The organism is Ferrovibrio sp., assembly GCF_025869515.1.
In the GTDB taxonomy this organism is placed as follows: domain Bacteria; phylum Pseudomonadota; class Alphaproteobacteria; order Ferrovibrionales; family Ferrovibrionaceae; genus Ferrovibrio.
Window position 1 is genome coordinate 1 of the sequence record NZ_JAOZVR010000075.1, and the last position, 49,716, is coordinate 49,716.

The window sequence follows — 49,716 nt, forward strand, 5'->3', positions numbered from 1 at the left end:
GGCCGATCCGTCCGGTGCCCAAGACCGACTAACGTACGCTGAAAAGAAGGCCCCGTCCGGCGAAGCGGACGGGGCGAGGGGGGTACTGGCGGGGGGAAGTCGGGTCGGTCAGCAGGTTTCGTTGTTGAACAGCGAGACGGCCTGGCGTGAGCCGTAATTGGTGGTCAGCGCCGTCATCACGCCGGAGCGGCCATAGCCAGTGCCGAGCTGGCTTTGCTTGGTGGCACCGCGGATCACCGCGTTGAGCAGTTTCTGGTTGGCATCGCGCGCCGTCCGCACGACGATTTCATTGCGCCGGCCGACCGATTGCATATCCGCCAGCAGTTTTTCCAGGCGCTGGCGTTCGGATTCCGGTGCATCGCGCAGCGCGTCGGGATGCTGGCGCAGGACTTTCTGCTTGTCGCGCAGCAGACCGGAGATAATGCGCTTCTGCTCGGTCGAACGATCGAGGTCATCATAGGCGAAGCGTTCCAGGGCCGCGGTTTCTTCCTGCAGCACGTCTTTCAACTGGATAACAAGGTCGCTGAGTTCGGCAATGGTCGGCGGCACCGAGCCGGCACCGATATTGTCAACCATGCGCGGGCGGGTATCGAGGCCCATGCGCTGGACGGCGCGCGGCGAAAGAGGCTGGCGGGTAGCGGGCTGCTGCGGCTGCTTCTGGTTCACGGCTGGGCCTCCTGCATCTTGATCATCTGGTCGTACACCATGTCGGCAATGCCAAGGCCTCGGCCCTTGGACATTGCGCGGCCATACTCGTCGTTGAGGAACGAACGCCACTTGGATTCAGCCTGGCCGCCGCCCATCGGGCCATCGGTCTTCACGCCGGCGGACATGACTTCAAACATCTGCGTCAGGAAGAAGGCTTCGAAATCCTCGGCCGTCTTGCGCGGGTTGCTGTGCTTCGACTGACCGAACTTGTCGAGCTGAATGCGGCTGGCCTGCGCCTGCTCGATGGCGTAGGAGTTGATGGCGGGGGATGCGACGAGCGTAGACATGGCGGCCTCACATCACCTGGATTTCGGCCTGCAAGGCACCGGCGGCCTTGATCGCCTGCAGGATGGTGATCATATCGCGCGGGCTGACGCCGAGGGCATTCAGGCCATCGACCAGTTCCTGCAGCGAGACACCGCGTTTCAGCAGGCCGAGCCGGCGATCCGCCTGTTCGTCGACCTGGATGTCGGTGCGCGGCACCACCACGGTCTGGGCGCCACCGGCGGCCCCGCCGGGAATGGTCGGCGTGCCGGTGCCGGGCACGGCCTGGGTGATGGTGTCGAACACGAAGTTGCCCGAGGCATCCTTGACCGGCTGGCCGTCCGGGCCGATGCGCGGCACCTGCACGGTGCCGGTGCTGGCGCTGGTGCCCGAGATGCCGGGGATCGCGGTGGAAGACGGCGAGAAGGGCAGCGGCTGCGAAACCTGCGGGGTTTCCGTAATGCGCACGGTGAGCGAACCCTGCGCGATGGCGACGGTATCGATGCGCACGTTCGGACCCATCACGATGGTGCCGGAGCGTTCATCGATCACCACGCGGGCCATCTGGTCGGGTTCGACCTGCAGCTGCTCCACTTCGGTCATGAAGCCGACGATGTCGCGACGGAAACGTTCCGGGATATCGATGTGCACGGTGGAAGGATCCAGCGCGCGCGCGGTCGGTACGCCGGCCAGGGTGGAGACGGCCTGGCTGATGCGGCGCGCGGTGGTCAGATCGGGGTTCTTCAGAGCCAGGCGCAGCACCGGCAGCGAAGTCAGCTCGAAGCCGACTTCACGTTCGACGATCGCACCATTGGCGATACGGCCCGAGGTGGGCGTGCCGCGGGTGACCTGGGCGGCGGCGCCCTGGGCCTTGAAACCGCTGATGGCGATGGCGCCCTGGGCCACGCCGTAGACTTCGCCATCGGCGCCGAGCAGCGGGGTGACCAGCAGGGTACCGCCCTGCAGGCTTTTGGCGTCGCCCATGGTGGAGATGCTGACATCGATGCGGCTGCCATGGCGGGAGAACGGCGGCAGGGTGGCGGTGACCATCACGGCGGCAAGATTGGCGGTACGGTAGGTGCCGGCATCGCGGATGTTGACGCCGAAGCGTTCCAGCATGGCCTGCAGGCTCTGGCGGGTGAACGGTGCGTTGGTCAGACTGTCGCCAGTGCCATCGAGACCGACCACCAGGCCATAGCCGACCAGCATGTTGTCGCGGATGCCTTCGAAATCGGCGATATCCTTGATACGCGACCCGGCCTGGGCCTGCAGCGGCAGGGCGAGCAGGGCGACAGCCAGAGCAGCCTGCACCAGATGGGGCAGCAGGCGGCGGATCAGGTGGTCGGCAAAGCGGATCATCGTCATCTTCCCTCACGCGAACCAGGCACGCATGCCGGTTCTCTCGCGCCATTCGATGCGATTGTCGTGCCAGAGAATAACTGATTGATTTATCTTGGGATTGAGGCTGATTTCAGGCGCCGCCCGGCAAAAAATGCCGGCTTTACCCGGCCAGTCTTATCGGGCACGATGCGGCGCGTTAAGAGATATTATTTCCAATGAGCATCGACAAGATCAAAGGTCCGGGCGGTGTGGCCCCCGGCAGCCCCAAGCGTACGACCGGCAGCAGCAGCGCTGCCGGAGGGCCGAGCTTTGCCAGTATGCTGAAGGGCGCCGAGAAGCCCGCCGGCCAGGTCAGTCAGGCGCCGCCGGTGGCGGCCCTCGATGCCATGCTGACCATCCAGGCGGTCGATGAGCAGGGTGGCGGCCGGCAGAACCGGCAGCGCGCCTTCCAGCGTGGCTCAACCTTGCTTGAGCGGCTGGACGACATTCGCCACGGCCTGCTGATGGGCAGCATCCCGGCCGAGCGCCTTCAGACCCTGGCGCGCACGCTGCGCAGCGAAAAACTGATGGTGCAGGACCCCAAGCTGGCCGAGGTGATGGCCGAGATCGAACTGCGCTGCGAGGTCGAGTTGGCCAAGCTGGGCTTGTAATATAATTGCTCCCGACGCGGAGCTTTCATAATTCTATCATCAAATCAATGGGTTCGGCATTTATCGACAGCCTTGCTCCGGGCCGGGCCGATTCATATACTCCCGCGCGCCGCGGCCGGGGTCCCGGAGTCGCCGCGGCGCCTGGAGGGTCTCTTACATGGGTATCCAATTGAAGGCGAATTATCGGCCGACCGAGAGTGAGCCCTTCATGAACCCGCGCATGAAGGAATACTTCCGCCGCAAGCTGCTGGCCTGGAAGGAAGACATTTTGCGGGAATCGAACCAGACGCTGCAGCACCTGCAGGAAGACACCTCGCAGGAGCCGGATATTGCCGATCGCGCCTCGACTGAGACCGATCGGGCGCTGGAGCTGCGCACGCGCGATCGCCAGCGCAAGCTGATTTCCAAAATCGACGCCGCGTTGAAGCGGATCGAGGACGGCTCTTATGGCTATTGCGAGGAGACCGGCGAGCCGATCTCGCTCAAGCGGCTGGAAGCCCGCCCGATCGCCACGCTGTCGATCGAGGCGCAGGAGCGGCATGAACGCCGCGAGCGCACGCACCGGGACGATACCTAGCCCCTGACGCGACACAGCCGGCGCGCTTTCCAGATAGAGCTGGCGCACACGGATGAAAAAACGAAAAGGCCGGTCTTCTGACCGGCCTTTTGCGTTTGCTCTCGCCCCTGGCGTTTTGCCGCGGTCCGCATCCTGCGGTCCTGACGCGCTTTCTGGCGTGCCCGAACTTCGGGCGGGGCGGAAAATCCCTTTCGTGCCTTAGAAGGGGAAGATGATGTCGTAGATCTGCTGACCCCAGCGACCCTGCTGCACGTCGGTCAGCTGACCGCGCCCGCCGTAGGAGATGCGCGCTTCCGCCATCTGCGTATGATTGACGGTGTTGGTGGCCGTGATGTCTTCCGGTCGCACGATGCCCTGGATCAGCAATTCGCGCACTTCGTTGTTGACGCGGACTTCCTGGCGGCCCTGCACGACCAGGTTGCCGTTCGGCAGAACCTGGGTTACCAGGCCGGCGACCGTCAGGGTGATCTGCTCGTTGCGGGTGACCTGGCCCTTGCCCTGCACTTCAGAGGCGGAATTCATGGTCACCATGTTTTCCGGATCGATGTTGCGGAAAATCTTGTTCATCGTCGAAGGGGCCCCTGCGCCGGTCAGTACGCCGCCAGCCCCGTCGCGTGCGGCTTCCCAGCCGAGGAAGTTGGGCAGGCCCTGGGTTTCACTATTGTCGCGCGATGTGGTGGTGTTGTTCTGCAGCTGGGCGCGTTCCTGGATGTTGATGTTCACCGTCAGGATGTCGCCCACCCTGGTGGCGCGCGGATCCTTGAAGAACTGGCGCGCGCCGGGGCGCCACAACGAGTTGGCATGGCGCGGCGTCACTTCCGGCGAGGGCATCGGCAGGCTGACCGGGCGGTAGTCGCGGGATTCGGTCGGATTGTCGATCTTGCTCATCGAGGGCGCGCTGCCGATATCGCCAAGGCGGCTGAGATTGCCGCAGGCACCCAGGGTGATGGCAAGGCCGGCCGTGGCAGCGATACGCAGTGCCGAGGCCAGGGAAGGCATGTGTGTGCGGGTCATGGCGGAAATCCTTCTCAACTCGTCAGTCAGTTCGAAGCGATGATGTTCGGCGCGGTGATGACCTGGACGAGGTTCATTCCGGTCACCGTCGCCTGCACGGTGCGCTTGCTCTGCAGGTTCATCACCTGCACCACATCGCCGACGCTGCCGGCTTCCATGGCGCGGCCGGTGGTGGTGATGGTCAGGCCGGGTGCCTGCGCCACCATGGTGACCAGGCCGTTCTTGGTGATCGCTTCCGGCTTGCCGATATCGGCATTGCGGATCGGCAGGCCGGCGGCCAGCGCGCGGCGCGGCGTCTGGCCGACCAGTTCCTCGATGCGGTCGATATAACCGGCGCCATAACGGTTGGCCGGCACCTGCAGCCATTCGATATCGCCGCGGGTAATGACCTGGCCGGTCGTGATGCGGCTCTTCAGCACCGGAATGGCTTCCACCGGTTGGGCGCGGCCGCTCACCTTGATGCTGCTGGCGGCGCTGCTTGCGACAGTGCCGTAGAAGCGGCCGTTGCGCGAGTCGAAGGAAAACTCCTCAACCTGGAAACCGGCGGAAGCGGCGGGAACCTCGATCTCGTTGCCCAGGCCGTGGAAATGGATTTCCACCGGCCGGCCGCCATTGCGCTGCTTGACCATGTCGGCAATGCGGCGGCCGATTTCGCGCTCGCCGATCACGCGGGTCGCGCTGATGCCGGCCGAGGCCACCATGGTCTGCGCCGCAACGGGCTTCGCGGCGGCAAGCGGCAGGGCCAGTGCGAAGGCAGCCATGCCGCTGAGCAGCAGCGGGCCGGTGAGAAGAAGCGGGCGAAGCGAGGCCATGGTCGGTCTCCGTGTTACGCGTTAAAGCCGTTACCGCAGGCGAGTTGCGGTTTGCAGCATTTCGTCCGAAGCGGTGATGATCTTAGAGTTCATTTCGTAGGCGCGCTGCGCGGTGATCAGGTTGGTGATTTCCTGCACAGGATTGACGTTCGAGGTTTCGACGTAACCCTGGCGCAGCACACCGAAGCCGATCGCATTGGGATTGCCCACGGTGGGCTGGCCCGAAGCGGCGGTTTCGAGGAACAGATTGTCGCCGGTGGCTTCCAGGCCGGCCTCGTTCACGAAGGTGGCGAGCTGGATCTGGCCCAGCTGCTGGGCATTGGTCTGGCCCGCGATGCGCGCCTCGACGATGCCGGTGGCATCGATATTCACCGACAGCGCACCCTGCGGCACCGTGATGGCCGGATTGATCTGATAGCCGTCGACAGTGACGATCTGGCCCTGCGCATTGACCTGGAAAGAGCCCGCACGGGTATAGGAGGTTTCGCCAGATGGCAGCGTGACCTGGAAGTAACCCTTGCCGCTGATCGCCAGATCGTAGGTATTGCCCGTCGTTGTCAGATTGCCCTGCTCATGGATGCGGTAAACACCCGCGGTGCGCACACCCACGCCGATCTGGATGCCCGAGGGCACGATGGTGTTGGCATCCGACGAGGTCGAGCCCGGTCGCCGCATGTTCTGGTACAGCAAATCCTGGAACTCGGCACGCTGGCGCTTGAAGCCGGTCGTGCTCATGTTGGCGATATTGTTCGAGATGACTTCAACATTGAGCTGTTGAGCCATCATGCCGGTGGCACCGGTGCTGAGCGAACGCATGATCTAGGTCTCCTGGTCCGTCAATTCATCAATTCTGGGCGCGGCCGAGCCGCTGGATCGCCATTTTCAGGCGATCGTTCTCGCCGTCGAGCAGGCTCTGCGTGCTCTGATACTGGCGCAGCAGCTCGATCATGTTGGTCATCTCGACGATCGGTTCGATGTTGGAGGCTTCCAGCATGCCCTGCACCAGCGTGGTGGTGGCGGGGGCTGCCGTCGGCTCCTGGGTGGTGGCAAACAGGCCCTGGGCGGTCTTGCGTAGTTCCTGCTCATTCTCGAAATTCACCAGATCGATCTTGGCGACCTGCTGCTGGCCCACATTGATGGTGCCGTCGACCGCCATGGCGGGGACGCCCTGACCGTCGGGGATGATGATGTCGCGGCCGCGGTTATCCAGCACCGGATGGCCGCCCGAGGTCACCAGGCGCCGGTCGGCGTCGAGGCGCAGATGGCCGTCACGGGTATAGCGGCGGCCCTGCGGGGTATCGATGCTGAGATAACCGGTGCCGCTGATGGCGAAATCGAAGGTATTGCCGGTCTGCTCCAGCTTGCCGGCGCGGAAATCGCGCAGCACGGCCCAGTCGTTGACGAAACTGGTCTTCTGATTGGCGTTCGGACCCTTGAGGAATTCCTCAAACATCACCCGCTCGCCCTTGTAGGCGTTGGAATTCATGTTCGCCATGTTGTTGGCGACCACATCCATTTCACGCCGCATGGCCGAAAGGCGGGACAGGCCGATGTAAGTCGTGTTTTCCATGACACCTAACTCGTGGTTAGTCGTTGCTGGCCATCATGTTGCAGACGCCGTGCCAATTCATTTATTGGCGGAAAACAGGCATAATATTTGAGATTTCCGGCGCAGAGGCGATTTTTGACCGGCGGCAGGGGGGCAAACCCGGCAAAAACTGCCGGGCGGTGACAAAGTGTTAACTGTGGCCCCTTACCAATGGCATCCGGAGTGAACCGGCCAGATCGGGATTCGGGTCGGGATTGACGGGCCAGCGATGGCGCCAGGGATGTGGCAGGCATGAGTGACGACAGCGAAGGCCAGGCCGAAGACGGCGAAGGCGCACCCAAGAAGCGCGGCAAGCGGGCAATAGTCATTATTGCTGCCGTTGTGCTGGTGCTGCTGCTCGTTGGCGGCGGCGGTGCCGCCTATTTCCTGCTGTTTGCCGGGAAAAGCGAGGAAGCCGAGGTCAAGCCCGAAGCGCCGAAGGTGACGGTCTTCTATGATCTGCCGGACATTCTGGTAAATTTGAATTCGACCGGCCGGCAGGCGTCCTATCTGAAACTGAAGGTGGCGCTGGAGCATAACGATCCGCTGTCGACGCCGAAGCTGAACGAACTGTTGCCGCGCGTCATCGATAACTTCCAGATTTACCTGCGCGAACTGCGTCCGGATGATCTGGTGGGATCCGCCGGCCTGTACCGGCTGAAGGAAGAACTGCTGATCCGCGTCAACCAGGCAGTGGCGCCGCTCAAGATCAATGACGTGCTGTTCAAGGAAATGTTGATCCAGTGATCACGCGAGGCGTCCATGGCTGACAATCCCGAAGACGGCGGCGCCGAATGGGCCGGCGGCGACGGCGGCGATGAAGCCGGCGGCTCCACCAGGATTCTGAATCAGGACGAGATCGACAGCCTATTAGGCTTCGATGCCAGTGTTGAGGAAGATGCCGACAAGGCCGGTATCCGCGCGATCATCAACAGCGCGCTGGTTTCCTATGAACGTCTGCCGATGCTCGAGGTGGTGTTCGACCGCCTCGTGCGTCTGATGACGACCAGTTTGCGCAATTTTACCTCCGACAACGTCGAAGTCTCGCTCGACAACATTACCTCGATCCGTTTTGGCGATTACCTCAATTCCATCCCGCTGCCCGCCATCCTCAGCGTGTTCCGCGCGGTCGAGTGGGATAACTACGGCCTGCTCACGGTCGACAGCTCGCTGATCTATTCTATCGTCGACGTGCTGCTCGGTGGCCGTCGTGGCACCGCGGCGATGCGCATCGAAGGCCGTCCGTATACGACCATCGAACGCAACCTCGTCGAGCGCATGGTCAATGTGGTGCTCGACGACATGCGCGCGGCATTCGAGCCGCTGGCGCCGGTCAACTTCTCTTACGACCGTATCGAGACCAATCCGCGCTTCGCCACCATCGCCCGCCCGGCCAATGCGGCAATTCTTGCCCGCCTGCGCGTCGACATGGAGGACCGCGGTGGTCGTCTCGAGCTGCTGCTGCCCTATGCCACGCTGGAGCCGGTCCGCGAACTTCTGCTCCAGATGTTCATGGGCGAGAAGTTCGGCCGCGACTCGATCTGGGAAAACCATCTGGCGACCGAATTATGGTCCACCGATGTGGAAATCGAAGCTGTGCTGGACGAACAGGTGATGACATTGGGCCAGGTGATGAACCTGGAGGTGGGCAAGACCATTATGTTCAACGCCACGCCGGAATCGGTGATTATGATGCGCTGTGGCGGCATTCCGATGGTTGAAGGCCGCATGGGCCGGATGGGCAACAACATTGCGGTCAAGATTGATCGAACCCTGAAGAACCTGGGAGGTGTGTGATGACGCTGACCATGATGGTTGAAATCCTCGTTGCCGTTCTGCTGCTCATCACCCTGGGCATCTCGCTGGTGCTCAATCGCCGTCTCGGCAACCTGCGCGCCAACCAGGAAGAGATGCGCCGCCTGATCGGCGATTTCGACAAAGCGCTGACCAAGGCACGTCAGGGCATGGCCGAACTGAAGGGGGCTTCCGCCAGTGCCGATACCGCGCATGAAGAGCGCATGCAGCAGGCCAGGACCCTGCGCGACGAGCTTGGCTTCATGATCGAGACCGCAGATCGCCTGGCCGACCGCCTGGCCGGCGATGCGAACGGCAATCGCACCGCGCGGCAGCCGACGGAACGTCCCGCGACGGAGCGGGCCGGTATCGATCGTGTGATGGAGCGCGCCGCGATGGAGCGGCAGGCTGCGCCGGCGGCGGCCCGCCCGCAGGTCACGCCATTCCCGCCGAAAAAACCGAATATCCCGCCCGCACCGAATGCCCGCGACTTCAAGATCGAACCGCGCTCGGAAGCCGAGCGTGAATTGCTGATGGCCCTGAGGCAGGCACGATGAGCGCTGTGGCGCATCCTTCCCGGCAGCGTTTGGCCAGTCGCGTACGCATTCTGCCGCTGACCATTCTGGCGGTGGCGCTGCTGCTCGGCCTCAAGATCGGTGCATTGTGGCAGGGCAGGGCAGAACTGTTCGTCACGCCCGCCGGTGCCCAGCAACAGGGCCAGCAGCAGGCCGGACAGCCCACGCAATTGACTCCGCCGCCGCAGCAGGCGGCGCAGCCACCGGCGTCGCGGCAACCGGCCCCGGCCCAGATGGCCCAGGCTCCGGCTGCAGCGCCAGCGGCTGCGTCCGGCCAGACCGGGCAGCAGACCGGGCAGCAGGCGCCGGCACGCGCATCGGCCACCGTGCAGTCGCTGGCCGAGAAGGACCCGACCACATTTACCCGTGCCGAGATCGAGCTGCTGGCCAATCTGGCGCAGCGTCGCGACCAGATCGAACAGCGCGGCCGCGAGATCGATCTGCGCGAAAGCCTGCTGGGCGCTGCCGAGAAGCGGCTCGATGACCGCATTGCCGAACTGAAGAAGCTGGAAGCCAGCATCAAGCAGATCGTGCAGCAGTACGACAAGCAGGAAGAACAGAACCTGCAGGGCCTGGTGAAGGTCTATGAGAATATGAAACCGAAAGATGCCGCGCGCATCTTCGAAAAGCTGGAACCGAATATCCTGCTCGGCGTGGTCGAGCGGATGAAGGAAGCCAAGCTGGCGCTGGTGCTGGCCGATATGGCCCCGGCCACGGCCCAGGATCTCACGGTTCGCCTTGCCACGCGCAAGCAGATTCCGCCGAGCGTGCGCGCTGGTGTGGAAAGCCAGTTGCAGTCGGTCGCGCCTGCGGCGGGGGCGCCAGCATCGGCACCGGCCGCGGCGCCGCGCGCTGCTCCGGGGCAGGGTCAGCCGGCTGCCGGTGCGGCACCTGCGCCGCGCGCGGGTGGCTGAAACACGGTTAATCCAAGGTTAATGCGTTGTTCCGGCTTAGAAAAGCCGGTATTGCCCGGCTGCGTATCCGTGGTAAAATTACTACGGATTATTTCCAGTATGCCAGTCCAGAATCGGATCGGTATCCCATCGTCACTGCCGCAGGAGGCGAGCAAGGATGGCCATCGACCTAAGCGCCCTTCTGTCAAGTGCAACGCCCAGTTCGGCGACCGTGTCGCCAATCGGGATGTACAAGAAACTGCAGAAGCTCGCGGAAGAAAACGCGCAGACGGATGACTCGGGGACTGCCAAGGAAAAGGCGGCCGAGATCACGCGCGAATTCAACAATGCCGCCGTGCGCCTGCGCAACAAGCAATACAAAGAGCAGAACGCCCAGGTTCAGAACGACACGCTCTATTACAAAAACCGCGCCGCCACTGCGAATACCGCTGCCGAGTTGGTCAACGACGACCGCTTCCTCAAGGTACTCGCCTTCGGCAATGATTTCGGCGATCTGTATCTGAACGACCGTCAGCGCCTGCGCGACATCCTGCTCAGCGACCTCAACGATCCGAATTCAGCGGCCCGGCAGAGCGGCTTGCTAAAGGAAGTCGAACTCGCCAAGAAATACAATTTTGGTGCCACCGGCGATCAGTACGACACTGACGGCAATGTCGTCGGCGTGACGGCCGAGGGCAAGCTGGTCAACGACGGGTCCGGTACGCCGCTGCCGGCGAGCCTGGGCAAGCTGCGCGGCCTCGTGATCGACATCAGTGGCAAGGCGAGTATTACCGACACGCCGAGCAAGCCGGAGACCGACAACCAGCTGATCCAGACCGTGGGATTGGCGGCAGGCGACGCATCGCGCTATGCCAGCGCGCAGACCAAGGCATTGCTGCAGGAGCAGAAGGCACCGGAAAAATCCAGCGTCAGCGCGGTCTATGAATTCGAAAGCACCGAGTTCCAGAAATTCCGCGAGCGCCGCGACGTGCAGATGGAGGCTCAGTATTACAAGGACAACATCGACAACGTCAAAACGGTCGATGACCTGTTCGACAGCAAGAATCACCGCCTGCTGAAATTCATGCTGTACTCCTATGGCCTCGCTGGTGAGGAGCAGTATCCCGGCAAGATCCGCAAGATTCTCGAAAGCGATCTGAATGACGTCAACTCGCTGGCCAATCGGTTCCAGGACCCGCGCTACCAGCAGATGGCCAAGGATCTCAACCTTCCGGCTGCCGGTGTGGTCAAGCTGAAGCTCGGCACCACCACGGAGGGTCTGGTCACCCGCTATGAACGCCTCGCCTACGAGAGGCATCTCGATGAACAGGCGCCGGGTGTGCGCGCCGCCATCGAATTCGGCCGCCGCATCAAGGATGTGACGATGACCGTGCAGCTGCTCGGCGATGCCGTGCTGCGCGAGGTGGTCACGGTCGCCAATAACATTCCGCAGGAACTGGCCTACCAGGAAGTCGACAGCCAGGTCACGGCACTTGAGCGTCGCGTCGACGTCAAGGCGCTGAAGAGCGACCAGAACGAGGTGGACAAGCTGGTGATGCGTTATCTCACCTTCAAGGATGGCGGCTACAACAGCGCTACCTCGCAAAGCTACCTGACGGGTCTGTTCGGCTAGGTTTTCTTTCCATCCTGGGCTAAGTATCGGCATGGTTGCCGACTGGTCCATGCCGATTCTGGTTGTCGACGATCACCGCACCATGCAGGCGATCGTGGCCAGGCAGCTGCGCGACCTCGGTTTCCGCGAGATCGACACGGCCGGCGACCCGGTCACGGCCCTGACCATGATGCACCAGCGGCACTACCGCCTGATTCTGTCGGACTGGAATATGGAGCCGATGAGCGGCATCGCCTTCCTTGAAACGCTGCGGCGCGATCCGCTCTACGCCGCCACACCCTTCATTCTGGTCACGGCCGAGAGCCGGCCGGAGAATGTGCTGGCGGCACGCCGGCTGGGGGTCGACGGCTATCTCGTGAAACCCTTCGATGCCGCGGGTCTGCGGGCCAAGCTGGCGGCCGTACTGGGCCCATTCTGAAAGCCGCACCGCGCGCCTGCGTCGGCCCGATCTGGCCGGAAGAACAATCTGTTAACAGTATCGCCTTATCCTGCGAGGCTCTTATAATCCGTCTGTCGGGAACGCGAGTCCCCGGCGAAGCAGTGCAAGCGGTGCAGACAGGGAGTATGGCGAAAAGACGCGGCACAGGCAGCGCGTCAGGCCGGCCACAGACTGGCGGTCCACGGCGTGCCCTCGATGGCAGGGTCGCCGGTCTTCTTGTGACCGGCGCCATCGGCCTCGCCTTGTCCTTGACCCAGTCGCCCCTCGCCACTGCCCAGCAGGTCAACACCCCGCCGACCGGCACCCAGCAGCCTGCCGCTCAGCCGCCCGCGGCCCGCCCGCCGGCTGCAGCAGCACCGGCCGCAGCGCCGGCTTCTGCCGCTGTCCGTCTGCGCGCCGGCGAACACCCCACCTACACGCGTCTGGTTTTTGACTGGCCCGAACGCGTCGATTTCACCGTGAATACCGAAGGGCAGCAGGCGAGCGTGCGGTTCGAGCGCGCCGCCGCCATCGATATCGGCCGGCTGGCGCAGTTTCCGCCGCGCGGCATCACCGGTCTTGCGGCCCGTACCGATGGCAATGCCAGCATCGTCAGTTTCGGGATCGGCACCGGCGCCAGTGTGAAGGCCTGGCGCGATGGCGCCAAGGTCGTGCTCGATGTGGGCCAGCCGGCCGAACCGAAAACGGCAGAGCAGAAACCCGCCGATACGAAGCCTGCCGATACGAAGCCCGCGGAAACAAAGCCTGCCACGGCGGCCAAGCCGGCGGAAGCGGCGCGGCCGGCCGCACCGCCTCCGGCAGCGCCAGCACAGGCAACATCACCCCAGGCAACGCCGCCCCGCACGGCCGCCGCACCGGCTGCTGTCCCGGGCGCCCCGCCGGCGCGCGGCACTGCAGCGCCCCCGCAAGCCAATGCGCCCGCCGCTCCGGTAACGGCGGCGCCGCCGGCAACATTGGCGCCTACGGTTGCCAATGGCGGTGTGCCGCTGGCCGCGCCCGTCGCTGGCGTCGGCGCCGCGCCGCTCGGCACCTTCATGCCGGCGCCGCCCACCGATCGTCTGACCGGCGAGCCGTTGGTGCCCTCGGTCGATTCCACCCGCACCGGGCCGCTGCTGAATTTTCCCTGGACCCGCCCGGTAGCGGTCAGCGCCTTCCTGCGCAACGGCATGCTGTGGCTGGTTTTCGACCGCAATGCGGTGGTCGATCTGCGGCCGATCACCACGCGCGACTGGAGCGGTGCCATCAATGGCATCGAGCAGTTGCCGGTTCCCGGCCTGACCGTGCTGCGGCTGACCGTGCCGAGTGGCACGACGGCCAGTTTCACTCGCCGCAACGCCGGCTGGCAGGTCAGCATCAATACGATCCAGCCCGAGCAGCTGGTGCCGAAGGAAACCGCCCCCGGTGCGATCCCCGAGGATCCCGCGGCCACGCGTAACCGGCTGCCTGAAATCGATGTGCGTCGTCAGCTCGATGCCGATGGCGGCGCCAAGCTGTTCTTCGCCGCCAACGATCCCGGCGCCCAGGTCGCGGTGCCGGATCCCGATACCGGCGACAGGCTGATTGTGATCCCCTTTGCCGGTGCCAATGGCGGCGTGCCGAGCCGGCGCGACTTCATCGAGTTGAGCGTGCTGCCCAGTTTTCAGGGTTTCGCCATCCAGCCGCATGCCGACAATCTGGTGATCAGCCGCTTTCCCCGCGGCGTCGAGATCGGTTCAGCCAGCGGCTTGTCGCTGTCCGCACCGCGTGGCGCCGATCCGAAAAGCGGCGCCGTCGATATCCTGCAGTTCGGCGAATGGCGCCGAGTCGAGGGCAACAGCTATGCCGAACAGGAAGAGAATCTGCTGCGCCGCATCGGTCTGAGCGCGCCGAACCAGCGCCAGGCCGGGCGCCTGGCCCTGGCGGAATTCTATTCCGCCAACGACATGCAGCCAGAAGCGCTGGGTGTTCTGGCCAAGGCGCGGGCCGAGCAGCCCGACCTGGAGCGCGACAAGCTCTATCGCGCCCTGCGCGGCATTGCTTACCTGCGGCTCGGCCGGCTGACCGATGCATCCAACGATCTCGATTCCAAGATTTTCGACGACGATCCGGATGTGCTGGCCTATCGCGGCATGCTGGCGGCGGAGCGTGACGACTGGCCGGCTGCGCGGCGGTCGTTCTCGCTGGCTGGCGCGGCGGTCGCGAAATTTCCCCCCGAACTGCGTGCCTCGCTGCGCCTGACCATGGCCCGCTCCTGGCTCGCCGGCGGGGACGTGACCGCGGCGACAGCGGAGCTGCGCGCGCTGGACAGCGACACCTTGAGCCGCGGCCAGGCAGCCGAAGGCAACTACATTCGCGGTCTGCTCGCCGATGCCACCAACAAGCCGGAAGAAGCGATCCGCTTTTTCGATCTCGCCTCCGGCAGTGGCGATCGCCGTGCTCGCGCTCTGGCAGAATTCGCCAAGACCGAAATGATGCTGGGGCGCAAGCTGATCAATACGTCGCAGGCGATCGAGCGTCTCGACAGCCTGCGCTTCGCCTGGCGCGGCGGGCCCTTCGAATTCAATCTGCTGCGCCGCCTGGGTGAACTGCAATTTGCCACCGGCGATCTGCGCAGCGGCATCACCACCTTCCGCCAGGTGGTGAAATACTTCCCGAAATCGCCGGAAATGCCGTTGCTGACCAAGCAGATGAGCGATGAATTCGCCAAGCTGTTCCTCGATGGCGGCGCGCAGTCGCTGCCGCCGCTCAATGCGCTGGCGCTTTATTATGATTATCGCGAGCTGACGCCGGTCGGCCCGGAAGGCGACGAGATCATCGGCAAGCTGGCCGACCGGCTGGTCTCGGTCGATCTGCTCAATCGTGCGGCCGAACTGCTCGAGCACCAGATTCAGTATCGCCTGCGCGGCGAGGACCGCGCCCGCGCCGGAGCGCGGCTGGCGGTGGTCTATCTGCTCGACCGCAATCCCGATGCCACGCTGAAGGCGTTGCAGACCACCAATGCCGCCAATCTGCCGTACGGGATACAGCAGGAGCGCCGCCTGCTCGAAGCACGTGCCCTCGGCGACCTCGACCGCTTCCCCGAGGCGCTCAACCTGCTGGGCCAGGACCAGAGCGTGGAAGCGCGCGCACTGCGCTCCGAACTGCATTGGCGCGCCAAGGATTGGGTCGCTTTCGCCCGCGTCGCCAGCCAGATGCTCGGCGGCCGCGATGCAGATCCGGCGCCGCTGTCGGCTGACGAGCGCAAGCAGGTGATGCAGCTCGCTGTCGCCTATGCGCTGAGCAACGACACCGCCGCGCTGGATGATTTGCGCCGCCGGTACGAAACCAAGTTCCGCGATACGCCGGATGCCGCCACCTTTGCCGCCGTGGCCAGCTCGGTCTCGCGCAATGCCAGCGATCCGCGCCAGCTGGCCGCGACCATCGCGCAGGTCGGTCAGTATGAGGCCTTCATGAGCCGCTATCGCGACCGTGTCTCCAAGGGTGGGTTGAGCGCCATCAATTGACGGGCACCATCAATCCGGCGGCATGGATCGGCCGGTGAGCCGCCCAGCGTCAGCGTGGTATGAAGCTTTCCACCAGTGCCGCGCAGACCAGGTTCCAGCCATCCACCAGCACGAAGAAGATCAGCTTGAACGGCAGTGAGATCATCACCGGCGGCAGCATCATCATGCCCATCGACATCAGCACGCTCGCGACCACCATGTCGACCACGATGAAGGGGATGAACAGCAGGAAGCCGATCTCGAAGGCGCGTTTCAGTTCGCTGATCATGAACGCGGGCACCAGTACGCGCAGCGGGATTTCGGCCGCCGTCGCCGCCGGCGGCACGCGGGCAAAGCCGCTGAACAGCGCCAGATCCTTCTCGCGCACATGGTTGCGCATGAATTCGTGGAACGGTGCAATCGAACGGTCGAAGGCGACGCGTTCGTCGATCTGTTCCTCGATCAGCGGCTGCACGCCCTCGTTATAGGCGCGTTCCATATAGGGCTGCATGATGAAGAAGGTCAGGAACAGCGCCAGGCTCATCAGCACCGCATTCGGCGGCGTTGATTGCGTGCCCATGGCGCTGCGCAGGATCGACAGCACCACGACGATGCGCACGAAGCTGGTGATCACCACCAGGATCGACGGCGCCAGTGCCAGGACGGTGGTCAGCACCACCAGCTGGATGACGCGGCCGGTCAGCGAGCCGCCCTGGCCGAGGTCGATGTTGACCGACTGCGCAAACAGCGACGTCGGCGCCATCATCAGCAGGGCAACCAGGCCAAAGCCGAGCGACCAGGGCAGGGCGCGCCGGCAGTCGGACAGCAGAGCGGACAGCTTCCGGCGCATGATCTGGCGCATCAGCGGTCGCGTCCCGGCACGCGCAGGGTCGGCCAGCCGCCTGAATCGTCGACCGAGGCGGGCTTGCGCGGCCCGCCAGCGGCCGGATCGGCCTCGTCGCGCGGCGGTATCGGAATATTGCTTTCGATCACCAGATCGCCATGAGTGCCGAGCAGCAGCAGATGTTCGGTATCGTCGCGGCGCACCAGCACCAGCCGGCGGGTGCCATCGACCGGCATGCTGTCGATCACACCGATCCGCTGGCCGCTGCGCCATTTGCCGGCGCGCGTGGTCGACCCCGACAGCGCGCGCGCGCCATAGTAAAACAGCGCGAGCAGCAGCAGCAGGCCGCCGAAGGCGAGTGCCACCTGGGTGAAATCGATGCTTTCCATATCGGCCTGATCCGTGATTGCGGGCTACTCTGGTGGCCGGGTCCGAGTCGGGTCAAGCCGATAGGCCGATCCGCCGGGCGCGGCCCGATGAAAGCTGCGTCAGGTACCGGGTGTCTTGCCCTGGCTGCGGTAGATATAGCTGAGAATCTCCGCCACGGCGGCGAAGGCCTCGATCGGGATCAGCGCATCGATATCGAGTTTGGACAGGATTTCGACCAGGTCGGAATCCTTGTGGATGATGATCCCGTTATCGAGGGCAATCCTTACGATCTGCGCCGCGATATGACCCTCGCCGGTGGCCACCACCCGGGGCGCCTCTTCGCGGTCGGCGTTGTAACGCAGGGCAACCGCCTTCTGTTTTGGCGGTTTTGCTGGGTTTTTGTTCGGCGGATCGGCCACGGGCGTCCTGGTGCTGGGCTTGGAAGGGCGGCGAATGCGGCATCCTACCACGCTCCGGGGTTAACCGAATCTTTAGGACCCCGGAGTCAGCCTGCGAGCCAGTTCAAAAGGCCTGATCCCGGCCCGGACCGTCCGGGCCAGGCAGCGGCGTAAGGCAGCGGTATGGACCTCGACAAGATCAGCGTGCTCAAAGCGATCACCCGCCGGATGGACTGGCTGGGCGAGCGTCAGCGCGTGCTGGCCGAGAATGTCGCCAATGCCGATACCCCGAATTACAAGCCGAAGGACCTCAAGCAGGTCAGCTTCGGCGAGTTGGTGCGCAACAGCCAGCTTTCCGGCGCCGCCGCCGCCACGCAGCCCGGCCATTTCCGCGGTCTGGGCGGGCGCAGCAGCGACCAGTGGAAGACGGCGCGGCCCAGCGGCAATTACGAAACCGCACCGAACGGCAATGCGGTCAATCTCGAGCAGCAGATGATGAACGTGGCCGAGACCCAGGCCGAACACAATCTGATGACAAGCCTCTATCGCAAGCAGGTCGGCTTGCTGAAGAAGGCCCTTGGCAACCGCCAGGGCTAACCGAATAGCGACGGAGACGGCGCATGGACCTTAAGAACGCAATGAAGATTTCGGCCTCCGGCATGCGGGCCCAGGGCGAACGCCTGAAGACCATTGCCGAGAACCTGGCCAATACCGATTCGATGGGCAAGACGCCGGGCAGCGACCCGTATCGCCGCAAGGTGGTGAATTTCAAGTCCGAACTCGATCGCGCGATGGGTGCCAATCTGGTCAAGGCGCAGAAACCGCAGCAGGATCGCTCGGATTTCGAACTGAAATACGATCCGGGCCACCCGTCGGCCAATGCAGATGGCTATGTGAAGATGCCGAACGTGAAATCGGTGATCGAAATGGCCGATATGCGCGAAGCGCAGCGCACCTACGAAGCCAATCTGAACGTGATCGACTCGGCGAAGGCGATGCTGAGCCGCACCGTCGATCTGCTGCGCAGCTGATCCCGGCCGGATCGAGGGGTTAAGCCATGGCTGATTTACGGATTGCCGACACGCTGGGCCTGGGCAAGGTGCTCGGCGGCGCCGATGCCAGCAAGGTCAAGGGCGACAGCGGCTTTGGCCAGATGCTGGGCGAGGCGCTGCAGAACACGGTGGATGCCCAGAAAACCGCCGAGGCGACCTCGGCGCAGGCGGTGAGCGGCAAGGCCGACGTGACCGATGTGGTGACCGCGGTGACCAATGCCGAAATGGCACTCGACACCGTGGTGGCGGTTCGCGACCGCGTGATCAGCGCCTACCAGGAAATCCTGCGCATGCCGATCTGACCCCGGCGGGTCTCGGCAATAAATAGTGCTTCTGCCGCCTGCTTTACGGGCGGCACAGCGCCCGGAAGGGCCCCCAAACGAGCTCTTGGGCTGGGGTAACAGCGCGCAATCGGATAAGATCGGCGGCGGAGACCGAATCGATGACTGCCGTCGAAGTCACAGACGTTATGCGCGAAGCCATCTGGGTGCTGCTGAAAGTGGCCGGCCCGGCCATGATTGTCAGCCTGGTCATCGGTCTGGTGATCGCGCTGTTCCAGGCCGTGACCCAGCTGCAGGAACCCACGCTCACCTTCGTGCCGAAAATCATCGCTATCTTCGGCACCCTGATCATCACCATGCCCTTCATGATCGGCACCATGGTGACATTCATGGAGCAGCTGGCGCAGAAGATCGCCGGCCTGGAATAACCTGCGATGCTGCAGCAGTTCGTCGCCGGCAATGTCTACATGTTCCTGCTGATCTTCAGCCGCCTCGGCTCCGCGATGATGGCGCTGCCGGCCGTGGGTGAAAACTCGGTGCCGGCACGCTTCCGTCTCAGCATCGCCCTGCTGACATCGGCGCTCGTGGTGCCGATCCTGGGGCCGGCCCTGCCGCCGATCCCGGCCCAGCCGTTTCATCTGGCCTTTCTGGTCGTCAGCGAGATCGGCTTCGGCCTCGCCCTTGGCATGATGGTGCGTCTGATCATGTCGGCCATGCATGTCGCCGGTACGGTGATCGCCCTGCAGGCCGGCCTGTCGGCGGCGATGTTCTTCGATCCGAACCAGGGTTCACAGAGCGTGCTGGTGTCCAGCGCGCTGACCTTTCTGGGTATCTGCCTCGTCCTGGCCACCGATCTGCATCTGCTCGGGCTGCAGGCCGCCTACGACAGTTACACGCTGTTCCCGCCGATGCAGGCTCCGTCCTTCGGCGATTTCGCCAATGCCGCCGTCCGGCTGGTCAGCGACGGCTTCACCCTGGGCATGAAGCTCGCCGCACCCTTTCTTGTTTACGGCATCGTCTTCAACGTCGCGCTCGGCCTGCTCAATCGCCTGATGCCGTCGCTGCAGATTTTCTTCATCATGCAGGCGCCGCAGATCGCCATGTCGCTGGTCGTGCTCGGCCTGTCGCTGGGCGCCATCGGCCTGTCGTTCACCACCTACGTCGAGGGACATATGGCGCAGTTCCTCGCACCGCGCTAGGAGGACGGGCATGTCGGAAGATGCTGACCCAGAATCCAAAACCGAAGACCCTTCCGGGAAACGGCTGTCCGATGCGGCCGAGAAGGGCAACGTCGCCAAGTCGATGGAAATCAGCTACTGGTTCACCTTCCTGGCGGCCAGTATTGCGTTGTGGATGCTTGCCGACTCGTTGTCGAGCCGGGTGGTCAGCGCCACCACTGTATTTTTCGCGCAGCCGCATCTCATTCCGGTCGACCCCAGCCATCTGGCACGACTGGCCGTCGACATGATGATGGATCTCGGTATCGTGCTGTCGCCGGTGCTCGGCCTGTTCGTGCTGGCCAGCCTCGGGGCCAGCCTGATACAGAATCCGCTGCAGGTGAGCTTCGAACGCATCAAGCCGAATTTCGAGAAGCTGTCGCCGCTGGCGGGCCTCAAACGCATGGTCGGCCTGCAGAATTTCGTCGAGTTCCTCAAGAACCTGATCAAGATCGCGGTGATCGGCGGCATCCTGCTCGCCATCCTGATTCCGGAAATGGATGAACTGGAAGTCCTGATCGACCTCGATCTCCATGTCATCCTGCCGCTGTGTCTGAAGATCGTCGCCAAGGTGGTGGGTGCGCTGCTCGGCATCATGTTCATCGTCGCCGTGGCCGACTATCTGTACCAGCGCCACAGTTACATGAAGCAGCTGCGCATGACCAAGCAGGAGCTGAAGGACGAATACAAGGAGCAGGAAGGCGATCCCATGATCAAGGCGCGCCTGCGCCAGTTGCGCATGCAGCGCGTGCGCCAGCGCATGATGCAGGCCGTGCCGCAGGCCAGTGTGGTGGTCACCAACCCGACCCACTTTGCCGTGGCGCTGAAATACAATCAGGGCCAGTCCGAGGCGCCGATCGTGGTGGCCAAGGGCGCCGACAACGTCGCCCGTCGCATCCGCGAGATCGCCACCGAACACAATGTGCCGATCGTCGAGAATCCGCCGCTGGCCCGTGCCCTGTTCAAGGTCGAGATCGACAATGAGATTCCGGTCGAACATTTCCGTGCTGTCGCCGAGGTGATCTCCTACATCATGAAGCTGAAGGACGGGATTTCCTCCAAATACGAACCCAAGGTCGAGACGATCGAGGCGCCCGAGTGATGTCGCGGGGGAAGCCATGGCGCTCAGCTTCGCTTCGCTGATCGGTTCGCCGCGCCGTCGCGCCGCCTGGCTGCTGGCGGAGGCAAGTCCGTTTGCGCGTGCCATCACCCGGGGCCATGAATTGCTGGCCGACAACACCGCGTATCGCGCGCTGGCCGCGCGGCTCGGCGACGAGGGCGGGCATGCACCCGATGCGCTGCTGGGCGGCGAGATCGGCAATGCCGAGGTCATCGCCCGGCTGCAGAGCCTGCTGCCGCTTGGCCGGGCCGTGCAGGAGGATATCGCGGTCCATGCCGGTGACGGCGTGGTGTCGCTGCGGGTCACCGCCATGCTGGCGCCGGTTTCGATCTCGGGCCGGCGCAACTGGGTGATCTGGGACATCCAGGAAGTGGCCGACAATGCCGCCGCCCTAGTGGCGGTGCGCCAGCAGCGCGACGAACTGGCGGCCTTCATCGACAATGCACCGGTCGGTCTCTATTCGGTGGCGCCGGACGGCCGTTTCCTGTTCGCCAACCGCACTTTCGCCGCCTGGCTCGGCACCGTGCCGGAGCAGCTGGTCGGCAGCGACCTGCTGCTGGCCGATGTGCTGTCGCATGGCGAGGGGCGCGAGAACGAGGCGATGACGCCGGACTGGCCCGGCGGCGAAGCCAAGCTGCGGCCGTTGCCGGCCCCGGAAGACAGCGGCGTTGAAGCCGACGATGCCAGCCGTTTCCGCCTGGTCAGCGTCAGCCAGACCGAGGTAACCGATGCCGACGGCGATCCCCTGCGTTACAGCGCCGTGATACATGATCTCGGCCTCGAACTGCGTCAGCGCGGCACCTTGCGCCCGGTGGAAGCCGAGTTCCGGCGCTTCTTCGACCAGGCGCCGATCGGCATCTTGGTACTCGATTCCGCCGGTACCATCCGCGAAGCCAATGCCGCTTTCGCCCAGCTCTGCGGCCGTGACGACTGGCTCGGCCAGCGGCTGGCGGCTCTGGTGCGCGAAGAAGATGCCCTGATGCTGACCCGCCATCTGGTGGCATTGCGTCGCGGGGAGACTTTCAGCCGTGCGCTGGAGGTGCGGCTCGCCGGGCCGCGCGAGCGTGTGGTGGAAGTGTTCGCCGCGTCCTCCGCGGAACGCGAGGACGGCCAGTCGGCGCAGCTGGTCTATCTGGTCGACACCACCGAGCAGCGCAGCCTGCAGACCCAGTTCCACCAGAGTCAGAAGATGCAGGCGGTCGGTCAGCTCGCTGGCGGCATCGCGCATGACTTCAACAATCTGCTCACCGCGATGATCGGCTTCTGCGACCTGCTGCTGCAGCGCCATCAGCCCGGCGACCAGTCGTTTGCCGATATCATGCAGATCAAGCAGAATGCCAGCCGTGCCGCCAATCTGGTGCGCCAGCTGCTGGCTTTCTCGCGTCAGCAGACTTTGGTCCCCAAGGTACTGGATATCACCGATGTGCTGGCCGATCTGCGCAACCTGATCGGGCGACTGATCGGCGAGACCATCACGCTGAAGATGGTGCATGGCCGCGATCTCGGCCTGATCAAGGTCGACCAGGGCCAGCTCGAGCAGGTGATCATCAATCTCGCGGTCAATGCCCGCGATGCCATGATCGAAGGCGGCGACCTGCTGATCCGTACCCTCAACCATACCGTCGCGCAGGCCACGCCGCTCGGCACCGAAACGATTCCGCCGGGCGACTACGTGCTGATCGAGGTGAAGGACAGCGGCCACGGCATTGCGCCGGAAAACATGGCCAAGATTTTCGATCCCTTCTTCACCACCAAGGCGGTCGGCGCCGGCACCGGGCTGGGGCTTTCCACCGTCTATGGCATCATCAAACAGACCGGCGGCTTCATCCATGTCGAAAGCGCGCCGGGCGAGGGTGCCTGTTTCCGGCTCTACCTGCCGTGCCACAAACCGAATGCCGACGACCTGCCCGCCAGCCGCGACGAAGCCCGGCCCGACAGCCGCGATCTCACCGGTCAGGGCCTCGTGCTGCTGGTGGAGGACGAGGATGCGGTGCGTGCCTTCGCCGCCCGCGCGCTGCGCAACAAGGGCTACACCGTCATTGAGGCCGCTTCCGGCGAACAGGCGCTGGCCTTGCCGGCCGACCAGCTCGAACGCGTCGAGTTGCTGATCTCCGATGTCGTGATGCCGAATCTGGACGGGCCGAGCCTGGCCGCGCAGCTCCGGACGCGCCGCCCGGAACTCAAAATCCTGTTTATCTCCGGTTACGCCGAAGACAGTTTGCGCTCGAATATGGCGAAATCCGCCGATGTGAACTTCCTGGCCAAGCCGTTTTCCCTCAGCCAGCTGGCCGGCAAGGTCAAGGAAGTGATGGATGCGGCGGCTCCCGGTGGAAATCGTCCGGCAACCTGAGCCGCTGCGACCATAGACCGCACCCGGACTGATTGCGGAAATTTCTCGAATTTTCCCAGAATCTGGTGGATTTTTCCTCCGCATGGAGCGAGGCTGCTGACCGTGGGAATCGTCGTATGGTTGCGACGCAAAGAGGTGCTGTCCACTGCCGGAACGGCATAGGGGCGGGCACCGGGCGTTTTGGGGGAAATTTTAGCTGTGACGAGTGTTGGCCTCTTTCCGACAACGCAAATCGCCGGACTGGCGACGAGCGCGATTCAGGGGCTGACCACAGCGGACATCCGGTCGCTCAAATCGACGCAGATCGCCGCGCTGTCCCAGACCGGCATCGAGACACTCGATTCAACGCAGGTCAAAGCACTGCTGGCGACGCAGGTCAAAGCCCTGACGGCAACGCAGTTCAGCTATTTGACCACCTCCCAGCTGGTCTTCGACGCCGCGCAACTTGCCGTTCTCTCGGCCGGACAGTTGCAGTCCTTCAGTACGACCAATCTGAATTACCTCGACACCACGCAGTTCCAGGCGCTGAAAGTCACCCAGGTTCGCGCGCTGACCGCCACGCAGATCGCCGGTCTGCGGTCCAGCGATATCGGCGAACTGAGTACCACGCAGGTCAGGAGCCTGACCGGCACCCAGGTGGCGGCGCTTGAAACCACCGACCTGAATGCCTTCAGCACCACGCAGTTCCAGGCCCTGAGCGCCACGCAGATTCGTGCACTGACCACCTCGCAGATCGCGTCGCTGACATCGGCGGCGATCGGCAGCCTGAATGCGACGCAGGTGAAAGGCCTGAGCGCCACGCAGATCGGCGCGCTGGATGAGGTCCAGGTCGGTGGACTGACCCGCACGGCGATCGCCGCGCTGACGACCAATCAGTTGCGATCGCTGAGCACGACCAACCTGAACGCGCTCGATGCGACGCAGACCCAGTCACTGACGGCAGGGCAGGTTGCCAGTCTCACCTCCACGCAGATCGCATCGCTCGGTGCGACCGATGTCGGCGACCTGACCACGACGCAGCTGCGGGCGCTGACGGGGACGCAATTGCGCTCCTTGAGCACGACCAATCTGAACGCGCTCGACACGACACAGACGCAGGTGCTGACGGCCACGCAGGTGAAGGCCCTGAGCACAACGCAGATTGAAGGTCTGCGGACGACCGATATCGGCGAACTGAGCACGACGCAGGTGAAGGCGCTGACCGGGCCGCAGCTGCGCGCTCTGACCACGACCAATCTGAACGCGTTCGACACGACGCAGACCCGGGCGCTGACGGTGGGGCAGATCTCCGCGCTGACCGCGACCCAGATTTCCGCGCTCTATACCACCGATGTTGCGGATTTGACGCAGACGCAGATCCGGGGCTTGACCGGTACCCAGGTGGCGGCGCTCGAGACCACCGATCTGAATATCCTGGACACCACGCAGGTGCAGGCGCTGACGGCGTTGCAGGTGAGGGCCCTGACCACCACGCAGATCGCGGCGTTGACGACCGCGGCGCTCGGCACCCTGAATGCGACGCAGGTGAAAGGTCTGACCGCGGCCCAGATCGGGCAGTTGTCCGAAACGCAGGTCGGCGCGCTGACCAGCACGGCAATTGCCGGCCTGACCGGAACCCAGTTGCGGTCCTTGAGCACGACCAACCTGAACGCGTTCGATACAACGCAGGCGCGGGCTTTGGCTGTGGCGCAGGTGAGGGCGCTGAATGCAACCCAGATCGCCAGTCTGCGGAGCGCGGATCTCGACGAACTGAATACGACGCAGCTGCGGGCGCTGACCGGAACGCAGCTGCGCGCTCTGACCACGACCAACCTGAACGCGCTCGACACGACGCAGACGCAGGCGCTGACCACGACGCAGATCGGCAGTCTCACCGCCACGCAGATCGCATCGCTCAGCACGACCGATATCGGCGAGCTGGCCACGACGCAGGTGCGGGTGCTGACGGGAACCCAGCTGCGGTCTTTGACCACCACGAACCTGAATGCGCTCGATACTTCGCAGACGCAGGCATTGGCGGCGGCGCAGGTGAGGGCCCTGAATACAACGCAGATCGCCAGCCTGCGGACCGGGGATATCGGCGAACTGAATACGACGCAGTTGCGCGTTCTCACCACGGCGCAGTTGCGGTCTTTGACCACGACCAATCTGAACGCGCTCGATACGACGCAGACGCGGGCGCTGACGGCGGCGCAGATCGCCAGCCTCACCTCCACGCAGATCGGCTCGCTCGGTTCGACCGATCTCGGCGATCTGGCCACGACGCAGCTGCGGGCGCTGACCGGTCCGCAACTGCGGTCTCTGAGCACCACCAACCTGAACGCGCTCGATGCCACGCTGACGCAGGCGCTGACGCCGGGGCAGGTGAGGGCCCTGAGCACGACGCAGATCGCCGGCCTGCGGACCACGGATATCGGCGAGCTGACCACAACGCAGGTGCGGTCGCTGTCGGGGACCCAGCTGCGATCGCTGACCGCGACCAATCTGACCGCGCTCGACACGGCGCAGACGCGGGCGCTGACGGCGGCACAGATTGCGGCTCTCGCCACCACGCAGATCGCATCCTTCGAGACGACCGATGTCGGCGACCTGGCCACGACGCAGGTGCGGGCGCTGACCGGGACGCAACTGCGGTCGTTGAGCGCAACCAGCCTGAATGCGCTCGGCACCGCGCAGACGCAGGCGTTGACGGCGACGCAGATACGGGCGCTGACCACGACGCAGATCGCGGGCCTGGAGACGACCGATCTCGGCGAGCTGAGCACGACGCAGATTCGGAGCCTGACGGCCACCCAGGTGACGGCGATCGAGCCCGCCGACCTGAACGCCCTGAACGCCGCCCAGCTGCAGAGCCTTGCCACGACGCAGGTGAGGGCGCTGAGCACAACGCAGTTGGGTGTGCTGAGCGACGCGCAGGTCAAGGCGCTGACGCCGGCGCAGCTCTCCGCGCTCACGACGACGCAGCGCAAGGCCCTGGGCACGGCGAATATCGGCACCCTGACCACGACGCAGCTCAAGGCGCTGACCACGACGCAGATCGCGGCGCTGACTGAAACCCAGATCGGTATCCTGACGCCGACGGCCCTGACGGCCTTCACCACCACGCAGGTGGCGGCCCTCGCCACCACGGCGCTGAACGCCCTGACGGCCAGCCAGGTGCAGGCCCTGACGGCGGAGCAGATTGCCGCGCTGACCACGGCGCAGATCGCGGGCCTGCGCACCACCGATATCGGCGAGCTGAGCGCGACACAGATCAGTAGCCTGACCGCCACGCAGGTCGCGGCGCTTGAGCCGGCCGATCTGGCGGCCCTGACCACCGCGCAGGTTGGCGCGCTGACGGCGACGCAGGTCAAGGCGCTGAGCACGACGGCGGTGGCGGCCCTGTCCGGCACACAGGTGGCGGCCCTGACCACCACGGCGCTGAATGCCCTGAACACGACACAGGTGCAGGCGCTGAGTACGACGCAGGTTTCCGCGTTGACCGCCGCGCAGGTCGGGGCGCTGGAGACGACCGACATCGCCAGCCTGAGCACGACGCAGTTGAAGGCGCTGAGCACGACGCAGATTGCGTCCCTGACTGAGACCCAGATCGGTGCCCTGGCGCCGGCATCGCTGACGGCGCTTGCCGGCACGCAGGTGGCGGCCCTGACCACTGCGGCGCTGAATGCCTTGACCACCAGCCAGGTGCAGGCGCTGACGGCGACGCAGGTTTCCGCGCTGGGCACGACGCAGATTGCCGGCCTGCGCAGCACCGACATCGCCGAGCTGGGCACGACGCAGATCGCTGGCCTGACGGCGGCGCAGATTTCCGCGCTGAGCACGACGCAGATCGGGTCGCTCGACACGACCGCCATCGCCAGCCTGAGCACGACGCAGCTGAAGGCTCTGACCACAACGCAGATCGCGTCCCTGACTGAAACCCAGATCGGCGCTCTGGCGCCGGCGTCGCTGACGGCGCTTGCCGGCACGCAGGTGGCGGCCCTGACCACTGCGGCGCTGACCGCCCTGAACACGACGCAGGTGCAGGCGCTGACGGCAACCCAGGTTTCCGCCCTGACGACGACGCAGATCGCCGGCCTGCGCAGCAGCGACATCGCCGAGCTGGGCACGACGCAGATCGCGGGACTGACCGCCGCGCAGGTGACGGTGCTGAACACCACAAATCTGAATGCGCTGACGGCGACGCAGGTTCAGGCGCTGACGGCGACGCAGGTTGCGGCGCTGAGCACCACGCAGATCGCCGGCCTGCGCACCACCGATATTGCCGAGCTGGGTACGACGCAGATCAGGGGCTTTACCGCCACGCAGATCGCGGCGCTGGGTACGACGCAGATCGGGTCGCTTGATACGACCGCCATCGCCAGCCTGAGCACGACGCAGCTGAAGGCGCTGAGCACGACGCAGGTCGCGGCCCTGACTGAAACCCAGGTCGGGGCTCTGGCGCCGGCATCGCTGACGGCGCTGGCCGGCACGCAGGTGGCGGCCCTGACCACCACAGCGCTGAACGCCCTGTCGGCCGCGCAGGTTCAGGCGCTGGCGGCGACGCAGATTTCCGCGCTGAGCACGACGCAGATCGCCGGCCTGCGCAGCAGCGACATCGCGGAGCTGGGCACGACGCAGATCGCGGCGCTGACCACCGCGCAGATCGGGGTGCTGAGCACGACCAATCTGAATGCGCTGACGGCGACGCAGGTTCAGGCGCTGACGGCGACGCAGATCGCGGCGCTGGGCACGACGCAGGTCGGGTCGCTCGACACGACCGCCATCGCCAGCCTGAGCACGACGCAACTGAAGGCGCTGAGCACGACGCAGATCGGCGCGCTGAATGAGACCCAGATCGGTGCCCTGGCGCCGGCATCGCTGACGGCGCTGGCCGGTACGCAGGTGGCGGCCCTGACCACCACGGCGCTGAATGCCCTGGATACAGCGCAGGCACAGGCGCTGACAGCGACACAGATTTCTGCCCTGACGACGACGCAGATCACGGGGCTGCGCAGCACTGATATCGCCGAGCTGGGCGCCACGCAGATTGCCGGCCTGACGGCCACGCAGCTGGTGGCGCTGGGCACCGCCAGTCTGAATGCATTCGATACCAGCCAGGTTCAGGCGCTGACGGCGACGCAGATTTCCGCGCTGAGCACCACGCAGATCGCCGGGCTGCGCAGCAGCGACATCGCCGAGCTGGGTGCCACGCAGATCGCCGGCCTGACGGCCACGCAGCTGGTGGCGCTGGGCACCGCCAGTCTGAATGCATTCGATATCAGCCAGGTGCAGTCGCTGACGGCGACGCAGATTTCCGCCCTGACCACCACGCAGATCACGGGACTGCGCAGCAGCGACATCGCCGAGCTGGGTACCACGCAGCTTCAGGCTCTGACCACGGCGCAGATCGCGGCCCTGACTGAAACCCAGGTCGGGGCCCTGGCTCCGGCGTCGCTGGCGGCGCTGGCCGGCACGCAGGTGGCGGCCCTGACCACTGCGGCGCTGAATGCCCTGACCACCAGCCAGGTGCAGGCGCTGACGGCGACGCAGATTTCCGCTCTGACGACGACGCAGATCGCCGGTCTGCGCAGTACCGATATCGCCGAGCTGGGCACGACACAGATCGCGGGGTTGACGGCCACGCAGATCGCGGCGCTCAGCACCACCAACCTGAATACGCTCGACACCACGCAGGTTCAGGCACTGGCGGCCACGCAGATCGCGGCCCTGACCACCACGCAGATCAAGGGGCTGCAGACCACCGACATCGCCGAGCTGGCCACGACGCAGATCGCCGGCCTGACCGCCACGCAGATTGCGGCGCTGGGCACCACCAGTCTGAATGCTCTGACCACCAGCCAGGTGCAGGCGCTGACGGCGACGCAGATTTCCGCACTGACCACCACGCAGATCGCCGGCTTGCGCAGCACCGACATCGCCGAGCTGGGCACGACGCAGATCGCCGGCCTGACCGCCACGCAGATTGCGGCGCTGAGCACCACCAGTCTGAATGCCCTGACCACCACGCAGGCGCAGGCGCTGAGCACCACGCAGATCGCCGCTCTGACGACCACACAGGTCAAGGGCCTGCGCACCACCGATATCGGCGAGTTGACCACGACGCAGCTCCGGGCGCTGACCACGACGCAGGTCGCATCGTTGAATGAAACCCAGGTCAGCGCCCTGACCCCGACGACGCTGACGGCGCTTGCCGCCACGCAGGTGGCAGCCCTGAGCACCGCGGCGCTGAATGCCCTGAATGCCAACCAGGTGCAGGCGCTGACGACGGAGCAGGTTTCCGCGCTGACCACCACGCAGATCGGGAGCCTGCGCACCACCGATATCGGTGAGCTGAGTGCCACCCAGATTGCCAGCCTGACCACAGCGCAGATCGCTGCGCTGAACACCACCAATCTGAATGCGTTCAGCACCACACAGACCCAGGCACTGACGGCGACGCAGATTTCCGCCCTGACCACGACGCAGATCAAGGGACTGCGGACCACCGACATCGCCGAGCTGGGCACGACGCAGATTGCCGGCCTGACCGCGCCGCAGATCGCCGCGCTCAGTACCACCAACCTGAATACGCTCAGCACGACGCAGGTACAGGCACTCACGGCCACGCAGATCGCGGCGCTGAGCACGACGCAGATCGCCGGTCTGCGGACTACCGACATCGCCGAGCTGGGCACGACGCAGATTGCCGGCCTGACCGCGCCGCAGATCGCCGCGCTGAGCACCACCAATCTGAACACCCTGACCACCAGCCAGGTGCAGGCGCTGACGGCGACGCAGATTTCCGCCCTGACCACGACGCAGATCGCCGGTCTGCGCACCACCGACATCGCCGAGCTGGGCACGACGCAGATCAAGGGTTTTACCGCCTCGCAGATCGCCGCGCTCAGCACCACCAATCTGAATGCCCTGACCACCAGCCAGGTGCAGGCGCTGACGGCGACGCAGATTTCCGCCCTGACCACGACACAGATCGCCGGTCTGCGGACCACCGATCTCGCCGAGCTGGCCACGACGCAGATCAGGGATCTGACGGCGACGCAGGTGGCGGTGCTGAGCAGCGCGCAGATCGCGGGTCTCGCCACCACGCAGGTGGCGGCGCTCGAAACCACCGACCTGAATGCCCTGAACACCACGCAGGTCCGGGCACTGACGGCGACGCAGGTGGCGGCGCTGACCACGACGCAGATCGCCGGGCTGCGCAGCACCGATATCGGTGAACTGGGCACGACGCAGCTTCAGGCACTGACGACGGCGCAGCTGCAGGCGCTGGGCACCGCCAATTTCAATGCCCTGGGCACGACGCAGGTGCAGGCCCTGACGGCGACGCAGGTGGCGGCGCTGAGCACGACGCAGATTGCCGGCCTGCGCAGCACCGATATCGCCGAGCTGGGCACGACGCAGGTCCGGGCGCTGACCGCCGCCCAGCTGCAGGCGCTGGGCACCGCCAATTTCAATGCTCTGGTCACGACGCAGGTGCAGTCGCTGACCGCGACGCAGGTGGCGGCGCTCGCCACCACGCAGATCGCGGGGCTGCGCACCACCGATGTCGGCGAGCTGGCCACGGCGCAGCTTCAGGCGCTGACCACCAGCCAGTTGCGCTCCCTGAGCACCACCAATCTGAATGCCCTGAGCGGCACGCAGACGCGGGCGCTGACCTCGACGCAGGTGGCGGGGCTGAGCACGACGCAGATCGCGGGTCTGCGGTCGACCGATATCGACGAGCTGTACAGGACGCAGCTTCAGGCGTTGACCACGTCGCAGGTGGCGTCGATCGCCACCACGGCAATCCGCGGGTTGAGCGCCGGTGATATCCTGGCGTTCAGTCCTGCCCAGGCGAATGCTTTCACCCAGGCGCAGGTCTCGGCCCTGAGCCGGTGGCAGTATTGGGCCTGGCTCCGGGCGCTTGATTAGCCGCCGCAGTCCGCCGGCCAGAGCTGAGAGATCAGCTACTTCCGGCTGTATTCAGTGATTATATCCACAACAAAATAGCGAGATTCGCTCCTCCGGACGCTCTGCCGCCGCCGGTCTGGCCGCCAGTCCGGGGCAGGGAGGCTGGCTGGCCGGGGAATCGCCCGATGGTCCGAACAGCCGTGAACATGACGGCGGTCTTGTGAGAACACCTGTGGAATATTCCATAAATATCAGGCACCTGCAGAGGCCTGTCGATTTTACTGGACAACAGCAACGAGATGAGAACATATGGGGTCAGAACGGCGTATAATTGCAATTGACCGATTCCCATGAAAGGATGCCCCGCAATGTCGTCCCCCTCCCTTCGCCTCGTGGACAAGGAAAACATGGATAAGAGTAAGGCTCTGGAAGCGGCGCTCTCGCAGATCGAGCGCAATTTCGGCAAGGGCTCGGTGATGAAGCTCGGCCAGCGTCAGAGCATGGAGGTCGAGTCGATCTCCACCGGTTCGCTCGGCCTGGATATCGCGCTCGGCATCGGCGGTCTGCCGAAGGGCCGCATCGTCGAGGTCTACGGTCCGGAAAGCTCGGGCAAGACCACCATCGCGCTCCATGTCGTGGCCGAGGCCCAGAAGAAGGGCGGCACCTGCGCCTTCGTCGACGCCGAACACGCGCTCGACCCCTCCTATGCCCGCAAGCTCGGCGTCAATATCGAGGAGCTGCTGATCTCGCAGCCCGATACCGGCGAGCAGGCGCTGGAAATCGCCGATACGCTCGTCCGCTCCGGCGCCATCGACGTGCTGGTGATCGACTCGGTCGCCGCGCTGGTGCCGCAGGCCGAACTGGAAGGCGAGATGGGCGATACGCATGTGGGCCTGCAGGCCCGCCTGATGAGCCAGGCGCTGCGCAAGCTGACCGCCTCGATCTCCAAGTCGAACTGCATGGTCATCTTCATCAACCAGATCCGCATGAAGATCGGCGTGATGTTCGGCAGCCCGGAAACCACCACCGGCGGCAACGCGCTGAAATTCTACGCCTCCGTCCGCCTCGACATCCGCCGCATCGGCGCCATCAAGATCCGCGACGAGGTGGTCGGCAACCAGACCCGTGTGAAGGTGGTCAAGAACAAGGTGGCGCCCCCGTTCAAGGTGGTCGATTTCGACATCATGTATGGCGAGGGCGTGTCCAAGACCGGCGAACTGATCGACCTCGGCGTCAAAGCCAATGTGGTCGAGAAGTCGGGCTCCTGGCTCTCCTTCGACAGCCAGCGCATCGGTCAGGGCCGCGAGGCCGCCAAGCTCTTCCTCAAGGAAAACCCTGAGGTTGCCAATCGGATTGAAGCCGCGATCAAGGCCAATACCGGCATCGTGGCCGCCGCGATCGACGCCGGCCCGGAAGCCGCCGAGGCCGACGACGCGGAGTAAAGATTTCGCCCTGCTCAAACGCCGGTAAACCACGGCGCCTGAGTTAATTCTCCTCCATGGGCAAAGCCCCGGCAGCGGACCTCGCTGCCGGGGTTATTTTTTGGCCCCGGCCCGGACCTGGGCCCCGGGAGGATATCGGCCGGCTATATTGAATTCCGCCTGATATACCCCATGTGTTCCGGGTGTCGGACGGGGCCGGCGGTCCATCCGCCGCCAGACCCGCCGCGCGTTGGCTCGAATTGGCTCGCGTTGGCTCCCATTGGCCCGGATTGGCCTGCGCTGGTCCCCGGCGGACTGCAGCGGGCACCCCCTGGCACCGGACTGGGGCAAGATCGGACCGGAAACGGCTGCGGCCGGCAGGCTCCGGCGCTCCCCCGGCGCCAGCGGGTCGCGACGAAGAACGCCCTTCCGGGCAAGCACTTACCCCCGACTTCCGCTTGCTGGACAGGGACGGGAGGGGACGTTAAGACAGGTTTCTTGCCGGGCCCGCCCCGGCTCATGACATTCTGACCAGCAACGACACTGGCGACCCGGCCAAGAGAAGGCTCGCGTCGCCGCCGACCAGGGGTATGACGTCCATGTCCTCCGCCAGCGATGTCCGCCAGGCCTTTCTCGACTACTTTGCCAGGAACGGGCACAGCGTGGTCGAGTCTTCGCCGCTGGTGCCGCGCAACGACCCGACGCTGATGTTCACCAACGCGGGCATGGTGCAGTTCAAGAATGTCTTCACCGGCCAGGAGAAGCGCCCCTATACGCGTGCCACCACCTCGCAGAAATGCGTGCGCGCCGGCGGCAAGCATAACGACCTCGACAATGTGGGCTACACCGCGCGGCATCACACCTTCTTCGAGATGCTCGGCAATTTCTCGTTTGGCGACTATTTCAAGGACGAGGCGATCCCGCTCGCCTGGAATCTGATCACCAAAGACTACGGCCTGCCGAAAGAGAAGCTCTGGGTCACCGTCTATCACGACGACGACCAGGCCTTTAACATCTGGAAGAAGATTGGCGTGGCCGAAGACCGCATCGTGCGCATCGCCACCTCGGACAATTTCTGGGCCATGGGCGATACCGGCCCGTGTGGTCCGTGCTCGGAAATCTTCTACGACCATGGCGACAAGATCTGGGGCGGCCCGCCGGGCAGCCCGGAAGCCGATGGCGACCGCTATATCGAGATCTGGAATCTCGTTTTCATGCAGTTCGAGCAGGTGACGAAGGAGCAGCGCGTCTCGCTGCCGAAACCGTCCATCGACACCGGCATGGGCCTGGAGCGCATCACCGCGGTGATGCAGGGCAAGCACGACAATTACGACATCGACCTGATGCGCGCGCTGATCGAGGCCTCGGCCGATGCCGCGCATGTCAGCGCCGACGGCGAGCACAAGGTCAGCCATCGCGTGGTCGCCGACCATCTGCGCTCGTCCTGTTTCCTGATCGCGGATGGCGTGCTGCCGTCCAACGAGGGGCGCGGCTATGTGCTGCGCCGCATCATGCGCCGCGCCATGCGCCATGCCCAGCTGATGGGCTGCAAGGAACCGCTGATGCACCGCCTGGTGCCGGCGCTGGTCTCCGAGATGGGCCGCGCCTATCCCGAACTCGGCCGCGCCGAGGCGCTGATCGCCGAAACCCTGAAGCTGGAAGAGACCCGTTTCAAGCAGACGCTGGATCGCGGCCTCAAGCTGCTCGATGAAGCCACTGCCGGCATGGGCAAGGGCGACATGCTGCCGGGCGAGACCGCCTTCAAACTGTATGACACCTTTGGCTTCCCGCTCGACCTGACGCAGGACGCGCTGCGGCCGCGCGGCATCAACGTCAATCTCGACGGCTTCCAGTCGGCCATGGCGGCGCAGAAGGCCGAGGCCCGCAAGGCCTGGGCCGGGTCCGGCGAGGCGGCGACCGAGAAGGTCTGGTTCGAGCTGCGCGAAGACAAGGGCGCCACCGAATTCCTCGGCTACGACACGCAGAGCGCCGAAGGCCGCATCGATGCCATCATCCTCGACGGCAAGCCGGTGAGCGAGGCCGCGACCGGCACCGAAGTCGCCGTGCTGCTGAACCAGACGCCGTTCTATGCGGAATCCGGCGGCCAGCAGGGCGATGCGGGCCTCATCACCACCGCCGGCGGCGCGAAGGTGCAGGTCAGCGACACGCAGAAGAAGCTCGGTGCGCTGCATGCCCATCTGGGCAAGGTGGTCGAGGGCACGCTGAAGGTCGACGACATGGCGATCCTCACCGTGGACGCCACCCGTCGCGCCGCCATCGCCTCCAACCATTCGGCCACCCATCTGCTGCATGCCGCGCTCCGTCGCAAATTGGGCGACCATGTCACCCAGAAGGGCTCGCTGGTCTCGCCGGATCGTTTCCGCTTCGATATCAGCCATCCCAAGCCGATCAGCGCCGAGGAGGCTTCCGCCGTGGAAGCCGAAGTCAACGCGATGATCCGCCAGAACGATGCCGTGACCACCCGGCTCATGACGCCCGACGAGGCGATCAAGGCCGGCGCCATGGCGCTGTTCGGCGAGAAGTATGGCGACGAGGTGCGCGTGCTCTCGATGGGCAAGCTGGACGACGGCAGGGACTACTCGGTCGAACTCTGCGGCGGCACCCATGTGAAGCGCACCGGCGACATCGCGCTGTTCAAGATCGTCAATGAAGGCGCCGTTGCCGCCGGCGTGCGCCGCATCGAGGCGCTGACCGGTGAGGCCGCGCGGCATTACTTCCTCGAACAGGAAGAGACCCTGCAGGCGGCGGCCGATGCGCTGAAGGCGCAGCCGAAAGACGTACCGCAGCGTCTCGCCGCGCTGCTGGAAGACCGACGCAAGCTGGAGCGCGAACTGTCTGAGCTGCGCAAGCAGCTTGCCCTAGGTGGCATGAATGGCGGCGGCGGTTCGGGCGGCCCGCAGGTGAAGGAACTGAACGGCGTGAAATTCGCCGCACGCCAGCTCGATGGCGTGCCGGCCAAGGACCTGCGCGGCATGGTCGATGCCATGAAGAAGGATATCGGCTCCGGCGTCGTCGCGCTCACCTCGGTGGCCGATGGCAAGGTCGCGGTGGTGGTCGGCGTCTCCGCCGATCTGACGGCCCGGCTGAATGCCGCCGATCTGGTCAAGATCGCCACGCCGCTGATCGGCGGCCAGGGCGGCGGCGGCCGGCCCGATTTCGCCCAGGGCGGCGGTGCCGATCCGGCCGGGGCCGAGAAGGCGCTGGACGCGATCGCCGCCGAAATCGGCAAAGCCGCGTAACGCAACCGGCCGGCGCGATGTCACATCCAGGCTGGCGCCGACGCTGTTTCGACCTGCTGGCCGATGACCGGACCGATTCAGGTCTCGGCCACCGGCTGGTGTCCAGCCTGATCCTGCTGGGTATCGCAGGCTGTGCGCTCGCCATCATCCTGGTGACCGTGCCGGGGCTGGAGACGCGCACCGGCTTCTGGCTCGATCGCGTGCGCGAAGCCACCGATATCCTGTTCACCGCCGAATACCTGCTGCGCATCTGGATCGCGCCGGATTACATCCATGGCGGCCGCATCAGCATGACGACGATGCGCCGGCGCTACATGACCTCGTTTCTCGGTGTCATCGATCTGCTGGTGATCCTGCCGTTCTGGATCAACCTGGTCGTGCCGTTCCCGCGCGACCTGTTTCTCACGCTGGAAATGTTCACCCTGTTCAAGCTGGCACGCTACCTGCCGGGACTGGGTCTGGTCGTCGGTGTGCTGAAACGCGAGAGTTCGGCGCTGGGCGCCGCGCTCATGACCGTCGGCGTGCTGCTGGTGATCGCCTCCTGCATCATGTACGTGCTGGAAAATGAAACCCAGCCCGAAGTGTTCGGGTCGATCCCGCAGGCGCTGTGGTGGGGCATCGTCACTGTCGGCTCGGTCGGCTATGGCGACATGATTCCGATCACACCGCTGGGCAAGCTGTTCAACGGTTTCGTCATCGTGCTCGGCGTGGCCACCTTCGCCATTCCAGCGGGTCTGCTCGCCTCGGGATTTGCCGAGGAGTTCAAGCGCCGCGAATTCATGGTCACCTGGCGGGCGGTGGCCGCGCTGCCGCTGTTCGGCGAGCTCGATGCCAGTTCGATCGCCGAGATCGCCAGCCTGCTCAAGCCGCAGGTGGTGCCGGCCGGCGCCGTGGTCGTGCGCAAGGGCGACCGGGCGGAGGCCATGTTCTTCATCATGGCCGGCGAGGTCGAGGTGGAAATCCTGCCCGAACCGGTGGTGCTCGGCACCGGCCAGCATTTCGGCGAGATCGCCCTGCTCAATCGCACCGACCGCACCGCCACCGTCATTGCCATCAGCACCTGCCGCCTGCTGACCCTGGAGGTCGCCGATTTCCAGCGCCTGCTGCAGGTGCATCCCACCATCCGGGAGCATATTTCCAGCCTGGCCGAACAGCGCGCCGCGCAAAGAAAAACGGCGGAGGGCTCCGCGCCCCCCGCCGTCTGATCCGTCCGGAAGGACCCTCGGCTTACGCCAGGGCCTTCTTCATATTCTCGTCGATCTTGTCGAGGAACTTCTGGGTGGTCAGCCAGGGCTGGTCCTTCGAGATCAGCACCGCCAGATCCTTGGTCATGAAGCCGGCTTCCACGGTGGAGACGCAGACCTTCTCCAGCGTATGGGCGAACTTGTCCAGATCGGCATTGCCATCCAGCTTGGCGCGATGCATCAGGCCGCGCGTCCAGGCGAAGATCGAGGCGATCGGATTGGTCGAGGTCTCGCGACCGGCCTGGTGTTCGCGATAGTGGCGCGTCACCGTGCCATGGGCGGCCTCGGCTTCCACCACCTTGCCGTCCGGGGTCATCAGCACGCTGGTCATCAGACCCAGCGAACCGAAGCCCTGCGCCACCACGTCGGACTGCACGTCGCCGTCGTAGTTCTTGCAGGCCCAGACGAACTTGCCCGACCACTTGATGGCGCAGGCCACCATGTCGTCGATCAGGCGGTGTTCGTAGGTGATGCCGGCGGCCTTGAACTTGGCGACGAATTCCTGCTGGTAGACTTCCTCGAACAGATCCTTGAAGCGGCCGTCATAGGCCTTGAGGATGGTGTTCTTGGTCGACAGGTACAGCGGCCAGCCGCGCACCAGCGAGTAGTTCATGCTGGCGCGGGCGAAGTCGCGGATCGAATCGTCGAGATTGTACATCGCCATGGCGACGCCGCTGCCGGGAGCCTTGAAGACTTCCTTCTCGATGATCTTGCCGTCCTCGCCGACGAACTTGATGGTCAGCGTGCCCTTGCCGGGGAAGCGGAAATCGGTGGCGCGATACTGGTCGCCGAAGGCATGGCGGCCGACCACGATCGGGTCGTTCCAGTGCGGCACCAGGCGCGGCACGTTCTTGCAGATGATCGGCTCGCGGAAGATCGTGCCGCCGAGGATGTTGCGGATCGTGCCGTTCGGCGACTTCCACATTTCCTTCAGCTTGAACTCGGTCACGCGCTGCTCGTCCGGCGTGATGGTGGCGCATTTCACGCCGACGCCGTGCTTCAGGATCGCATGGGCGCTGTCGATGGTGACCTGGTCGTTGGTCTGGTCGCGGTATTCGACGCCGAGATCGTAGTAGAGCAGATCCACATCCAGATACGGCAGGATCAGCTTCTCCTTGATGAACTTCCAGATGATGCGGGTCATCTCGTCGCCGTCGAGTTCGACGACCGGATTCTTGACCTTGATCTTCGCCATAAATGGCTCCTCCACAGTCACGGGTTTACATATTTCAACAATGGCCCGGACCCTAGCAAAGCCCGCCCGGCCGGCAAAGCCCTTGGGGGCGCCGGGCCGGGTGGATTTAAACTCTAGGCGGGGCGAGAAAAGATCAAATCCGCCAGCTTGTTGCCGGCCGGCGGGGGAACGGGCGGGAGAGGCGCCGGCGGGTCAGATCTTGCTGGTCCGGGGTGCGTGTTCCGGCGGCGGCTCGGCCAGCAGGGCGGTGATCACCGCCTCGGCGTCTTCCACCACCGTATACAGCGAGGTGGCGCTGCGGCGGGCAAAGCCGCGCTCGATCACGGTCTCGATCAGCGCCATCAGCGGATGCCAGTAGTCTTCGGTGTTGAGCACCAGCACCGGCTTGTCATGCAGCTTGAGCTGCCGCCAGGTGATCACCTCGAAGAATTCGTCCAGCGTGCCCAGGCCGCCGGGCAGGGCGATGAAGGCATCCGCCATCTCGACCATCATCTTCTTGCGGGTGTGCATGCTGTCGACCACATGCAGCTCGGTCAGGCCGGTATGGCCGACTTCCCAGTCGTGCAGATGGTTGGGGATGATGCCGACCACCTCGCCGCCGGATTTCATGACCGCATCGGCCACCACGCCCATCAGGCCGATGCGACCGCCGCCATAGATCAGGCGGATGCCGTTCTCGGCCAGGCGCTGGCCCAGAATCTGGGCCTGGGCGGTGTAAATCTGGCTCTCGCCGAGGCTCGAGCCGCAATAGACGCAGACGGAGCGAATGGCGGTCATACATCAATCCGGGAAACAGACAGAGGCGGGGTTTCTTTGGGGTGGGGATGGGTAGCTGATTCCGCCCCGGGATGCCAGTGGAAAAGCCCGACCCGCTGCCACTTCTGGCAGGTACGGCCGCATCGCTAAATTTTTCGTGAGGGTTGAACGACTTGTCGTGCGATGCCCGGTCGACCGGGTATAGATGGAGGGCCCGGTACAGCAGACGGGTTGCAACGAGGGGAAAAATACGAATGGCTACGTGGCATAAGGCGGTCCTGGCGGCAGCGCTGGGTCTTGCAGTGGTGTCGGTCGGCGGTCTGGCCTTTGCCCAGGCAGACGCGATCAAGGCCCGCAAGGACGGTTTCCAGGTGTTCCGCACCTCTGCGGGCGCCATCAAGAAGGTGGTCGACGACAACAGCGCGCCTGCGGGCGCCGTGGCTCCGGCCGAGGCGATTGCCTCTCAGGCTGCCCGGCAGCTGCAGCACTTCCCGGCCGGCTCCGACAAAGGCGATACCAAGGCCAAGCCGGAAATCTGGGCCAACATGGCCCAGTTCGAAGGCTATATGAAAGATCTGGAAGCCAAGGCCACGGCTGTGGCCGTCGCCGGCAAGGCTGGCGATGCGGCAGCGCTGAAGACCGCCTTCGGCGCCATGGGCGCCGCCTGCGGGACCTGCCACAAGGCCTTCCGCATGGATTGATCCGGCTTGCCGGGTTGCAGAAGAGGCGCGGCTTGTCGGTTATCACCAATAACCGCAGAATGCGCACAATTACACGACAGCCGGATCGCGATTAGCGACTCCGGCTGTCAATTTTAGTAATCCTTTCAATATCGCCGCCCCAATGCTTCTCCGGCGGTCCACTCCGCTGCCAGACCGCCCACCAACGGCACAGTCACCGTCCGGCCCTACCGTCAACCCCTCCACCATGTCGGGTGCCTACCGTTTTAGGCGACGTCCCTCTCTTACGAGCTGACCCTACCTGTCGACGCGGGCCTGCACTTATAGTTGTCGGCGGCAGGGTAAGGACTTGGGCGGGGTTGTAAGAGATGCCTGAATTGATTAAGGGCGGGCCGGATTTGCCGGTCGAGCTATTGCGTCTCCACGACGAGGGTAAGGTCGTCTTTTTCTGCGGCGCTGGCGTCTCCATGGGCACTGGTCTGCCAAGCTTCGCCAAGCTCGTGGACGACGTCTATGAGGCTATTGGGGAGACCCTGACAGCCTATGAGGAATCTCTCCTGAAGGCCGGGCAGTACGACAAGGTGCTCGGCATCCTTGAGGACCGGATGATCGACGGTTCCATGCGGGAGGCCGTCGCCACGATCCTGAGCAAGCCTTGGGGCGGCCCGCTGGACGTTCACAAGGACTTGCTGACCCTTTCCAAGGTAAAAGACGGTGGTTTCCATCTGGTAACTACAAACTTCGATGCCCGCTTCGCGGAAACGGGGGACATTGACGAGAAGTACATCATGGACGCTCCGAGGCTGCCGCTGCCAAAGCATGGCGTCTGGCGAACCTTGGTACATCTGCATGGTCGCCTCCATCCGACCTGCACGCTCGACCAGATGGTCCTAACCTCAGCCGACTTCGGACGGGCATATCTGACCGAGCGGTGGGCGTCCCGGTTCATTACCGAGCTGTTCCGCACTTATACCGTCGTCTTTGTCGGTTACAGCCTCGCCGACCCTGTCATGGGCTACATGGTCGATGCCTTGGCTGCCGAGCGTTCGAGAGGGCAGACCTTCCAAAAGGCGTATGCTTTCGCCCAGTACAAGGGTGGGCCGAAGGCAAGGGACGCGGAGGTCGAGGCCTGGAGGGCGAAGAAAGTTGAGCCGCTACTCTTCGAGGTCAAAACCCGACGCAAGACAGGCAATCCCTTCGAACTGCTGAGCCGCACTTTGTCAGAATGGGCCAAGATTCAGCGGGACCCATTAGGTTATCGCACGCGAATTGCCCTGTCCGGCATAAAGAAGCTGACGTCCGGACTTGCCGATCCTGAGGCACAGAAAGTCTGCTGGGCTTTGTCGAATCCGGCAGTTGCCATCGAACTATCCAATCTGCTCCCGGTCACAGAGGAGAAGGACTTTCCGGCGATCGCGGCCTGGATGGAAGTTTTTGACCAATACGGATTGCTGTCAATTCTGTCACGCACCGAGGTGCCGGGTGCTGGTCCCAAGCCCTCCGCGCAGATTCCTGCAGATCATTTAGTAAGTGTTCGTCGATATATTGCATCATGGGTGGCAAAGCATTGCCATGTCCCTCAGGTTTTTGGCTGGGTCATCAGCCATGGGCATAGGCTGGATGATAACTTCCGCAATATCGTTCGTTACAGGTTGACGCTAAAGCCTGATGCAAAGCTCGGCATTCCGCTCACGGACAAGCGGCTCCGACTGCTCTGGACGGTGATGATCTACGATCACCAGAGGCCGATCGACGAGGCGATGACCTGGGATCAACTGCATGCAGCAGCCCTGTCGGAAGTCGAGCGTCGAATTATTGAACAGTCATTCCTGGTCGCTCTAAAACCTCGCCTCGTCGTTCGGCCCGGGGAATCACTGAGACGAAGGTTTCGTGACGACGTTGAGGGCGAGCTCAGTTCCGGGACCGATTCATTCCAGGTCGCACACCTCGCCCTCGTGCTGAGTGACGAGGAATACAGATTGCGCCCCAGGCGGTTTAACGACTGGGGCGAATTGCTCGCGCGATATGCGTCGACAATCTCCAACTATTTACAAGCCGCTCTTGAGCTGTTGCCTGCGGACGAAGAGGGCTATTCAAACCCAATTTATTACCGGCCGTTTTTGGAGGAAAGCGGTCCAAAGCGGATTCGCGACGGTTGGTCCAATCTCATCGATTTGGCACGTGACAGCTATTTCGCGTTGAAGGAACATTCTCCTGGGAGCGAAGTGGATTTACTCAAGCGATGGGCAGAATCGAAAATCACCACTTTTGAACGCCTCGCCCTCTATGTGCTGTCGAAAGACCCGATGTCCGACATCGGCCTAGCCCAAGCTATTTTTCTTGGTGACCAGGAGCATCGTCTCTGGTCCTCCGATCTGAGACGCGAAATCCTCGCGGTGCTCCTTAAAGCCTCACCGCGCATGCCGGAGCCACTGCTCAACGAGATATACGAAGCCATCAAACGTGGCCCACCTGCCGACGACCTTGAAGGCATTCCAGCAGACCGGAAAGATGCTCATGCCAGACTGCAAATTGGCATACGGCTTAGGGAGCTGATGCGGGCCGAGAGAAACGTGCTTACAGGTACGGACATGTTGCTGGTGCTTAGTATCTCTGGCGGGGGTCAGGATGAACCGGATGACATGGCGCCTGGGTATATCGAACCTGTCAGCTCCCGTTACAGCGACTTCAGTTCTCGTGACATCCGTGACGCAGATATCGACAAGGAAGCTTTCCGCGACCGGTTTGAACTATTTGTTCGAGATGCTCCTGTCCGTGCATTCGTGTTTCTCCTGCGGCTATCAGACTATGGAAAAAGTTCAAAGCCGCTTTGGGATAGATTGTTCTGGCATGCCGGAACGCTTGTCCGCGACGGAAAATTGCTGAGGCGATTTGAGCGCTGTTTCATTCCTCGGCTGCTGGATGTTCCCGAAGGCTATCTCGGGGGTGCAGGGCATGCCGCGGCTGATTTTATCGCGGAGCTCTCAAAGCACCCACTTCAGGTACCAGATAATTTCTTTGATTTCTGGATGTGTATCTGGGCGCAGAAGGTGCCGGAGCCAAGTGGAACCGAAGATATCCTCACGCAAGCCCTGAATAGCGCTTCAGGAAGGTTGGCTGAGGCTGCAACGGAACGTCTTTGGGCGCTGAAGCCAATGCCCGGGTCCGGTTTCCCCGATGAAGTCGGGAGCTATCTGGCGAAAATCGTTTCCGATCCGCACGCAGTCCTGGCGCGGGCGTACCTGGCCACAAGGCTTTCAAGTTTGTTCGCCGTTGACCCTGATTGGACGAGCCAGCACTTTCTCCCCTGGTTCAACGCGAATAGTCCAGAGGCCCTTCAGATGTGGAGTGCCTATTCTTGGGCAGCAAGTGCAGGCCCGAATCTCTTTTCAGCCATCAAGAATAATTTTCTCGCCGTCCTCGTTCGCTATGTGGAGTTGGGTGAGCAGCGCTCAAATCTAGTCTCGCTTTTCATTTCCGCGAGCATTGATGCGATTGACGCTATGACCCCGACAGAAATTCGAACTGCCGTCCAGAAATTACCCGAAGAAGGACTGGTCGATATTTTGGGGCATTTCGAGCAAATCATGCGCGGGACGACAGAGGTAAACAGCAAGACCTGGCGCGAAAAGATTGAACCATGGCTCATTGCTTACTGGCCAAAGGCAGCGTCTCGGAATACGGCGTCGACTTCGGATGCTATTGTCACGATGATTTCTCGAACGGGCGACGCATTTCCGGAGGCAGCGGCATGGGCAAAAAAATTCCTGCGCCCGGGCTCGCCGCGCGGGCTCGAAAACCTTGTTGATGACGAGGTTCAGCCAGAATGGGCAGGGGCGTTGCTCGATGTGGTCTTCCGAGCAGCAAATCGACAACCGCACAATGAAATTTACTGGACCAAGAGAACAGTTGAGACTGCGCTAAAATACGTGCGCTTGCACCGGCCGGAACTTATGCAGGACCCTCGGTATCTGGAACTCAGAACTTTCCACAGCTCGTGATACTGGAGCTGACCTCAACCCTCGTCAGGCAAGATGCGAGGGAACAGGCCCTTCCATTTCGGCTTCCATGCGTGGATGACCGGGATGGTGTTGTTCGGGGTCTTGTGACTAAGCACCAGTAGCAGGCCGCAATCGCCATAACCCTTTGGCACCTTCTTGTCGGCTTTCATGCAGTAAGCGAGCAGCTTCGCCTTTTCATCGGCGTCGAGCAGATTGCAATCATCGTGGAAGATGTTGCCTGTGTGGTCGATCACATGATGGGCAATTACCTTCAACTCGGTTTCTTCCGCTATCCGGGCCAAGGCGCGCTCCGTTGCCGCGGTCAAAATCAGGAAAGTCCGCGCCTCGCTGGCAATGAGCTCGGAAATCGTGTCCCAGTATTCGATGACCTGATTGCCGCTGCCCGACACGTCGTCCACGAACACGACCGTGTCTGCTGCCGTGAGCTTTAGCTTCGGTAGCTCGTGGGGCGTCACGAACATGTCCCGCTGGTTATCGCCGTTTAAGCGATTGGCTTCGGCGAATTTATGCAGCATCGCGTGTCCGCTTTTGGCGCCGCTGTGGGCATATCCGCAGAAGTACCACTTGCCTGTTCGGTTGTTCGCATTCTCATGCCAGTCTGGAACCTGTGTCAGGCCAGCCCTGTGTCCGGTATGGATATCGTGGTCGGAGATGAGCTTCAGGTTATCAAGGATGCGGATGGCGAATCCTTGGTCATCCTCGTCGAAAAGGTTCAACCATGCCGAGATATGCTCACCCGTCGGCTGTCGTCGATAGATTGCGAATTTGGCAACCCAGGCATCAAGACGAGCCTGGTCCACAACCCCCTGGACCATCGTTACCCCTTGCGCTTTTGCGGCTCGCGCCTGTCGGCTTCCTTGAGCTTTTCTTTGATGGTGTCTCTCAACCGCTCCAAGGCCAACCACAGCTGTTCCTCGCCGTAGAAGTCCATGGCATCGATTTCCGCAAGTTCCTCGGTCAATCTGGTCACAGTGCGTGTGAGCACTTTTGACTTCTTCTGAACCGCAGCCGCATTGATTTCGAGATGGTCGATCTGCAAGGTATCGTCATCCAGGAATTCTTGGAACTTCTTCTGGATGCGCGTGACCTTGTTTGCCTTCGCGGCAGCCGTCAGATGCTGTTTGATGATGCGGAAGTCGGTGATGGCCTTAATGCCAGAACCCTTGTTCTGATACTTGTCGAGCATCCGGTCGATAGTGCGGCCTTTCTTGAAGCCATCAGCCTTCTTGACGAGCTTGTCTGTGACGATCGGATACAGCTCGATGAAGAAGTCGGCCTTGACGCGCGATTCCGGCTCGGGGAACAACATCTGTTCCTGGTACTTCTCATCGTACCAGAGCAGCTTTTTGCAGCGGACCACGACGGCGACATCCAGGCCGGTCAAAGCGGCAAGCTGTTTATCCCGCTTCTCGTCCAATTCTTCCATCAGCACTTGGAGCTTCAGTGCCGTCGGCATTAGCTCCCAGTCCTTACGCAGCTTATGAATCTGGAACATCGTCACGATGTTTTGTGCGACCGTGGGTTCACCAACCTCGTTAATCGGCACTTCCCGCATGCCGAGTTCCTGGGCGCACATCCAGCGGCGCTGACCATCAAGGATTGTATAGTGGTCACTGCCCTTGGCCTTGTAGACCGTAAGGGGCACCAGAATGCCCACCTTGCTGATGGACTCCTTCAGCATGTTCATCGGTTCGCGGTCGAACAGGCGACGCGGGTTATGCGGGTTAGCCTTTAGGTCCGCCGTCTTAACTGTGTCGACGCCAATCGCTTTCGGCATCTCGCCTAGCGATGTGGGTGTATCGTCACCATCATCGGGGTCCGTCATATGGTGGCCCTCTAGTTATAGCCCCGGAAAATCATCTCGGTGACACTCTGCTTCTCAATGCCCTTCGATGCGCCCAGGGAAGAATGCCGGTGATCAATCTCGATAACATTGCAGTGATTGTAGCTCGCCTTGATGAGGCGGCGTAGCGTGGTCTTGGTGTCACCGAGCAGCCCGTTGTCCGGGTAGCTGATAACGATGTCGCTCCCAAGGTGAGAGACACCCTCGACCAGCAGCTTCATCTGTTCGTCGACCGACTGCTTGGATGAGAATGGCGAGGTAAAACGGTCGGGCCGATAGCGGCCGACGCCCGCTGACTTCGGATAGTCGTACAGGATGAGCGTTTCATAGAGGTGGTAGTAGCGGGAATATTGGTCATCGGTATAGGGTGGGTCGGCGTAAATAACCGACGGCACCTTGTCCCCGACTTTCGCCATCTTCTTCAGCAGATTGATCGCATCGCTCTTGGTTACGACGTTGCCTTGGCGCCAGCGCTTAGTGCCAATCGGCTTCATATCTTCGATGCATGTCAGCCATTCTGCATGGACCGATCGTTCGCGCTGGCGGGCCAGGCGAGAGATGTTGGATGACTTCACCTTCAGGTACTGCGCGAAATGGCCGGTCGTATTCGCGACCTTGGAGGCCGCCTGGCAGAGTGCAATCAGGAGCCAGCGGTGCTGCTCGCGGGTGATGCGGCGCGCCATCAGGCAAGTATCGATCGCATAACGGATACTGTCGATGTCAACGCTCTGCTGCAGGCCGAAATAGCCACCGGAATAGGTGATCGAGAACAGCCTGTACGGGAACGCACGTTTGTCCACGCTGAGAAGGCGGCGTTCCTTCTCGAAATGAAGCGAGGCGCCAACGTTCGGCATGGCAGCATCGCTCTCGCGAAGTTTCTTCACGCCAAGCGATGCGATCGCGTCTTCCTCGCGATTCAGGTAACCCTTGAACCGCTCGGTCAGCGCCAGACGGTTCTCCTCGAATGACGCCTGAAAAAGCTCTTCGCAGGTCTCGCGATCGAGCGGGCGGGCTTCGGAGGTGAAGAAGGAGGCGGCTACCGTGGAGGCGAACCACTGGATGTCGTTGCACCAGACATTGCGGTCAGGCGCCACGGCACTGCCTACGGCACACATCCCAGCGAACAGGTCCAGCAGGGGCCCGTCAGGCGACAGGGCTATGACGTCGGCCACCTGGTCGGCAAGCTGACGCTTCGTGCCCATATAGCTGACGTTCAATGGCATTCTTGGCTTCCCCCAAAGGTCAATCTACGCGGCCTGACCGGAACGGCCAAGCGCAAATCACGGCTAATACACTGAATCAATTTGAGAAATCCTTCAAGGCTGGGCATCAGCCCGCAAGGGGTGTCGGTGCCAGTGCAACCCCAGAACAGTGTCATATAGGGCGTCATCGAGCCGATAGGCATTCTGAGTGGCTGCCTGGGTTGGGTCGCCCAGGATTTCCATATAGTCCGGCAGTGGGTCCGAAACACATTCCCAGGCTCTGGTTACCCGTAGCCCATGCGGCCATTTGAACCGGCGGTCTGGGCCTTCGCCTTCCCAAAAGTCCGGGTTCTCAGCCCGGCGGCCGATAAGATCCAGCGTATCCATCTCGTACAGGTGGTCGACCTCAACCATTCCGAGGATTTTGCCCTTCTGCCGCTCCTCAACGTTCTCGTTTTTGGTGGCAATGAAAAGCACTCGGTCGCCGGGCTTATAGACCCCCATTAGTGCGGCGCGGCTGCCCAGGTTTCTGAATGATAAAACCGGTGAATCCCACGGGTCGAAGCCCCAGACACGTTTGACAAAGATACTCTTCGGCCGGGGCAGTTCTTCCATGGAGGTCACGTAAGTCTGGAACGAGTTCCGATCTATTCCCATGAAGGTCCGAATGGGCACGATGAGTTGCTGGTCGTCAAAGAACTCATCAAGCAGCGCAATTCTTTCAATTTCCGCCAGGTCACGATCGCTCAGGCTGATGAGACCAACACCAGGTACTTCGATGGTCTCGTGCATTCGAACTGGAACCATTAGCGATCCGTTTCCATTCTGGCGACTGATGAGCGGATTCGGAATTTCATAGATGGAGCGGTCGATGCGAACTTTCTTGCGCGTACGCATCACATCAATAACAAACTCACCCTCGGGATAAGTGTGCGTATTGTTGATGGATTCTTCGTAGTTGTCCCAGTCATCCGCTGACCGGCCGGTTTCGGCGATGAACCTTTCGAAAGCCTCGACGCTAGCACCTGCCTGATATCCCGTATCATTGTAGTAGAAGATGGTAATGGGGAGGTGGATATTGCGTGTCAGGGCCTCAGTCAGGTCCATTGCGACGGCCTTCGTCGCCGCAATCGCATTTCTGCCAATAGCTTGTCGGATCCGCCATTGTGGAATGAATGCTTTCAGCATCGGAGCCGTTAGCTCAGTCGCATCGAGACTATCGAACCAGTTTACAATCTCACTGACCGTTGATTTTGATGTGACCAGGTAGCCAGCTTCCGTATTTCCATCGTCGGCACCTTCAATGCCCAGGCCGTTGATAGAGGCGTTCGGGGAGCCGATAACGGCAAAGTCGCCGCCACAATAGACCTTGGCATGCAGACCGTTCAGGTGGCGCAAGGATACGCGCTTGTCGCCGACAATCTTGAGCAGTTCGTGTGGGTTGCAGGCGCCGCTGTACAGGTCGCAGACAATGTGAATTTTCTTTGCCTTGCTAGGTTTTATCAGGTCGTCAGCGGCACCTTTGCCCCAGAATGCGACAGCTAGTCGCAATGTTCCTTCGGTTTTACGCGTCACACTTCGAATAGCTCGTGACAAACTCTTCTTTCCAGCGCCGCCGCTCCACAGAAATGCCATTTCTATCCTCGATATTTCGGTGTGCAGTCTAGTCGTTAGTGGGCACTTCCATTCGCCAACTCCGTCATTGATGCCGCCGCTCTGGTTACGCGCTGCCAAAAGCGCTGGCCGACAAAGTCGCCAGATTCCAAACACTCGTCAGCCTGTTTTGCGGCCTCAATTGGCGCCAGTTCACGGTGTCGTTCAATGAGAAGGCCGACGAGGTCCCAGATTTCACGGTCGGATACGTGGCCGTCGGCTGGCGGCGAGGTGTCCGTGTCGCTCACTTGCAATGATCCATCACAATCGAGACGTTCTCAGTGCCGGGCTTGCGGAATTCTGTAAACACGGCTTGCACCATGCATTTCGAGACCGCCGCGAAGCTGCTGTTGGAGCCTGTGCTGGTGGCCTTGGCTTCCCAGACGCCAGCCAGCTTGTTGTCGGCTATCGACTTCTTCCAGTCGTAGATCTGGGTGTCCAGGAAGCGGGTGTAATGGGTTGTCGTTTGGGTCGAGCTGCCGAAGACGCCGTAGGTGGGCGGCGTGTAGGTCGTGGCATTGTAGTTGCCAAAAGCACTGCCACCACCCGCGCCATATGCGTTCACCGCACCATTGGTGTAGCTGACACCACCGCCGGTTTGGCCGTAGATGGGGATTTCGGTTGTACTGGTCTGGGGATTGCCCTGGCCGTAGCTGAAGGCAACGGCATAGTCGGCGTTCTTCACATCATTAGTGCGGCGCCAACCCAGTTTTTCCAGGTATCCGGAAATCAGGGCGGCATGGGTCTCATACTCCATGCTGCCTTTCTGGCTATCGAGCGGCATGAAGACGAAGGTCTTGCCGGATAGGTCTGTGGGAAGCGTGGTGTTCGGAAACCGGCTGACGTCAGTACCCACCTTAGGAACGCAGCCAGTGACGACTAGTAGCGCCGCCAGGCAAGCAGCGACGCGGCCGTTAGATGTCATCGGAAATCCCCCAGTCCCCCATTCTAGAGGGGCAGCATACCTAATGGCGGGAATCCCTTCCAGACCATACAGGTGTATGCCAGGCAATAATGATTTGTCACTTGCTTTGGTCGTAAATGGCTGAGAATGCGAAAATCAACTAGGTTGCTGTACTCAATTTTTCTGGGGGAGGGAATGCTGCGCGCAAGAGAAGTGTTGGAACAGGTACGTGAGCTCGTCGACGTGATGCAGATAGGTGGTGG

General features: G+C 63.0%; 39 protein-coding genes. 22 read left to right on the top strand and 17 right to left on the bottom strand.

The window, feature by feature from the left end; genetic code table 11:
• Positions 1-108: 108 nt before the first annotated feature.
• From OJJ21_RS11545 to OJJ21_RS11555, 3 genes are read right to left on the bottom strand one after another with little or no spacing between them, the layout of a single operon-like run.
• On the bottom strand, positions 109-666 hold the full coding sequence (locus OJJ21_RS11545) for a hypothetical protein (RefSeq protein WP_297686329.1): 558 nt from the start codon (positions 664-666) through the stop codon (positions 109-111).
• On the bottom strand, positions 663-995 hold the full coding sequence (locus tag OJJ21_RS11550; RefSeq protein ID WP_297686331.1) for a rod-binding protein: 333 nt from the start codon (positions 993-995) through the stop codon (positions 663-665). Before OJJ21_RS11550 ends, OJJ21_RS11545 begins: the two co-directional genes overlap by 4 nt.
• A gap of 7 nt (positions 996-1,002) precedes the next feature.
• Positions 1,003-2,331, bottom strand: coding sequence for a flagellar basal body P-ring protein FlgI (locus OJJ21_RS11555; protein ID WP_297686414.1), 1,329 nt, complete (start codon positions 2,329-2,331; stop codon positions 1,003-1,005).
• Positions 2,332-2,528: 197 nt separating this feature from the next.
• On the opposite strand from OJJ21_RS11555, the gene OJJ21_RS11560 reads away from it, so the two are divergent.
• Both OJJ21_RS11560 and dksA read left to right on the top strand, forming a co-directional pair.
• Entirely contained in the window at positions 2,529-2,963 is a 435-nt protein-coding gene (locus tag OJJ21_RS11560) for a flagellar assembly protein FliX (protein WP_297686333.1), read from the top strand.
• A 157-nt stretch (positions 2,964-3,120) separates the two neighbouring features.
• Positions 3,121-3,540, top strand: a complete 420-nt coding sequence (gene dksA, locus OJJ21_RS11565) for an RNA polymerase-binding protein DksA (RefSeq protein ID WP_297686335.1) — start codon at positions 3,121-3,123, stop codon at positions 3,538-3,540.
• A 198-nt stretch (positions 3,541-3,738) separates the two neighbouring features.
• On the opposite strand, the gene flgH is transcribed toward dksA, so the two are convergent.
• The 4 genes from flgH to flgF are packed head-to-tail and all read right to left on the bottom strand — an operon-like array spanning position 3,739 to position 6,936.
• A complete protein-coding gene (flgH, locus tag OJJ21_RS11570) occupies positions 3,739-4,554 on the bottom strand; it encodes a flagellar basal body L-ring protein FlgH (RefSeq protein WP_297686337.1) in 816 nt (271 codons plus the stop codon).
• A 26-nt stretch (positions 4,555-4,580) separates the two neighbouring features.
• A complete protein-coding gene (gene flgA, locus OJJ21_RS11575) occupies positions 4,581-5,366 on the bottom strand; it encodes a flagellar basal body P-ring formation chaperone FlgA (RefSeq protein WP_297686339.1) in 786 nt (261 codons plus the stop codon).
• 30 nt (positions 5,367-5,396) lie between these two features.
• Positions 5,397-6,182 (bottom strand): flagellar basal-body rod protein FlgG, encoded by a 786-nt coding sequence (gene flgG / locus OJJ21_RS11580; RefSeq protein WP_297686341.1) that lies wholly within the window; start codon positions 6,180-6,182, stop codon positions 5,397-5,399.
• Between the two features lie 28 nt (positions 6,183-6,210).
• Positions 6,211-6,936: a flagellar basal-body rod protein FlgF gene (gene flgF / locus OJJ21_RS11585; RefSeq protein ID WP_297686343.1), complete on the bottom strand. Its 726-nt coding sequence runs from the start codon at positions 6,934-6,936 to the stop codon at positions 6,211-6,213.
• 270 nt (positions 6,937-7,206) lie between these two features.
• Here flgF and OJJ21_RS11590 point away from each other — a divergent pair, with 270 nt between their 5' ends.
• From OJJ21_RS11590 to OJJ21_RS11620, 7 genes are all read left to right on the top strand, one after another.
• The gene (locus tag OJJ21_RS11590; RefSeq protein WP_297686345.1) at positions 7,207-7,701 is read left to right on the top strand and encodes a flagellar basal body-associated FliL family protein; all 495 of its coding nucleotides are present in this window, start codon (positions 7,207-7,209) and stop codon (positions 7,699-7,701) included.
• 15 nt (positions 7,702-7,716) lie between these two features.
• On the top strand, positions 7,717-8,751 hold the full coding sequence (gene fliM / locus OJJ21_RS11595; RefSeq protein ID WP_297686346.1) for a flagellar motor switch protein FliM: 1,035 nt from the start codon (positions 7,717-7,719) through the stop codon (positions 8,749-8,751).
• Positions 8,751-9,305, top strand: a complete 555-nt coding sequence (locus OJJ21_RS11600; protein WP_297686348.1) for a DUF6468 domain-containing protein — start codon at positions 8,751-8,753, stop codon at positions 9,303-9,305. The genes fliM and OJJ21_RS11600 overlap by 1 nt, the downstream gene beginning before the upstream one ends.
• Entirely contained in the window at positions 9,302-10,237 is a 936-nt protein-coding gene (locus tag OJJ21_RS11605) for a hypothetical protein (protein ID WP_297686350.1), read from the top strand. The genes OJJ21_RS11600 and OJJ21_RS11605 overlap by 4 nt, the downstream gene beginning before the upstream one ends.
• Positions 10,238-10,463: 226 nt before the next feature.
• Positions 10,464-11,849, top strand: coding sequence for a DUF1217 domain-containing protein (locus tag OJJ21_RS11610; RefSeq protein ID WP_297686352.1), 1,386 nt, complete (start codon positions 10,464-10,466; stop codon positions 11,847-11,849).
• A 49-nt stretch (positions 11,850-11,898) separates the two neighbouring features.
• Entirely contained in the window at positions 11,899-12,267 is a 369-nt protein-coding gene (locus OJJ21_RS11615; RefSeq protein WP_297686354.1) for a response regulator, read from the top strand.
• Positions 12,268-12,506: 239 nt separating this feature from the next.
• The gene (locus OJJ21_RS11620; RefSeq protein ID WP_297686356.1) at positions 12,507-15,770 is read left to right on the top strand and encodes a hypothetical protein; all 3,264 of its coding nucleotides are present in this window, start codon (positions 12,507-12,509) and stop codon (positions 15,768-15,770) included.
• A gap of 49 nt (positions 15,771-15,819) precedes the next feature.
• Here OJJ21_RS11620 and fliP read toward each other — a convergent pair whose 3' ends face one another.
• The 3 genes from fliP to OJJ21_RS11635 form a co-directional block, all read right to left on the bottom strand.
• On the bottom strand, positions 15,820-16,515 hold the full coding sequence (gene fliP, locus OJJ21_RS11625; RefSeq protein ID WP_366092865.1) for a flagellar type III secretion system pore protein FliP: 696 nt from the start codon (positions 16,513-16,515) through the stop codon (positions 15,820-15,822).
• A gap of 95 nt (positions 16,516-16,610) precedes the next feature.
• Positions 16,611-16,982 carry a flagellar biosynthetic protein FliO gene (locus tag OJJ21_RS11630; RefSeq protein ID WP_297686359.1) on the bottom strand — a complete coding sequence of 124 codons (372 nt, stop codon included), beginning with the start codon at positions 16,980-16,982 and terminating at the stop codon, positions 16,611-16,613.
• A 99-nt stretch (positions 16,983-17,081) separates the two neighbouring features.
• Positions 17,082-17,381, bottom strand: a complete 300-nt coding sequence (locus tag OJJ21_RS11635; protein WP_297686361.1) for an EscU/YscU/HrcU family type III secretion system export apparatus switch protein — start codon at positions 17,379-17,381, stop codon at positions 17,082-17,084.
• A gap of 162 nt (positions 17,382-17,543) precedes the next feature.
• On the opposite strand from OJJ21_RS11635, the gene flgB reads away from it, so the two are divergent.
• The 11 genes from flgB (at position 17,544) to OJJ21_RS11690 (ending at position 37,159) form a co-directional block, all read left to right on the top strand.
• Positions 17,544-17,957, top strand: a complete 414-nt coding sequence (flgB, locus tag OJJ21_RS11640) for a flagellar basal body rod protein FlgB (protein ID WP_297686363.1) — start codon at positions 17,544-17,546, stop codon at positions 17,955-17,957.
• A gap of 23 nt (positions 17,958-17,980) precedes the next feature.
• Entirely contained in the window at positions 17,981-18,391 is a 411-nt protein-coding gene (gene flgC, locus OJJ21_RS11645; protein WP_297686365.1) for a flagellar basal body rod protein FlgC, read from the top strand.
• A 26-nt stretch (positions 18,392-18,417) separates the two neighbouring features.
• On the top strand, positions 18,418-18,714 hold the full coding sequence (gene fliE / locus OJJ21_RS11650) for a flagellar hook-basal body complex protein FliE (protein ID WP_297686367.1): 297 nt from the start codon (positions 18,418-18,420) through the stop codon (positions 18,712-18,714).
• 140 nt (positions 18,715-18,854) lie between these two features.
• The gene (gene fliQ, locus OJJ21_RS11655; protein ID WP_297686369.1) at positions 18,855-19,121 is read left to right on the top strand and encodes a flagellar biosynthesis protein FliQ; all 267 of its coding nucleotides are present in this window, start codon (positions 18,855-18,857) and stop codon (positions 19,119-19,121) included.
• Between the two features lie 6 nt (positions 19,122-19,127).
• Positions 19,128-19,892, top strand: coding sequence for a flagellar biosynthetic protein FliR (fliR, locus tag OJJ21_RS11660; protein ID WP_297686371.1), 765 nt, complete (start codon positions 19,128-19,130; stop codon positions 19,890-19,892).
• Between the two features lie 10 nt (positions 19,893-19,902).
• The gene (gene flhB / locus OJJ21_RS11665) at positions 19,903-21,012 is read left to right on the top strand and encodes a flagellar biosynthesis protein FlhB (protein ID WP_297686373.1); all 1,110 of its coding nucleotides are present in this window, start codon (positions 19,903-19,905) and stop codon (positions 21,010-21,012) included.
• A gap of 16 nt (positions 21,013-21,028) precedes the next feature.
• Positions 21,029-23,380, top strand: coding sequence for an ATP-binding protein (locus tag OJJ21_RS11670; protein WP_297686375.1), 2,352 nt, complete (start codon positions 21,029-21,031; stop codon positions 23,378-23,380).
• A gap of 198 nt (positions 23,381-23,578) precedes the next feature.
• The gene (locus tag OJJ21_RS11675) at positions 23,579-31,294 is read left to right on the top strand and encodes a hypothetical protein (RefSeq protein WP_297686377.1); all 7,716 of its coding nucleotides are present in this window, start codon (positions 23,579-23,581) and stop codon (positions 31,292-31,294) included.
• 347 nt (positions 31,295-31,641) lie between these two features.
• Complete coding sequence (gene recA, locus OJJ21_RS11680) at positions 31,642-32,715, top strand: recombinase RecA (protein ID WP_297686379.1); 1,074 nt, start codon at positions 31,642-31,644, stop codon at positions 32,713-32,715.
• A 578-nt stretch (positions 32,716-33,293) separates the two neighbouring features.
• Positions 33,294-35,954 (top strand): alanine--tRNA ligase, encoded by a 2,661-nt coding sequence (alaS, locus tag OJJ21_RS11685; RefSeq protein WP_297686381.1) that lies wholly within the window; start codon positions 33,294-33,296, stop codon positions 35,952-35,954.
• 17 nt (positions 35,955-35,971) lie between these two features.
• Complete coding sequence (locus OJJ21_RS11690) at positions 35,972-37,159, top strand: cyclic nucleotide-gated ion channel (RefSeq protein WP_297686383.1); 1,188 nt, start codon at positions 35,972-35,974, stop codon at positions 37,157-37,159.
• A 22-nt stretch (positions 37,160-37,181) separates the two neighbouring features.
• On the opposite strand, the gene OJJ21_RS11695 is transcribed toward OJJ21_RS11690, so the two are convergent.
• Together OJJ21_RS11695 and OJJ21_RS11700 are read right to left on the bottom strand one after the other, a co-directional pair.
• Positions 37,182-38,393: an NADP-dependent isocitrate dehydrogenase gene (locus tag OJJ21_RS11695; RefSeq protein WP_297686385.1), complete on the bottom strand. Its 1,212-nt coding sequence runs from the start codon at positions 38,391-38,393 to the stop codon at positions 37,182-37,184.
• 192 nt (positions 38,394-38,585) lie between these two features.
• Positions 38,586-39,170 carry a TIGR00730 family Rossman fold protein gene (locus tag OJJ21_RS11700; RefSeq protein ID WP_297686387.1) on the bottom strand — a complete coding sequence of 195 codons (585 nt, stop codon included), beginning with the start codon at positions 39,168-39,170 and terminating at the stop codon, positions 38,586-38,588.
• A gap of 233 nt (positions 39,171-39,403) precedes the next feature.
• On the opposite strand from OJJ21_RS11700, the gene OJJ21_RS11705 reads away from it, so the two are divergent.
• Together OJJ21_RS11705 and OJJ21_RS11710 are read left to right on the top strand one after the other, a co-directional pair.
• Positions 39,404-39,850 carry a cytochrome c gene (locus OJJ21_RS11705; protein ID WP_297686389.1) on the top strand — a complete coding sequence of 149 codons (447 nt, stop codon included), beginning with the start codon at positions 39,404-39,406 and terminating at the stop codon, positions 39,848-39,850.
• A 347-nt stretch (positions 39,851-40,197) separates the two neighbouring features.
• Entirely contained in the window at positions 40,198-43,830 is a 3,633-nt protein-coding gene (locus OJJ21_RS11710) for an SIR2 family protein (protein WP_297686391.1), read from the top strand.
• A gap of 14 nt (positions 43,831-43,844) precedes the next feature.
• Here OJJ21_RS11710 and OJJ21_RS11715 read toward each other — a convergent pair whose 3' ends face one another.
• The 5 genes from OJJ21_RS11715 to OJJ21_RS11735 form a co-directional block, all read right to left on the bottom strand.
• On the bottom strand, positions 43,845-44,666 hold the full coding sequence (locus OJJ21_RS11715; RefSeq protein WP_297686393.1) for a hypothetical protein: 822 nt from the start codon (positions 44,664-44,666) through the stop codon (positions 43,845-43,847).
• 2 nt (positions 44,667-44,668) lie between these two features.
• On the bottom strand, positions 44,669-45,676 hold the full coding sequence (locus OJJ21_RS11720; protein ID WP_297686395.1) for a ParB N-terminal domain-containing protein: 1,008 nt from the start codon (positions 45,674-45,676) through the stop codon (positions 44,669-44,671).
• 11 nt (positions 45,677-45,687) lie between these two features.
• On the bottom strand, positions 45,688-46,917 hold the full coding sequence (locus OJJ21_RS11725) for a DNA adenine methylase (protein WP_297686397.1): 1,230 nt from the start codon (positions 46,915-46,917) through the stop codon (positions 45,688-45,690).
• Positions 46,918-47,010: 93 nt separating this feature from the next.
• Complete coding sequence (locus OJJ21_RS11730; RefSeq protein ID WP_297686399.1) at positions 47,011-48,531, bottom strand: phospholipase D family protein; 1,521 nt, start codon at positions 48,529-48,531, stop codon at positions 47,011-47,013.
• Between the two features lie 262 nt (positions 48,532-48,793).
• The gene (locus OJJ21_RS11735; protein ID WP_297686401.1) at positions 48,794-49,474 is read right to left on the bottom strand and encodes a DUF4136 domain-containing protein; all 681 of its coding nucleotides are present in this window, start codon (positions 49,472-49,474) and stop codon (positions 48,794-48,796) included.
• Positions 49,475-49,716 lie beyond the last annotated feature (242 nt).

Coding starts and splice junctions, on each gene's coding strand:
- OJJ21_RS11550 (WP_297686331.1), bottom strand. CDS start 995: ATGTCTACGCTCGTCGCATCCCCCGCCATCAACTCCTACGCCATCGAG.
- OJJ21_RS11555 (WP_297686414.1), bottom strand. CDS start 2,331: ATGATCCGCTTTGCCGACCACCTGATCCGCCGCCTGCTGCCCCATCTG.
- OJJ21_RS11560 (WP_297686333.1), top strand. CDS start 2,529: ATGAGCATCGACAAGATCAAAGGTCCGGGCGGTGTGGCCCCCGGCAGC.
- dksA (WP_297686335.1), top strand. CDS start 3,121: ATGGGTATCCAATTGAAGGCGAATTATCGGCCGACCGAGAGTGAGCCC.
- flgH (WP_297686337.1), bottom strand. CDS start 4,554: ATGACCCGCACACACATGCCTTCCCTGGCCTCGGCACTGCGTATCGCT.
- flgA (WP_297686339.1), bottom strand. CDS start 5,366: ATGGCCTCGCTTCGCCCGCTTCTTCTCACCGGCCCGCTGCTGCTCAGC.
- flgG (WP_297686341.1), bottom strand. CDS start 6,182: ATGCGTTCGCTCAGCACCGGTGCCACCGGCATGATGGCTCAACAGCTC.
- flgF (WP_297686343.1), bottom strand. CDS start 6,936: ATGGAAAACACGACTTACATCGGCCTGTCCCGCCTTTCGGCCATGCGG.
- OJJ21_RS11590 (WP_297686345.1), top strand. CDS start 7,207: ATGAGTGACGACAGCGAAGGCCAGGCCGAAGACGGCGAAGGCGCACCC.
- fliM (WP_297686346.1), top strand. CDS start 7,717: ATGGCTGACAATCCCGAAGACGGCGGCGCCGAATGGGCCGGCGGCGAC.
- OJJ21_RS11600 (WP_297686348.1), top strand. CDS start 8,751: ATGACGCTGACCATGATGGTTGAAATCCTCGTTGCCGTTCTGCTGCTC.
- OJJ21_RS11605 (WP_297686350.1), top strand. CDS start 9,302: ATGAGCGCTGTGGCGCATCCTTCCCGGCAGCGTTTGGCCAGTCGCGTA.
- OJJ21_RS11610 (WP_297686352.1), top strand. CDS start 10,464: ATGTACAAGAAACTGCAGAAGCTCGCGGAAGAAAACGCGCAGACGGAT.
- OJJ21_RS11615 (WP_297686354.1), top strand. CDS start 11,899: ATGCCGATTCTGGTTGTCGACGATCACCGCACCATGCAGGCGATCGTG.
- fliP (WP_366092865.1), bottom strand. CDS start 16,515: ATGATGGCGCCGACGTCGCTGTTTGCGCAGTCGGTCAACATCGACCTC.
- OJJ21_RS11630 (WP_297686359.1), bottom strand. CDS start 16,982: ATGGAAAGCATCGATTTCACCCAGGTGGCACTCGCCTTCGGCGGCCTG.
- flgB (WP_297686363.1), top strand. CDS start 17,544: ATGGACCTCGACAAGATCAGCGTGCTCAAAGCGATCACCCGCCGGATG.
- flgC (WP_297686365.1), top strand. CDS start 17,981: ATGGACCTTAAGAACGCAATGAAGATTTCGGCCTCCGGCATGCGGGCC.
- fliE (WP_297686367.1), top strand. CDS start 18,418: ATGGCTGATTTACGGATTGCCGACACGCTGGGCCTGGGCAAGGTGCTC.
- fliQ (WP_297686369.1), top strand. CDS start 18,855: ATGACTGCCGTCGAAGTCACAGACGTTATGCGCGAAGCCATCTGGGTG.
- fliR (WP_297686371.1), top strand. CDS start 19,128: ATGCTGCAGCAGTTCGTCGCCGGCAATGTCTACATGTTCCTGCTGATC.
- flhB (WP_297686373.1), top strand. CDS start 19,903: ATGTCGGAAGATGCTGACCCAGAATCCAAAACCGAAGACCCTTCCGGG.
- OJJ21_RS11670 (WP_297686375.1), top strand. CDS start 21,029: ATGGCGCTCAGCTTCGCTTCGCTGATCGGTTCGCCGCGCCGTCGCGCC.
- recA (WP_297686379.1), top strand. CDS start 31,642: ATGTCGTCCCCCTCCCTTCGCCTCGTGGACAAGGAAAACATGGATAAG.
- alaS (WP_297686381.1), top strand. CDS start 33,294: ATGTCCTCCGCCAGCGATGTCCGCCAGGCCTTTCTCGACTACTTTGCC.
- OJJ21_RS11690 (WP_297686383.1), top strand. CDS start 35,972: ATGTCACATCCAGGCTGGCGCCGACGCTGTTTCGACCTGCTGGCCGAT.
- OJJ21_RS11695 (WP_297686385.1), bottom strand. CDS start 38,393: ATGGCGAAGATCAAGGTCAAGAATCCGGTCGTCGAACTCGACGGCGAC.
- OJJ21_RS11700 (WP_297686387.1), bottom strand. CDS start 39,170: ATGACCGCCATTCGCTCCGTCTGCGTCTATTGCGGCTCGAGCCTCGGC.
- OJJ21_RS11705 (WP_297686389.1), top strand. CDS start 39,404: ATGGCTACGTGGCATAAGGCGGTCCTGGCGGCAGCGCTGGGTCTTGCA.
- OJJ21_RS11710 (WP_297686391.1), top strand. CDS start 40,198: ATGCCTGAATTGATTAAGGGCGGGCCGGATTTGCCGGTCGAGCTATTG.
- OJJ21_RS11715 (WP_297686393.1), bottom strand. CDS start 44,666: ATGGTCCAGGGGGTTGTGGACCAGGCTCGTCTTGATGCCTGGGTTGCC.
- OJJ21_RS11720 (WP_297686395.1), bottom strand. CDS start 45,676: ATGACGGACCCCGATGATGGTGACGATACACCCACATCGCTAGGCGAG.
- OJJ21_RS11725 (WP_297686397.1), bottom strand. CDS start 46,917: ATGCCATTGAACGTCAGCTATATGGGCACGAAGCGTCAGCTTGCCGAC.
- OJJ21_RS11730 (WP_297686399.1), bottom strand. CDS start 48,531: ATGGCATTTCTGTGGAGCGGCGGCGCTGGAAAGAAGAGTTTGTCACGA.
- OJJ21_RS11735 (WP_297686401.1), bottom strand. CDS start 49,474: ATGACATCTAACGGCCGCGTCGCTGCTTGCCTGGCGGCGCTACTAGTC.